At 48.1% G+C, this 57,671-nt stretch carries 52 protein-coding genes (2 of these 52 cut by a window edge); 22 read left to right on the forward strand and 30 right to left on the reverse strand.

Annotation, left to right across the window (positions count from 1 at the left end; translation table 11 throughout):
• Window positions 1–234 carry the start of a DUF962 domain-containing protein gene (locus KU855_RS00845; RefSeq protein WP_218528452.1) on the reverse strand. The gene continues 303 nt to the left of window position 1, outside the view, so only the first 234 of its 537 coding nucleotides appear in the window; its start codon is at window positions 232–234; its stop codon lies beyond the left edge, outside the window.
• A gap of 510 nt (window positions 235–744) precedes the next feature.
• Between KU855_RS00845 and KU855_RS00850 the strand changes: the two genes are divergently transcribed.
• Window positions 745–3,762: a TonB-dependent receptor domain-containing protein gene (locus tag KU855_RS00850; protein WP_218528453.1), complete on the forward strand. Its 3,018-nt coding sequence runs from the start codon at window positions 745–747 to the stop codon at window positions 3,760–3,762.
• A 55-nt stretch (window positions 3,763–3,817) separates the two neighbouring features.
• On the opposite strand, the gene acpS is transcribed toward KU855_RS00850, so the two are convergent.
• The 11 genes from acpS to rpoE all read right to left on the reverse strand — a co-directional run bounded on the left by acpS (window position 3,818) and on the right by rpoE (window position 13,151).
• Window positions 3,818–4,204: a holo-ACP synthase gene (gene acpS / locus KU855_RS00855; RefSeq protein ID WP_218528454.1), complete on the reverse strand. Its 387-nt coding sequence runs from the start codon at window positions 4,202–4,204 to the stop codon at window positions 3,818–3,820.
• 10 nt (window positions 4,205–4,214) lie between these two features.
• Window positions 4,215–4,952, reverse strand: a complete 738-nt coding sequence (gene pdxJ, locus KU855_RS00860; RefSeq protein WP_218528455.1) for a pyridoxine 5'-phosphate synthase — start codon at window positions 4,950–4,952, stop codon at window positions 4,215–4,217.
• A gap of 2 nt (window positions 4,953–4,954) precedes the next feature.
• Window positions 4,955–5,659, reverse strand: coding sequence for a DNA repair protein RecO (gene recO, locus KU855_RS00865; protein ID WP_218528456.1), 705 nt, complete (start codon window positions 5,657–5,659; stop codon window positions 4,955–4,957).
• Between the two features lie 8 nt (window positions 5,660–5,667).
• Window positions 5,668–6,690 carry a GTPase Era gene (era, locus tag KU855_RS00870; protein WP_218528457.1) on the reverse strand — a complete coding sequence of 341 codons (1,023 nt, stop codon included), beginning with the start codon at window positions 6,688–6,690 and terminating at the stop codon, window positions 5,668–5,670.
• On the reverse strand, window positions 6,687–7,370 hold the full coding sequence (gene rnc / locus KU855_RS00875) for a ribonuclease III (RefSeq protein ID WP_218528458.1): 684 nt from the start codon (window positions 7,368–7,370) through the stop codon (window positions 6,687–6,689). Before rnc ends, era begins: the two co-directional genes overlap by 4 nt.
• The gene (lepB, locus tag KU855_RS00880) at window positions 7,370–8,290 is read right to left on the reverse strand and encodes a signal peptidase I (RefSeq protein ID WP_218528459.1); all 921 of its coding nucleotides are present in this window, start codon (window positions 8,288–8,290) and stop codon (window positions 7,370–7,372) included. The genes rnc and lepB overlap by 1 nt, the downstream gene beginning before the upstream one ends.
• A 164-nt stretch (window positions 8,291–8,454) precedes the next feature.
• The gene (gene lepA, locus KU855_RS00885) at window positions 8,455–10,245 is read right to left on the reverse strand and encodes a translation elongation factor 4 (RefSeq protein WP_218528460.1); all 1,791 of its coding nucleotides are present in this window, start codon (window positions 10,243–10,245) and stop codon (window positions 8,455–8,457) included.
• A 109-nt stretch (window positions 10,246–10,354) separates the two neighbouring features.
• Window positions 10,355–10,822, reverse strand: a complete 468-nt coding sequence (locus KU855_RS00890; RefSeq protein WP_218528461.1) for a SoxR reducing system RseC family protein — start codon at window positions 10,820–10,822, stop codon at window positions 10,355–10,357.
• 5 nt (window positions 10,823–10,827) lie between these two features.
• A complete protein-coding gene (locus KU855_RS00895; protein WP_256260816.1) occupies window positions 10,828–11,847 on the reverse strand; it encodes a MucB/RseB C-terminal domain-containing protein in 1,020 nt (339 codons plus the stop codon).
• 101 nt (window positions 11,848–11,948) lie between these two features.
• Window positions 11,949–12,548: a sigma-E factor negative regulatory protein gene (locus KU855_RS00900; RefSeq protein ID WP_218528462.1), complete on the reverse strand. Its 600-nt coding sequence runs from the start codon at window positions 12,546–12,548 to the stop codon at window positions 11,949–11,951.
• 24 nt (window positions 12,549–12,572) lie between these two features.
• Window positions 12,573–13,151: an RNA polymerase sigma factor RpoE gene (gene rpoE / locus KU855_RS00905; RefSeq protein ID WP_218528463.1), complete on the reverse strand. Its 579-nt coding sequence runs from the start codon at window positions 13,149–13,151 to the stop codon at window positions 12,573–12,575.
• Window positions 13,152–13,447: 296 nt separating this feature from the next.
• Here rpoE and nadB point away from each other — a divergent pair, with 296 nt between their 5' ends.
• Complete coding sequence (gene nadB, locus KU855_RS00910; protein ID WP_218528464.1) at window positions 13,448–15,064, forward strand: L-aspartate oxidase; 1,617 nt, start codon at window positions 13,448–13,450, stop codon at window positions 15,062–15,064.
• 6 nt (window positions 15,065–15,070) lie between these two features.
• Here nadB and KU855_RS00915 read toward each other — a convergent pair whose 3' ends face one another.
• The 9 genes from KU855_RS00915 to rppH form a co-directional block, all read right to left on the reverse strand.
• Window positions 15,071–15,541, reverse strand: coding sequence for a protein YgfX (locus tag KU855_RS00915; RefSeq protein WP_218528465.1), 471 nt, complete (start codon window positions 15,539–15,541; stop codon window positions 15,071–15,073).
• Entirely contained in the window at window positions 15,522–15,770 is a 249-nt protein-coding gene (locus KU855_RS00920; RefSeq protein WP_218528535.1) for a succinate dehydrogenase assembly factor 2, read from the reverse strand. Before KU855_RS00920 ends, KU855_RS00915 begins: the two co-directional genes overlap by 20 nt.
• A 64-nt stretch (window positions 15,771–15,834) precedes the next feature.
• The gene (nhaR, locus tag KU855_RS00925) at window positions 15,835–16,740 is read right to left on the reverse strand and encodes a transcriptional activator NhaR (protein WP_218528466.1); all 906 of its coding nucleotides are present in this window, start codon (window positions 16,738–16,740) and stop codon (window positions 15,835–15,837) included.
• Window positions 16,741–17,124 carry a hypothetical protein gene (locus KU855_RS00930; RefSeq protein WP_218528467.1) on the reverse strand — a complete coding sequence of 128 codons (384 nt, stop codon included), beginning with the start codon at window positions 17,122–17,124 and terminating at the stop codon, window positions 16,741–16,743.
• Window positions 17,121–18,296, reverse strand: a complete 1,176-nt coding sequence (gene nhaA, locus KU855_RS00935) for a Na+/H+ antiporter NhaA (protein WP_218528468.1) — start codon at window positions 18,294–18,296, stop codon at window positions 17,121–17,123. Before nhaA ends, KU855_RS00930 begins: the two co-directional genes overlap by 4 nt.
• A gap of 123 nt (window positions 18,297–18,419) precedes the next feature.
• Window positions 18,420–19,214, reverse strand: coding sequence for a thymidylate synthase (thyA, locus tag KU855_RS00940; RefSeq protein ID WP_218528469.1), 795 nt, complete (start codon window positions 19,212–19,214; stop codon window positions 18,420–18,422).
• Window positions 19,215–19,421: 207 nt separating this feature from the next.
• Window positions 19,422–20,222 carry a sulfite exporter TauE/SafE family protein gene (locus tag KU855_RS00945; protein WP_218528470.1) on the reverse strand — a complete coding sequence of 267 codons (801 nt, stop codon included), beginning with the start codon at window positions 20,220–20,222 and terminating at the stop codon, window positions 19,422–19,424.
• A 34-nt stretch (window positions 20,223–20,256) separates the two neighbouring features.
• Window positions 20,257–22,509, reverse strand: a complete 2,253-nt coding sequence (gene ptsP, locus KU855_RS00950; RefSeq protein ID WP_218528471.1) for a phosphoenolpyruvate--protein phosphotransferase — start codon at window positions 22,507–22,509, stop codon at window positions 20,257–20,259.
• Between the two features lie 12 nt (window positions 22,510–22,521).
• Entirely contained in the window at window positions 22,522–23,040 is a 519-nt protein-coding gene (gene rppH, locus KU855_RS00955) for an RNA pyrophosphohydrolase (protein ID WP_218528472.1), read from the reverse strand.
• 680 nt (window positions 23,041–23,720) lie between these two features.
• On the opposite strand from rppH, the gene mutH reads away from it, so the two are divergent.
• The 3 genes from mutH (at window position 23,721) to KU855_RS00970 (ending at window position 25,805) form a co-directional block, all read left to right on the forward strand.
• Window positions 23,721–24,395 carry a DNA mismatch repair endonuclease MutH gene (gene mutH, locus KU855_RS00960; protein WP_218528473.1) on the forward strand — a complete coding sequence of 225 codons (675 nt, stop codon included), beginning with the start codon at window positions 23,721–23,723 and terminating at the stop codon, window positions 24,393–24,395.
• Between the two features lie 173 nt (window positions 24,396–24,568).
• The gene (locus KU855_RS00965; RefSeq protein ID WP_218528474.1) at window positions 24,569–25,579 is read left to right on the forward strand and encodes an adenylate/guanylate cyclase domain-containing protein; all 1,011 of its coding nucleotides are present in this window, start codon (window positions 24,569–24,571) and stop codon (window positions 25,577–25,579) included.
• A 13-nt stretch (window positions 25,580–25,592) separates the two neighbouring features.
• Window positions 25,593–25,805, forward strand: a complete 213-nt coding sequence (locus KU855_RS00970) for a cysteine-rich CWC family protein (protein ID WP_218528475.1) — start codon at window positions 25,593–25,595, stop codon at window positions 25,803–25,805.
• Here the strand turns inward: KU855_RS00970 and oxyR are convergent.
• The 3 genes from oxyR to KU855_RS00985 form a co-directional block, all read right to left on the reverse strand.
• On the reverse strand, window positions 25,802–26,707 hold the full coding sequence (gene oxyR, locus KU855_RS00975) for a hydrogen peroxide-inducible genes transcriptional activator OxyR (protein WP_218528476.1): 906 nt from the start codon (window positions 26,705–26,707) through the stop codon (window positions 25,802–25,804). The two genes, KU855_RS00970 and oxyR, sit on opposite strands and share 4 nt — an antisense overlap.
• 163 nt (window positions 26,708–26,870) lie before the next feature.
• Window positions 26,871–27,236, reverse strand: a complete 366-nt coding sequence (locus KU855_RS00980; RefSeq protein ID WP_218528477.1) for an Hpt domain-containing protein — start codon at window positions 27,234–27,236, stop codon at window positions 26,871–26,873.
• Window positions 27,237–27,511: 275 nt separating this feature from the next.
• Window positions 27,512–28,456, reverse strand: a complete 945-nt coding sequence (locus KU855_RS00985; RefSeq protein WP_218528478.1) for a TIGR01212 family radical SAM protein — start codon at window positions 28,454–28,456, stop codon at window positions 27,512–27,514.
• A gap of 492 nt (window positions 28,457–28,948) precedes the next feature.
• On the opposite strand from KU855_RS00985, the gene gltB reads away from it, so the two are divergent.
• The 8 genes from gltB to KU855_RS01025 all read left to right on the forward strand — a co-directional run bounded on the left by gltB (window position 28,949) and on the right by KU855_RS01025 (window position 38,861).
• Window positions 28,949–33,397 carry a glutamate synthase large subunit gene (gene gltB / locus KU855_RS00990; RefSeq protein ID WP_218528479.1) on the forward strand — a complete coding sequence of 1,483 codons (4,449 nt, stop codon included), beginning with the start codon at window positions 28,949–28,951 and terminating at the stop codon, window positions 33,395–33,397.
• Window positions 33,398–33,403: 6 nt separating this feature from the next.
• Complete coding sequence (locus KU855_RS00995) at window positions 33,404–34,813, forward strand: FAD-dependent oxidoreductase (protein ID WP_218528480.1); 1,410 nt, start codon at window positions 33,404–33,406, stop codon at window positions 34,811–34,813.
• A 264-nt stretch (window positions 34,814–35,077) separates the two neighbouring features.
• A complete protein-coding gene (gene mtnN / locus KU855_RS01000; RefSeq protein ID WP_218528481.1) occupies window positions 35,078–35,770 on the forward strand; it encodes a 5'-methylthioadenosine/S-adenosylhomocysteine nucleosidase in 693 nt (230 codons plus the stop codon).
• A 16-nt stretch (window positions 35,771–35,786) separates the two neighbouring features.
• The gene (locus KU855_RS01005; RefSeq protein ID WP_218528482.1) at window positions 35,787–36,767 is read left to right on the forward strand and encodes a cobalamin biosynthesis protein; all 981 of its coding nucleotides are present in this window, start codon (window positions 35,787–35,789) and stop codon (window positions 36,765–36,767) included.
• A gap of 8 nt (window positions 36,768–36,775) precedes the next feature.
• Window positions 36,776–37,168, forward strand: coding sequence for a DUF2721 domain-containing protein (locus KU855_RS01010; protein WP_218528483.1), 393 nt, complete (start codon window positions 36,776–36,778; stop codon window positions 37,166–37,168).
• Complete coding sequence (locus KU855_RS01015) at window positions 37,168–37,803, forward strand: trimeric intracellular cation channel family protein (protein ID WP_371316299.1); 636 nt, start codon at window positions 37,168–37,170, stop codon at window positions 37,801–37,803. Before KU855_RS01010 ends, KU855_RS01015 begins: the two co-directional genes overlap by 1 nt.
• A 61-nt stretch (window positions 37,804–37,864) precedes the next feature.
• Window positions 37,865–38,275: an ester cyclase gene (locus KU855_RS01020; protein ID WP_218528537.1), complete on the forward strand. Its 411-nt coding sequence runs from the start codon at window positions 37,865–37,867 to the stop codon at window positions 38,273–38,275.
• A 145-nt stretch (window positions 38,276–38,420) separates the two neighbouring features.
• Window positions 38,421–38,861: a hypothetical protein gene (locus KU855_RS01025; RefSeq protein WP_218528484.1), complete on the forward strand. Its 441-nt coding sequence runs from the start codon at window positions 38,421–38,423 to the stop codon at window positions 38,859–38,861.
• A gap of 48 nt (window positions 38,862–38,909) precedes the next feature.
• Here KU855_RS01025 and tyrS read toward each other — a convergent pair whose 3' ends face one another.
• Complete coding sequence (tyrS, locus tag KU855_RS01030) at window positions 38,910–40,106, reverse strand: tyrosine--tRNA ligase (RefSeq protein ID WP_218528485.1); 1,197 nt, start codon at window positions 40,104–40,106, stop codon at window positions 38,910–38,912.
• Window positions 40,107–40,229: 123 nt separating this feature from the next.
• Here tyrS and KU855_RS01035 point away from each other — a divergent pair, with 123 nt between their 5' ends.
• Window positions 40,230–41,651, forward strand: coding sequence for a peptidoglycan DD-metalloendopeptidase family protein (locus tag KU855_RS01035; protein ID WP_218528486.1), 1,422 nt, complete (start codon window positions 40,230–40,232; stop codon window positions 41,649–41,651).
• A gap of 1 nt (window position 41,652) precedes the next feature.
• Window positions 41,653–42,753 (forward strand): anhydro-N-acetylmuramic acid kinase, encoded by a 1,101-nt coding sequence (locus tag KU855_RS01040; RefSeq protein ID WP_218528487.1) that lies wholly within the window; start codon window positions 41,653–41,655, stop codon window positions 42,751–42,753.
• A gap of 38 nt (window positions 42,754–42,791) precedes the next feature.
• Here KU855_RS01040 and KU855_RS01045 read toward each other — a convergent pair whose 3' ends face one another.
• The gene (locus KU855_RS01045) at window positions 42,792–44,966 is read right to left on the reverse strand and encodes a winged helix-turn-helix domain-containing protein (protein ID WP_218528488.1); all 2,175 of its coding nucleotides are present in this window, start codon (window positions 44,964–44,966) and stop codon (window positions 42,792–42,794) included.
• Window positions 44,967–45,224: 258 nt separating this feature from the next.
• Between KU855_RS01045 and KU855_RS01050 the strand changes: the two genes are divergently transcribed.
• Genes KU855_RS01050 through KU855_RS01065 form a run of 4 tightly spaced genes read left to right on the forward strand, consistent with a single transcriptional unit; the run spans window position 45,225 to window position 49,740 of the window.
• Entirely contained in the window at window positions 45,225–47,600 is a 2,376-nt protein-coding gene (locus KU855_RS01050) for a S9 family peptidase (protein WP_218528489.1), read from the forward strand.
• Between the two features lie 21 nt (window positions 47,601–47,621).
• Window positions 47,622–48,911, forward strand: a complete 1,290-nt coding sequence (locus tag KU855_RS01055; RefSeq protein ID WP_218528490.1) for an alkaline phosphatase — start codon at window positions 47,622–47,624, stop codon at window positions 48,909–48,911.
• 42 nt (window positions 48,912–48,953) lie between these two features.
• Window positions 48,954–49,331, forward strand: a complete 378-nt coding sequence (locus KU855_RS01060) for a DUF2750 domain-containing protein (RefSeq protein ID WP_218528491.1) — start codon at window positions 48,954–48,956, stop codon at window positions 49,329–49,331.
• 19 nt (window positions 49,332–49,350) lie between these two features.
• Complete coding sequence (locus tag KU855_RS01065) at window positions 49,351–49,740, forward strand: hypothetical protein (protein ID WP_218528492.1); 390 nt, start codon at window positions 49,351–49,353, stop codon at window positions 49,738–49,740.
• A gap of 55 nt (window positions 49,741–49,795) precedes the next feature.
• Here KU855_RS01065 and erpA read toward each other — a convergent pair whose 3' ends face one another.
• On the reverse strand, window positions 49,796–50,146 hold the full coding sequence (erpA, locus tag KU855_RS01070; protein WP_218528493.1) for an iron-sulfur cluster insertion protein ErpA: 351 nt from the start codon (window positions 50,144–50,146) through the stop codon (window positions 49,796–49,798).
• Window positions 50,139–50,942 carry a DUF6776 family protein gene (locus KU855_RS01075; RefSeq protein WP_218528494.1) on the reverse strand — a complete coding sequence of 268 codons (804 nt, stop codon included), beginning with the start codon at window positions 50,940–50,942 and terminating at the stop codon, window positions 50,139–50,141. Before KU855_RS01075 ends, erpA begins: the two co-directional genes overlap by 8 nt.
• 39 nt (window positions 50,943–50,981) lie before the next feature.
• On the opposite strand from KU855_RS01075, the gene KU855_RS01080 reads away from it, so the two are divergent.
• The 3 genes from KU855_RS01080 to nhaD all read left to right on the forward strand — a co-directional run bounded on the left by KU855_RS01080 (window position 50,982) and on the right by nhaD (window position 55,664).
• On the forward strand, window positions 50,982–52,691 hold the full coding sequence (locus KU855_RS01080) for a chloride channel protein (protein WP_371316300.1): 1,710 nt from the start codon (window positions 50,982–50,984) through the stop codon (window positions 52,689–52,691).
• A 268-nt stretch (window positions 52,692–52,959) separates the two neighbouring features.
• Window positions 52,960–54,249, forward strand: coding sequence for a glutamate-1-semialdehyde 2,1-aminomutase (gene hemL / locus KU855_RS01085; RefSeq protein ID WP_218528495.1), 1,290 nt, complete (start codon window positions 52,960–52,962; stop codon window positions 54,247–54,249).
• Between the two features lie 167 nt (window positions 54,250–54,416).
• Window positions 54,417–55,664, forward strand: a complete 1,248-nt coding sequence (nhaD, locus tag KU855_RS01090) for a sodium:proton antiporter NhaD (RefSeq protein ID WP_218528496.1) — start codon at window positions 54,417–54,419, stop codon at window positions 55,662–55,664.
• A 21-nt stretch (window positions 55,665–55,685) separates the two neighbouring features.
• Here nhaD and KU855_RS01095 read toward each other — a convergent pair whose 3' ends face one another.
• Together KU855_RS01095 and KU855_RS01100 are read right to left on the reverse strand one after the other, a co-directional pair.
• Window positions 55,686–56,567, reverse strand: a complete 882-nt coding sequence (locus tag KU855_RS01095; protein WP_218528497.1) for a general secretion pathway protein GspB — start codon at window positions 56,565–56,567, stop codon at window positions 55,686–55,688.
• Window positions 56,567–57,671, reverse strand: partial view of an ExeA family protein gene (locus KU855_RS01100; protein WP_218528498.1) — the 3' portion only. 512 nt of this gene lie beyond the right edge of the window; only the last 1,105 of its 1,617 coding nucleotides appear in the window; its start codon lies beyond the right edge, outside the window; its stop codon occupies window positions 56,567–56,569. The genes KU855_RS01095 and KU855_RS01100 overlap by 1 nt, the downstream gene beginning before the upstream one ends.

Here is a 57,671-nt window from a genome sequence, read left to right on the forward strand (position 1 = left end):
GCCAAGCGCTAGGCGCAAGTGTAAAAAGGCGTAATAGACCAACACCACCAGCGCAACACATCCCGCCAATCCCAGCGACAGCCAAGTCCCTATGGCCAGCGTAAATGGAATGCTAGCCAATAACGTAAACGCAGACCAAATGATCAACGGGATCCCGACAAAATGAGTCTTAATATTGCGTTTATCCAGGTGGACACTTTTATATTGCGCTAGTTGCGCTTCAATTGTTTTCATCGACACCCCCTTTATTACAATTCATCAACAACTTACCTTAGATTTCTGATAATTCATAGCCAAGCAATCACCAAGCGTTATCGCTTGGGGGCTAAATCATCGGGAGTTTGCCGCCGCCCATAGCGCCTCGGCAAAGGTCCATCACTGCGACCACATAACTTATAGCGCGGTGTATTCCCGCGCATCAGGGTCAAAAAAGTGGCCATAATATGGCGCACCATAGCAAAAACACTGCTGCGTAACTATCAGTTGAGCGGCATATAAATCAAGCGTAAGCCTATGTTTAATATCTAATAGATATTTAATAGATATTTAAACGGTGAATAAACGACGCCCAACTGATTGTTGTACCGCCCCCGACCCCGTAAAACAAATGTTACCAACTTGTGTCTTCGATTGTCATGGCTAACACCTTGGCTGCAGGCAGTAAGTTTGGCAGCGCTTTTTACGCTAACTTCGGCCTTGCTGAACACAACAATAACGACATCATGCTGAAAAGAAGGGCAACTGATGAACAAGAAAATACTCACCGCAGCGATACAAGCTGCATTCATAGGGCTAACGCCCGTCGCGGCTTTGGCAGCTGACGATGCCATTGAAGTCTCAAGCATAGAAAACCAACAAACTGCTAAGCAAACAGTGGCAATTGACGATGCAAAAGTCGAAAAAATTACGGTCACAGGTTCACGCATCAAGCGTGATAGTTTTTCGGTAACAACGCCCCTGGCCACCGTCGATAAAGAGGCGATTGAAGACGCTGGTATCGGCTCACTTGCGGCAATCTTAGTCGACGAATTACCCCAACTCTCTGCCGGCAGTAGCAATTCCAACTCTCAATCAAGCGTACAAAATACCGGCCTATCAACCATTGATTTGCGCAACTTAGGGACGAATCGTACCCTAACTCTGATTGATGGCCGTCGCGTGGTATCTAACAGTTACTCAGGCAACTATGTCAGCTTATCGACCATCCCTGCCAGCATGGTCGAAAAAGTCGAAATCATTACCGGTGGCGCTTCAGCAGCCTATGGCTCTGATGCGGTCGCGGGTGTGGTCAACATCATTACTCAACAAGATCAGCAAGGCTTTAGTTTCAACGCTCGTGGTGGTGAATCCGAAGGCGGTGGTGGTAAAGAATTTGGTATCGATGCCGATTTTGGTACCACTTTCGATGATGAAAAAGGTTATTTTTTCGTCGCCACCTCTTATGATAAGGACTACGGGCTGTCTTTCTGGGACCGCAATCGCGCTCAGCAAGAAAATGCGTGGACCTATGATGATGACAAAATGTGTAATGCCATGTTAACTGAAGATGGCTTTCAGTGTATGCGCGATATTACCCCTGCTGATTGGCGTAGCCGCAGCGATTCCATCTATGGCGGTGTCTTCGATGAGAAGAGCAGCACCCGACCTGATGCGGGATTTTGGTACGACGGACAAACCCTGAGAGATGACTGGCATGAAGAGCGTTATGGTATTAACTTCGATCAGTTCACTCAATTAAAAGTCCCCGACGAAGCCATTTCTGCTGCCGTTAAAACAGAATATGATTTTGACAGTGGCATCCAAGGTTATTTCCAACTGCAATATAGCCGCAATAAGTCAGTCAATACTAAATCACCAGAAAGCGCTGATGAAAACGAGTTTGCCCTTGTCAGAGATCCGGCCACCGGTGAATTTGCCGAAGAAGTGGTCGGTCGCATTCCTAAAGACAATCCGTTTGTGCCAGGTGCTATTTTTGACCAAGCGAGCTCAAAAGGCATTAAGTGGGATCGTAATTTCGGCGAAGTTGGTAATATTATCAACGAAAACGAGCGTAAGACGATCCGTACTTGGGCGGGCCTGCGTGGCAATGTTTGGGATACCTGGGAATGGGATGTATCGGTTGGCTATGGCAAGTTTAATCAGGAGCAAGAACGCCAAAACGAAATCAATGTATTAAAACTTCGCAATGCGTTAAGTGCTGAGAAACTCGCCGATGGCACCATTCAATGTAAAGATGAAGCTGCCCGTGCCGAAGGTTGTGTCCCAGTCAACTTGTTTGGTGAAGGTTCAATCAGTGCCGAAGCGGCCAATTACATTCGCGCCACACCGACCATCAGCACCGAAATTACCATGACCAATATCCTTGGGTATATGGCAGGTGATTTATTTGAAATGCCAGCGGGTACCGTCAGCTCAGCCTTCGGTTTTGAATACCGCCGCGATACCCAAAGTGTTGAAACCAATGTTCCTGATGGCGGTGTAACCTTCAACTACGTACCCACCTTTGAAGGTGATGTCGATGTGTATGAAGCCTTTGCCGAAGCATCAGTACCGTTATTACGGGACATGACCGCGGTTAGAAACCTCAGTTTGGATTTATCGCTGCGCTTAGCCGATTACAGCTGGTCAACCACAGATCTGGTCAAAAGCTATAAAGCAGGCCTTGTCTATGAGCCAGTCGAAGGTTATATGCTGCGCGCCAATTGGGCGACATCACAGCGTGCACCAGGTATTACTGAGCTATTATCTCCACCGCGTGGTGACTATGACAGCTTTGATGATATCTGTGATGGCGTAACGGCAACATCGACTGCTGATGGCCATGCCGCTTGTCGCCAAGATCCTGGTATCGCCAGTGTCATCGCTACCGACGGTGTGTTTATTGATGAAAACAATGGCTATTCACCGAATACCGGTAACGATAAGCTCAAAGAAGAAACCTCTGATTCTTTCACTCTCGGCGCCTCATTGGCACCATCATTTATCGATGGCCTTCGCATAGCTGTAGATTACTACGATATCAGCATTAAAGAGGCGATGACCTCTTTGAATAATGAAGATATTATCGGCTTCTGCTACAACTCGTCGCTACCATATGGACCAGATAATGAGTTTTGTCAGGACGTCAAACGTAATAGCGAAGGTCAAATCATTGAAGTCACTCAGCGAGTGATTAACGCTGATGAAATTCGCACCAGTGGTTATGATTTTGTCGCTGATTATCGCTATGACCTTAATGATTGGGGTAATTTACGCTTTAAAGCCGATTGGACCCATGTGATTGGTTATTCAGTGACTAACACAGGTCCTGATGGCCAGTTTACTGATGATTACGTCGGTTTATTATCTTCAGATATTTTTGAAGACAAAGCCTCGGCCTCATTAACCTGGCGTTTAGAAGACTTACGCGTTCGTTGGAGCACTAAGTACAAGAGCTCGATTCGCCGCAGTCAATCTGTCCATGAAAGCTGGGAAGACGATATCGCGGCTAATGCCGAAAACTGTGCCGCTGGTAATGCAGCTTGTATTGAAAATCCAGAAGGCTTATACGGCAACGAACTGCCATCAGTCACCACCCACAACCTGTCGGTCTCTTATGACTTTGAGTTCAATGACAACACAGATTTACGTCTTTACGGTGGGATCAACAACCTCTTTGATGAAAAAGGGCCTTTCATCTTAGGGGGGACGGGTAACTACGACAGCGCTTATGGCGGTGGTTTAGGTCGCTTTATGTTTGTTGGCGCCCGCATGCAGTTCTAATCCATCGGCCATTGTGCCTAACAAAAAAGCCAGCATCTGCTGGCTTTTTTATTGGCTAATCACTTGATTCAAGGACCACGGTCGCCACCGCATAATGACGCTCATCGGCTATGGTGATCCATGCCCGTTGACCACCCAGCTGTTGCAATCTCGCTAACGCGCCATCGGTCAAAGTCAATTGCGGCGCCCCCCATTCATCATTGCTGATATGAAAATGCTGGAATGACACCCCGCGACCGATACCAGTGCCTAATGCCTTTGCCGCGGCTTCTTTGGCCGCAAAGCGTTTAGCTAGGAAGCGGGCGGGTTGATTAGAGGCGTGAAATATCAACATTTCAGTTGGCGTCAACACCCGTTGCGCCAACTTATCGCCGATACGCGCGACTTGAGATTCTAAACGCGCAATTTCGACAATATCTGAGCCTAATCCAATGATCGCCATATGCTTAATCCTACTCGCCGCGGCGACCTTGTAGCATTAACTGCTTCATATCGTTAACGGCCGCGGCCAAACCATCAATCGCGGCTCTGGCGATAATCGCATGACCAATATTAAGCTCATACAACTCGGGGATGGCGGCAATCGGCTTAACGTTATGATAGTGCAGACCGTGACCGGCATTCACCACTAAGCCTTTATCAAACGCATATTTAGCCATGGTTTGAATTCGCTTAAGCTCTAGCGCTTGTTGTTCATCCGTACTGGCATCCGCGTAACAACCGGTGTGAATTTCGATCACCGGGGCACCAACAGCGACAGCGGCATCAATTTGGCTCTTATCGGCATCAATAAATAACGACACCTGGATCCCTTGTGCACTTAAGCGCTCAACAGCCGCAGCAATTTTGTCTGTTTGACCGGCCACATCTAAGCCGCCTTCCGTCGTAACTTCTTGGCGCTTTTCTGGAACTAAACACACATAAGTCGGCTTGATCTCACATGCAATCGCTAGCATTTCTTCAGTGACAGCACACTCAAAATTCATCCGCGTTTTGAGGGTCTTCGCCAACAAGTACACGTCCCTATCTATAATATGGCGCCTATCTTCTCGTAAGTGAATGGTGATGCCATCGGCGCCGGCATGTTCGGCCACTGCCGCGGCATGGACCGGATCAGGGTACTCAGTACCTCGCGCTTGGCGCAACGTCGCAATATGATCGATATTGACACCTAATAAAATACCCGCCATGGTCACTCCTTTTGAACATTATGATCCCGCTTAGCGCGGGTTTGGGTAAATAACAACCGGCTTTGTAGCGGTTTGTCACCAAGAAAAGGTTGCAGCAACAACCGCATAAAATTACGCGCCTGCTGAGCGTCATCCACACTGAGCGAACGCTGCTGTAAACCCAGTAACATGCTGCCACTGAACCGAGGATACTGCAATCGGGGCTCAGCGATATATAACCCTTCATCGGCGATATACTGATAATCGATATGGTTAGCAATAGCGGTGCCATCAACCGTTCGACTAAGATCGGCGACCCCGCCTAACTCAGCCAAAAGTGATAATTCAAAATAGCGCAATTGACTGGCATCAATTTGAGTAGCTTGCGCCATAAGACTTTGATGGTACGGGACAAACAGGCTTTCACCGGTTTGGCCTTTAAGACAACGATACAGTATTTCGTTAAGGTACATACCGGCATATAAGGCTTGCCCTTGTAAGGGGATGGCTGGCGCGTATGCTTCGATGGAGGTGATAGTGGCCAATTCTGATTTGGCCCGATACTGTAATAATAATGGCTGAAATAACTGTAAAATGGCTCGCTGCGAACGTTTGCCTTGGCCTTGTCTGGCGATAGCATCCACTCGCCCGACCCCATCGATCAATAAGTGCAAAATCACACTATTTTCACGATAGGGCCGCTGGTGCAGTATGTAACCGCGATGCATGGCGAGAATTATTCCTCGCCGTAACCTAAGCTACGCAACGCACGTTCGTCATCAGCCCAACCAGACTTAACTTTTACCCAGACCTCTAAGAACACTTTATTATCAAATAAGGTTTCCATATCCAGACGGGCTTGGGTCGCTATGGTTCTGATGCGCTCGCCGTTCTTACCAATCACCATGCGCTTTTGACCTGTTCGCTCAACCAATACCAAGGCATTAATATGGTAGACACCATTTTCCATCATCTTGAACTGTTCAATTTCAACCGTCGCATCATAGGGCAATTCATCCCCTAAGAAGCGCATCAGTTTTTCACGCACAATTTCTGATGCCATAAAACGTTGCGAACGATCGGTTACATAGTCATCAGGGAAAAAGTGATCGCACTCAGGTAAGCTCTCTTGCGCTAACTCCAAAATACGCGTGACATTGGTACCGGTTTTAGCTGAAATCGGCAAAATCTCATCGAACGGGTACTTTTCAGCCAACTGTTCTAAATAGGGAAACAGAGCTTCTTTGTCTTTAATATGATCGACTTTATTAATGGCAAGCACGGTTTTACGTTCGTCACCACCACGGCGCAACTTACTTAATACCATCTCATCATCGGCGGTCCAGGTCATGCCATCAACCACAAAGATCACCATGGCGACGTCGGCAAGCGAACTGGCTGCGGCGCGGTTCATCAAACGGTTGATAGCGCGCTGCTCTTCGATGTGTAAGCCAGGAGTATCGATAAAGACCACTTGGCGCGGACCATCGGTATGGATCCCCATAATGCGGTGACGAGTCGTTTGCGGTTTACGCGAGGTAATACTGACTTTTTGCCCCAGTAAACGGTTCAATAAGGTCGATTTTCCCACATTGGGACGACCAACAATGGCCACCATGCCGCAATACGTATGTTCGTAATGAACGGCGACAGGGCCACTAGAGTCCATCCTTGCCAGCAATTCATCCAGCGACGGTGTGTTATCCGCCTGCTCCAGGGCCTCATGCTCTGGTTGCTGTGGCAAGTCTTTTTTACTCATTTTTTCAATAACTCCAATACCTGAGCTGCGGCAATTTGCTCAGCTTTGCGACGGGAACTGCCCACACCCATGACGGCATCAGCGAGGTCTTTAATACGACATTCCACGGTAAATGTTTGGTCATGGGCCTCGCCCTCAACCAAGATCACCTGATAATCAGGCAGCGGCTTTTTAAAGCCTTGTAAATATTCTTGCAATAAGGTTTTAGGATCTTTCTGACCCACACCAGGTTCAATGGCCTGTAAGCGTTTAGCATACCAAGACAACACCAGTTCACGGCAGACATCCAAATTAGAGTCGAGATAAATGGCCCCAATGATGGCTTCCACCGCATCGGCTAAAATTGACTCACGACGATGGCCACCGCTTTTTAATTCGCCAGGCCCTAAACTTAAGTATTCACCAAGATTAAACTCTTGGGCAATCACAGCCAAGGTATCACCGCGAACTAAGGTGGCTCGCATGCGGCTTAAGTCGCCTTCTGTTGCCTTAGGAAACTGATGATACAAGGCATCGGATATCACAATCGATAAGATTGAATCGCCGAGGAACTCCAAACGCTCATTGTGTTTTGCCGCGGCGCTACGATGCGTTAACGATTGGATCAGTAGTGCTTGTTGGCTAAATTCGTAACCCAAGGTTCGGCACAGTCGAGAATAATGTTTTGGTACATGTGACATTAGACAATTCCACCAATTCGATTAAAACGCACGCCCGATGGTAACCAAGTAGGTAACCAATCTGATGGTTGGCGGTCAAACTCAAAACTAATCCAAATAGCAACCGCTTTACCGACTAGGTTAGCCTCAGGCACAAAACCCCAGAAACGACTATCTTTGCTATTGTCGCGGTTATCACCCATGACAAAATATTGCCCTTCTGGCACGATCCACTCACCGACAGGTAATCCCGCTTGATCATAATAATAGGCCGTTGCGTCTGGGCGCATCGGATTGATCAATATGTGATGTTCTACCTTTCCAAGTTGTTCTTGATATTCAATTAACGGCACACCGTCTTGGACAAAATCACCACGATTTAGCTCGCTGCGGTGCACTAAATAAGGGGCCGCACACTCTGCTTGATTGCTGCCATCACAGGCAGGCTTGAGCCATAACTGTTTATTTTTATAGATGACAGTATCACCAGGCAATCCGACGACTCGCTTAATATAATCAATTCGAGTGTCCTCTGGGTATTTGAACACGGCGACATCACCGCGTTCAGCCTCGCCCGTTTCCACCAGTTTAGTGCGCCATACCGGATCTCGTAGACCATAACTAAACTTTTCGACTAAGATAAAATCACCCACCAATAAGGTTGGCATCATTGAACCCGATGGGATCTGAAAAGGTTCATAAATAAATGAACGCAGCACCATCACAAATGCGATCACTGGAAACACTGAATGCGCGGTTTCAACAATCGCCGACTCGCGTAAAATGCCATCTTTGGTTGCTTGATCTAAATCCGGCCGAGCCTCTTGAGCTAGTGCTAATTGCGCTTTACGTTTTGGCGCTAGAAACACCAGATCATATAACCAGATCAATCCAGTGATCAGGGTGGCTAACACCAAAATAATGGAAAAATAGGCTGCCATGTGCAAACTCCTGCAAAATGATGTGGGTAACGCCCTCGCTTTAGTTAGTAAGCCAAATCACTATAAAGTTCAGGGGCAAACTAACTAAAGCGCCGCTCAAAGCGGCGCCTTACCATGCTGACCTCATCTTGATAAATATAAGATGAGGACGTACGAACCAATGATTAATCGTTAAGTTTTAATACCGCCAAGAAGGCTTCTTGAGGTACTTCCACATTACCGATTTGCTTCATTCGTTTCTTACCTTCTTTCTGACGATTCAACAGTTTCTTCTTGCGTGACACGTCACCACCATAACACTTGGCAGTCACGTCTTTACGTAAGGCTTTCACTGTAGTGCGCGCAATAATTTGGCTGCCTACCGCGGCTTGAATCGCAATATCGAACATTTGTCTTGGGATCAGTTCTTTCATTTTTTCAACTAATGCCAGACCACGATGACGAATATTTGAACGGTGAATGATCATGGCTAATGCATCGACGCGATCCCCGTTGATCAACACATCTAAGCGCACCATATCGGCCGGTTCAAAGCGAATGAAGTTATATTCTAACGATGCATAACCGCGACTGGTAGATTTGAGGCGATCGAAGAAATCCATCACCACTTCTGCCGCAGGAATATCGTAAGTCAAGGCCACTTGGTTACCGTGATAAACCATGTTGGTTTGCACACCACGCTTCTCAATACACAAGGTGATCACGTTACCTAAATATTCTTTTGGTACCAAAATATTGGCTTGAACAATCGGTTCGCGCATTTCAGCTATGTTATTGAGTGCTGGCAGATCCGAAGGATTGTCGACATAGACGACTTCGCCATTGGTCAATTCCACTTCATATTCTACGGTTGGCGCCGTGGTGATAAGATCAAGATCATATTCCCGCTCCAAGCGCTCTTGAATGATTTCCATGTGTAACAGGCCAAGATAGCCAATACGGAAACCAAAACCTAACGCTGAGGAAGTTTCGGGTTCAAACTGCAATGACGCATCGTTGAGGCTCAACTTGTTCAGTGCGTCACGGAAGTTTTCATAATCATCGGTCGAAATCGGGAAAACCCCAGCATACACCTGCGGCTTAACCCGTTTAAAACCAGGTAATGGTTCAGACGCGCCATGCTTAGCTAAGGTCAAGGTATCACCGACGGGAGCACCGTGAATTTCTTTAATACCAGCAATCACATAGCCTACTTCGCCGGTATTCAGCATCGCGGTGTCTTTCTTCTTAGGGGTAAAGATACCGACACGGTCAGCGTTATAGGTTTGTCCGGTAGACATCACCTTAAACTTATCCCCTTTACGAAGACAGCCATGTTTGACGCGCACTAACGACACAACCCCTAAATACGGGTCAAACCAAGAGTCGATGATCAAGGCTTGTAAAGGAGCGTCAGGATTGCCCACTGGAGGGGGGATATTCGCCACGATGGTTTCTAACACATCTTCGACACCGATACCGGTTTTGGCTGAACAGCGCACAGCATCATGTGCTTCAATACCGACGATATCTTCAATTTCTTCGGCAACACGCTCAGGCTCTGCCTGAGGTAAGTCAATTTTATTGAGTACTGGCACAACGTCCAGATCCATCTCTAAGGCGGTATAACAGTTCGCTAGGGTTTGAGCTTCAACCCCTTGGCCAGCATCCACTACCAAGAGCGCGCCTTCACAGGCAGCCAACGACCGTGACACTTCATAAGAGAAGTCAACATGGCCTGGGGTATCAATAAAGTTCAGTTGATAGGTTACGCCATCTTTAGCGACGTAATCTAACGTAACACTCTGGGCCTTGATAGTGATCCCACGTTCACGCTCGATATCCATTGAGTCCAGAACCTGCTCAGCCATTTCACGGTTAGTGAGACCGCCACAGACCTGAATTAAACGGTCAGACAAGGTTGATTTGCCGTGATCGATATGGGCAATAATCGAAAAGTTTCTAATATGTTTCATTATGCTGCAGTGACTAAGCTTAAAAGGGAAAACAATAAGGTGCGAAATTGTACCCTAATGAGGGCGCAATACCAATCAGATTCATTGGGCTAAATTTAGCCCACTAGCACTAACCCGGTGACATCAATAGCGGTTGACCTAAGTTAGCCATCACTTGTGGCTGTGCATTCGCTTCGAGTCTTACTGCCCAGCGTTTAGCAACACGCCAAGCTATCAAGGCACCGACTGCGGCAATTGCCATGACCATGCCTTGGCCAGAGACGCTCGTTACGCCAGTCAACCACTGACCGACTAACGCGCCGACAAATAACCCCAGCAGCGGCAGTAAATACACTAACGCGGCGGCCTTTAAAATCACCGACTCTGCCACGCCAATTTTTAACACATCCCCTAGCTGACACGCGCGCTCACTGTGAACAAAAAACCGCTGCACTTTTGGACTAAAAGCTTTAGATACCGCTTGAGTACCGCAAGACTCGCCACTGTCGCAATGATTACACGCACTGGTCATGGTCACTTCAATGAGCGGCCAATGCGGATCACGACAGTCAATCACTTTCGCTAATTGCTCCATCATGATAGTTATTCCAAGTGTAAGCTTTTGGCAATACGACTTAAGGTCGCTGATGGCGCTTTGCCAATCACCACCACCTCGGCATTGCCAACCAATTCAGTGACCAACGACAAGCCATTGCGAGTGATTAACTCTTCAGGCATGGGCGTTTCTCCAAGCCGAGACACATACACTGAAATATCGACCAAACCATCACTCAGCGCAATATATTCAACGGCTTGTTGACTCCCCAATAAACGATGATGGTCTTTAACTACAATCCTAAAGCCTTCCGGTAACCAGCTAAACTTCCAGTCTTGGCCATCGGCACGTTCCGGTGGATTCATCACCAGCGGCCATTCAGTGCGAAACGCTTCTTCTAATAAAGGGGCTGATGCCGGTAACTCAAGCAATTCTATCGCCAACATTTGCTCAATCAGATCCCGATTATCGGATAACAAGTCGTAACGCAGGGGCAAAAAGCTCTCCATATCAATCCAAACTTGATGGCTGTAGCGTAATTCATCTTTAGGGATTAAGCGGATCATTTGCCCAGGACGTCCGGCAATCCGGCTACGACCACCAAGAACAAACTCATACCCTTTGGCGAGCTGATTGATGTCGCCTGAAAACGCCGCTGGCCAACTGCCTTCGATCCGCCCCGCATGAACACTGTAAGCGGGTTGTTCATGTTCAATATAGGTCACGGTTTGCCCAACCCTAACCGCATTCATCGGTGGGCCGTTAAGGTACTCTAAAAAAGCCACTTGCTCACCATCGACAATGCCATGAAGGTACACAAATGGGCGAATATGGTTAGCCTGTAAATGAATGATGGAGACTTTATATTGCGCCTTTCTTAAAGATTGGCTCATGTTTTCGAGCCAAACCTGCGCATCTTGAGGCAATTCTTTGGGCTGAGTTTGTGCCGCATCGGCACTGGCCCCCGTCTGGGCAGTGGTCTGCGCGACCAATGATGACATAGGTAATAAGCTACAAATAAAACAAATAGCACGTAGCAAGGTTGGACTTGTTGACTTAGTGTTCATGAGGACAATTAGGCTTCCATCAAACATAAAAAATGCAGCTTGAAGATTAACTTACAAGCTGCAGCTTTTCCAACAATCATTATGTTAGCCAGGTAGCATAATTACTGCTGAGGCGACTCAGGCGAGACACTGTAGTTGCTGTCGCCATGATTTAATTTTTGTTGCAGCATGTGGTCTTGTAAATATTGATTAATCCTAAGACGTTGCTCTGCCATTTGATCATTAGAGTACTCTTGCTGTACTGGGCTGGCTTGCAGACTCACTGGCGCCGCATTACCTATCAATGGCCGGGTATTAAGCACTGGTAAAGGGGCCAATTCAGCATCGGGCGTCAGCGACATTTGTTGCACACCAATGACAGCAAATAAAGCAACGCTGGCGGCAATGGCATATTGACCAAATTGACGCAAGAAAGGCACTACTTTAGCAGACGATTGCGCCGAGTCCATTGCCACGGCCGGCGCATCAGCACTCGTCGCGGGAGCAAACACAGTGGGCTCTTTATCAATCGCCTCTGCAATCGCAGCCGACAAATCTAAGTTGATGGTATCTGGCAACTCGGAGCGTAAACTATCACCTATGATGTGATAATTGCGCCACTGTTGATGAGAATCTGTATCTTTAGCCAATTCGGCAAAAGCGCTCGCATCGATTTCACCATCGACGGCGGCGGATACCCATTCCTGACCTGATTTATCCATTGTTCACCTGTGTTAGCATTGGCATTAATTTTCCAACAAGGGCTGTAATTGCTTATCTATGGCTTCGCGAGCGCGAAAAATTCTCGAACGCACGGTTCCCACAGGGCAATCCATCACTGTTGCAATTTCTTCGTAACTTAGGCCATCTAATTCCCTTAAGGATATAGCCATTCTTAACTCATCGGGCAAGGTTTCAAGGGTTGCAAACACCACAGTGCGAATTTCATCCGACAATAATAAACGCTCTGGTGAATCAAATTCTTTGAGTGCATCAGCACCGTCATAGAATTCAGCTTCATCGACATCGACGTCATTTGCCGGCGCTCTTCGCCCTTGAGACACTAAATAATTTTTCGCAGTATTCACCGCAATTCGATACAACCAAGTATAAAACGCGCTTTCTCCACGAAAATTTGCCAAAGCCCGGTAGGCTTTAATAAACGTCTCTTGTGCAACATCGGCCACATCCGCTTGGTTACGTACGTATCGAGAAATAAGATTAACGACTTTTCCCTGATATTTCTGTACTAGCAGATTAAATGCGCTTTTATCGCCCTTTTGTACCAGCTCAACAAGTTGTTGATCAGTTAATTGTCCACCCATTCGAGCCGACTTCTCCCAAATCTAAATCTCTGATTTCTTAGGTGCTCGAATCATTTACCCTTAAGTAGACTCGTCTGCCATCAAAAAGTTCTGAAAATTTAAATAATAATTAAAAATAAGTCATATTAGAGGCACTTTCGCTCAAAAAGTAAGCAGCTATAGCCATAAACTTCTCGTTACCCCCCAAATTCATTGGATTAGTTATCATAACAATAACCAAGTCATCTCTGCAGCGGTATCCACAGCGAAGAAGTTGGTTTACCATAGCCAAACCGTGAATGCCATGCTTAATATCCATGAAACAAGCCATTGAACACCAGTCAGACATCTTAGTGATCGGTAGCGGTGCTGCAGGCCTAACCCTTGCCTTGCACTTAGCTGAACATGCCAGCGTTACCTTACTTTCCAAAGGTCCCCTCAATGAAGGCTCGACCTATTATGCCCAAGGTGGCATTGCATCTGTCTTTGATGAAGAGGATACCATTGAGTCCCACGTGGCCGATACCCTCATTGCAGGAGCAGGCTTGTGTGACGAAACGGTAGTGACTTATACCGCCAGTAATGCCCGCGCTGCCATGCAATGGCTCATTGATAGTGGCGTTGCCTTTGATACTGAAGAAAATGGCAGCAATACCCGCGAAACCCGCTATCATCTTACACGTGAAGGTGGCCATAGCCACCGCCGTATTTTGCACGCTGCCGATGCCACGGGCAAAGAAGTGCAACTGACCTTGCAGCAACGCATCCTTGAACATCCTAATATACATGTACTCGAGCGCTATAATGCCATCGATTTAATCACCAGCCGTAAACTCGGTAGACTGGGCAATCGCGTCCTTGGCGCCTACGTGTGGAATCGTAATAATGAGCGGGTCGAAACAGTTAAAGCCAAGTTTGTCGCTTTAGCCACCGGCGGCAGTTCAAAAGTCTATCAATATACCTCCAATCCCGATGTGGCGAGCGGCGATGGTATCGCCATGGCGTGGCGTGCTGGCTGTCGTGTGGCCAATATGGAATTTAATCAATTCCATCCGACATGCTTATATCACAGTGAAGCGCGAAATTTTCTGCTCACCGAAGCCTTGCGCGGCGAAGGCGCCTATTTACTGCGCCCCGACGGTAGCCGCTTTATGCCAGAAATTGATGAGCGCGCCGAACTCGCCCCGCGCGACATTGTGGCCCGCGCCATCGATTACGAAATGAAACGTTTAGGGGCGGATTGCGTCTATTTAGACATCAGCCATAAGCCGGCTGATTTTATCATCAAGCATTTCCCCACCATTCATCAGCGTTGTTTAGAGCTCGGCATGGACATGACCAAGGAGCCCATTCCTGTGGTGCCTGCCGCGCATTACACTTGCGGAGGCGTGATGACGGACCTTCATGGCCAAACCGACTTAAACGGCCTCTATGCTATCGGCGAAGTCGCCTACACAGGCTTACATGGTGCCAATCGTCTTGCCAGCAACTCCTTGTTAGAGTGTTTAGTGTTTGCGCGGGCCGCCGCAGAAGACATTCGCTCGCTGTTACATAAAGTGCCAGCACCAGGGGCGCTACCCGCTTGGGATGAAAGCCAAGTCACTAACTCTGATGAAGAGGTGGTGATTGCCCATAACTGGCACGAACTACGCTTATTTATGTGGGATTACGTGGGGATTGTTCGCTCGGATAAACGCTTAGCGCGCGCATTACGCCGCTGTCATTTACTCCAGCAAGAAATTCAAGAGTATTACAGTAACTTTAGAGTGAGCAATAACTTGCTTGAACTCAGAAACCTAGTGCAAGTTGCCGAGTTGATTATTCGCTGCGCGATGGAACGCAAAGAAAGTCGCGGTTTACATTACAACCTCGACTACCCCAACCTAGCCGACACTCCTAAACCCACCATTTTAGAACCGGCCAAACACGCCTAACCCCCATTAAGCGCCTGCGGGCGCTTTTTTATGAGCAATTAATAGGCGACATAGGCAACGGTAAGTTGCTAGTGGCAGCATATCGGCAAACACCCATACCCATTGACGCCCTTGCGTGGTCGCAATCGCGAAACAGCAAAACCAAGGGCACACCCAGATAGTGGGGCGTAAACGTATGTTATATTTGGGATCATCGCTGGCAATATGTGGCGGTTGCTGTGGCAATTGCAGCCGATAATCACCGCAACCATCATCCCCCAAACTGAGATGCACCCGCCAGCCTCGCCCACGCCACAATTGGTTTAATCGATAGCCACAGAAACCAGCCATCCCTAGTACCAGTAACCCCCACAGCGTGGTTGAAATGTGCGCCGGCCAAGCATAACTGGTGGCCATTAAGAGCACGAGCCCAAGCCACTGACATAACCACCAATGGCGAGAGGCTTCGAGAATAAATTTATGGCGCTGGCCGGCCACGCACTTTAACTACCATGGCCGCAAGCTCAGGATCAGGGCATTGTTCATGCCCCATAAACCAAGCAAACAACTCAGGATCTTCGCTGGTGAGTAAGCGGATGAAGGCTTGTTTATCGGTATCAGACAAGCCTTCATAATGATCATTGACGAAAGGCTGGAATAACACATCAAGCTCTAACATGCCGCGACGACATGCCCATTTAACTCTCGCGATATTCATGGGTTCAATCACCTTACTACTCCTTTAATTACCGCTTGATAGCGTCACTACTACCATCATATCACTGACCAGATTAGACCTGCACTCTAAGATCGAGTCCCGCAAATAACTGAGTAAAATCAGTTTCTAATAAACGTTTAAGGGCGGGATGCTTAATCATCCGTTCAGCAAATATCACATGAAATTCTTGTTGAATTTGATCGGTTTGCCCCACCAGGCTGATATTTCTCGCTTCAGGATCTTGTTGGTATATGGTCGGAGCGACAAAAATACCTTGATGAAAAAAACCAAAAGATTTCATCATGGCCGAATCGTCAAACTCACCCAAAATCTTGACATTAAGCCCATTATCATCAAACCAACGATGCAATTGCTGCCCCAAGGACGTACGACGACTTGGGATCAACAAGGGCTGCTCTTCCAAGCACGCAGGGAAAGCTTGAGTTACAGGTTTCGTCGAAAAGAAACCTATGCTGCATTGGCCGAGTTTCTTAGAAAAAATTTCAGGATATTTGAGCGATTCACCAGCACAGTCAGATAAAATCATATCTAATTTGTGCTCGCGTAAACGGCTCATCAGGCTGTCATGTGTCGCCTCATAGCAGGCAAGATGAATCGAGTTATCTTCCGGCATCACCGACAAAATAATTCGGCTCGCCATCGCTTTAGAAAGTGCATCAGCAATGCCGACCTCGAAGATGATATGTTGATCCCGCTGGTAGTTTAAGGTGTCGAGCATTTCATAACTCAGGTTAAACATCTTATCTGAGTAACGAAATACCAACTCGCCTAGCTCCGTGGCTTCAAGACATCGCCCAACCCGCTTAAACAACTCCCCTTTTAAACGTCCTTCTAGGGCACGAATTTGCCCGGTGACCGTTTGCGGCGTAAGGCACAACGCCTCCGCCGCTTGCGTCACAGAACCATGTCGTTTGACCATCCAAAAATAGTAGAGATGGTTGTAATTTAAATGGGACATTTATCGTAAGCGCTGACAATCGAGCAAGTTAGTCACCACATCGGTTAATGCTTCTTGAGTGGTCACCTCTCCTGAGGTAACCGCTTCGCTGACCGCAGCAACTAACACACTGCGATCTGGGATGCGTTCAATACAATAGGCACGATTCGCCTCTTGAAAACGGCTGCCGCTACGATACTTCAATGCTCGCGCTTCATAGCCATCAGATTCGAGTCGCTGACCAACAGAAATGCCCTTGTACATCAACGCACCATCCACAATACCTTCTAAATAACTTTGGCATTGCAACGAGCGCACGTCTTGATTACAGCTGGCTAATTCTTTCGCTTGTGCTTGAGAAGTCCAAATAATTGAGGCTAAGGCGATTAAGATTATTTTTTTCATTTTTCATCTCCTTTTTCGGGTAAGACTTTCGATAACAATAGATAACCCGTCACGGCCGCAATACCAGAGCCCAGTAAAATCCCGAGGCGCGCTAAATCACCGTAATTACCTAGGCTAGGATCGAAGGCCAGTGAGGCAATAAACATCGACATAGTAAAACCAATACCACACATGATGGCAACCGGGAAAATGTGACGCCAAGTAATACCGGCAGGCAATTCAGCGACACCCAATTTAACCGCAATGTAGCTAAACAACATCACCCCAATCGGCTTACCCAACGCCAGACCCGCTGCAATCCCTAATGGCACGGGTGATAACAACATATCTAAACTCATATTGCCTAAGGCCACGCCAGCGTTAGCAAAGGCGAATACCGGGAGAATTAAGAAGGTACTCCACGGATGTAAGCTGTGTTCTAAATGCTCAGAGGGTGAACTCCCATCTTTGGCGCGCATCGGAATACTGATGGCGATAATCACTCCAGCTAAGGTTGCATGCACCCCAGACTTAAGCACCGCTACCCATAAAATTAAACCGATAACACCATATGGGGTTAACGACGTGACGCCGCTACGGTTGAGGGTGAACAAACCGGTAATGGCAATACCTGCCACGATCAGGCTGATAACCGATAAATCGGCACTATAAAACATGGCAATAATAACGATGACACCTAAATCATCGATAATCGCTAATGCCAACAAAAATACTTTTAAAGCAACCGGCACCCGATTACCTAGTAATGCCATGACCCCTAATGCAAACGCAATATCGGTCGCCGCAGGAATCGCCCAACCCGCCTGAGTGATCTCATCGCCGTAATTGAATAACAAATAAAAGGCGGCAGGCACCACCATACCGCCGATGGCAGCAAAGGTCGGCAAAGACGCTTTTGACACACTGGATAAAGCACCTTCTAAGACTTCACGCTTCACTTCAAGGCCAATCAATAAAAAGAATAAGGCCATCAAGCCATCGTTAATCCATAACAACAGCGGTTTGTTAACATCTAATGCCCCCAACCTGACTTGCATCGGGGTGTTTAAAAAGCCTTCATATAAAAATGCTAACGGTGAGTTTGCCATTAACATGGCCAGGGCCACAGCCACCAACAGCAAGATCCCGCCTGCTGATTGTTGACTTAAAAAGTTGCGAATTGCCTTTTCCATAACGAATCTCCAAACTAAATTAACCCTAGTTTAACCAAGTTAAGCAAGTAAAAATAATCGCAAGAATAAGGCTAACACCTCGAAATTTCCGAGGTGTTGAACTTTTATACTTCGACTTTTTCCTTAAATAGCCACTTGCGCTTTAATGTGTGGATGCGGCTCGTATCCCTCCAGCTCGAAGTCTTCAAAACGATAACCAAATAACGATACTGGTTTTCGGTTAATTTTCATAGTAGGCAGAGGCTTAGGAGATCTAGTTAGCTGCAATGCCGTCTGTTCCATATGATTACTGTATAAATGCGTGTCACCACCGGTCCACACAAAATCGCCCAACGCCAAGTCACATTGCTGGGCGACCATCATGGTCAGTAATGCGTAACTTGCTATATTAAAAGGTAGTCCTAAAAAGACATCACAGGAACGTTGATACAACTGACAGGATAATTTGCCGTCCGCCACATAAAATTGAAAGAAGGCGTGGCACGGGGCTAATGCCATCTTATCAAGCTCACCCACATTCCATGCCGAGACAATTAAGCGGCGAGAATCAGGTTGCGACTTAATGTCGGCAATGACTTGAGAAATTTGATCTAGATGACGTCCATCCGCCGCAGGCCAACTGCGCCATTGCGCACCATAGACTGGGCCTAAATTGCCATGACTGTCGGCCCACTCATCCCAAATACGAACATTATGTTCATGCAGATACGCCACATTGGTATCACCATTTAAAAACCACAACAATTCGTGAATAATTGAGCGTAAGTGACATTTTTTTGTGGTGACCAGCGGAAAACCTTGATTCAAATCGAAGCGCATCTGATAACCGAAAACTGAGCGCGTGCCCGTTCCCGTCCGATCTGACTTATCAGTGCCGTTATCGAGTATATGTTGCATCAGATCAAGATATTGCTTCATTTGTTTACCACCTGCTTTATAAAAATTTTCAATATATCTACTAAGACAATAGGGACAAACACCCTTGTCCCATACCAATCATTCCGTTAAATACCGAAGGCGAGTGAGCTGTCCTTGGCTGTCAATGACTCACCAGCCTCCCCCTCGGTAATCTCCCCCGGCGTCATCATCACTGAACCGCCACCCAAAAACTGCTAAGCGCTTCATTTATTTAAACATCAGTTGACAACCTATCACCAATAACAAGACGGCGAAAATCCGTTTTAACACAGGTGTTGGCCAGCTGCTGGCAGCGCTAGCCCCTAATGGCGCCGTCAGTATCGATGTGGTGACGATGGCAACTAACGCCGGTAAATAGAGATAGCCCAAGGTCCCACTGGGTAACGAGGTTTCATTCCACCCCGAGGTGATATAAGCCAGCGAACCGAAACTGGCAATGACAAAACCCATCACTGATGAGGTGCCAACCGCTTTTGGCATGGCTAAACCACACCACACCAACAACGGCACTAATAATACGCCACCACCAATGCCCATCAAGCCCGCGAGCAAAGCGATAAAGAACCCAAATATAAAAATCATGCTGTTAGCCGGTAAACCGGCGGATGCTTTAGGTTTGAAGGGAAACAACATATTGATTGCCATTAACATGACAAAGATAGCAAATGCCTGTTGCAGATAAGCCCCAAAAATCGCTTCGGCCAAAAGGCCTGACACTGACGCCCCAAGCACGATGCCGGGCAACAATGGACGCAACACCGCAAATTCGATATTGCCGCGGCTCCAATGGGATCTGGCCGACGAGGCCGAGGTCAAAATAATCGCCCCGAGAGAGGTGGCAATGGCGACATAAGGCAGTAACACGCCATCAATACCTACACTCGGTAGTAAATATAATAGTGCGGGGACAATAATTAACCCGCCACCAATGCCGAGCAAACCGGCTAAGAACCCCACCAAGGCACCCAACCCCAGGCACCAAATCACAATCCAAATCACAGTATCCACAGGCAATCCATTTTAGTTATATTATCTTTGGCGGTTAAATCAAACCAGCTAAGCCGCGCTGATCTAAAAACACCAGTAAATGCTGACGTACTGCCTTGCCATCATGCAAACGTAATATCTGCTCTAACATCGCCGTTAGGTCGGTTCGTGAAATTCGGCGCAATAAATAATTCACCCGAGCCAAACTGCCCTGATTCATGCTGAGCTTATCGAACCCCATAGCAACCAATATCAAGGCCCCTATTGTTTCGCCCGCAAGCTCACCGCACACACTGACTTCAAGCTGATGGTGGTGGCAATCATAACTGACGCGGCGCAATGCCCGCAAAAAGCCAGGATGGTAACTGTCATACAGCCCACTAACGCGCGGATTATTTCTGTCTACTGCCAATAAATATTGGGTCAAATCATTGGTACCAACCGAGACAAAATCTAATAACTCGGCTAATTGATCCACTTGGTATAACAAGGCCGGTACTTCAATCATTACCCCAATTTTCGGGCGGGTAAGCGATTGCCCAACATCAGTGCTAATTTCTTGCCACGCTTGCTCGAAAATAGCTAAGGCTTGCTCGACTTCGTCTAAGCAACTCACCATAGGTAATAATATAAACAGCTCAGAGCAAGCATCCACACTTGCCCGCAGCATGGCTCGAATTTGGATCAAAAATAATTCTGGATGATCCAATGACAAGCGTATACCTCGCCACCCTAAGAAAGGGTTGTCTTCGGTGATCGGAAAATACGGTAAGGGTTTGTCACCACCGACATCTAAGGTTCGTAACACCACTCGCTTACCACAAGCGGCATCCATCACTTGGCGATAAACAGCCATTTGTTCTGATTCTGAGGGAAAGCGCTGTTGCAGCATAAATAAAATTTCAGTCCGATACAGACCAATCCCATCGGCACCACTGGCTAAATCATTGACTACGCCGCTGATCAAACCGGCATTTAAAAACAATTGAATACGATGACCATCTAAGGTACAAGTTGGCAAGGCCAACTCAGCGGCATATTCTTGAGCTAACGCTTTCTCCGCCGAAATTAAGGTGCGATATTCACTGACCACCGCCGGACTCGGCGAGACGAGTAATTGGCCGCGATTAGCGTTAATCACCATCAGCTTACCGTCTAAGTCAGCGTCAAATAACTGCTCAACGCCCACCAAAGCCGGCACACCGAGGGCGCGAGCTAAAATGGCCGCATGGGAGTTAATTCCGCCCCATTCCGTCACAATTCCAGCCAACTTTTGCGGTGAAAATTCAGCCAACATGCCGGTCGTCACTTCGCGAGCCAGTAAGATCACCGGTTTATCTAGGGTTAATGCGACCCGTTCAGGCTCAATTAAATGGCGTAGCACCCGCATGCCCAAATCGCGAATATCACTCGCCCGCCCTTTAAGGTAGACATCGTCCATATTATCGAATTGGTCGATATAGCCGCAGCATATTCGACTGACAGCCGACTCAGCACGCCAGCCCTGAGTGATTTCAGCGCGAAACTCGCCGCCCAAACTCGCCTCATCCAATAGCATCTGCATTGCGGTAAAGATTGAGCTAATATCTTGATTAATTTCGTGTTCAAACCGAGTCGCCATCATGGCTAATGCATCTTTACTCAGTTGCAGAGCCTGATCTAAGCGCAGTAACTCATCATCAACATTTTCACAAGGGATAGAGGCTTGGGTGATCGCAATCTCAGCCCCTAACACTAAGCCATGCGCAATGGCGATACCTTTAGAGGCCGTTTGGCCGCTGTAAAGAATTTGATGTTGCACTAAGCCTTCGCTGTGGTGCTGCAAGCGCTGCTTTTTTTGCTTTAATCCGCGGATAGCCACAGCCAATTGCGCCGCCAACGTCATCAAAAAAGACTCTTCATGCTCACTAAATTGTCGCGCTTGGGTTTGTTGAACCACCAACACCCCTAACACCCGTTTTTGGTAGACAATAGGAACGGCTAAGAAGGCTTTGAAATCTTCTTCATCGACTTCGGGGAGTAACTTAAAGCGGGGATGACTTTGGGCATCGGCGAGGTTAATCACTTCTTCTTTTTGGGCGACTAAGCCGACGAGTGCTTGATCGAGTGGTAAACGCACGCGGCCAACCGCTAAGGCCGATAAACCATCGGTAGCCGACAATAATAACTGTTGCTGTTCAAGTAAATAAATTGAACAGCAATCAGTGTCCATCGCCAATTTAGTCTGTGTCACCAATAGGGATAGTGCTTGCTCCAAATTAGGAGCAGAAGCCACCGCTTGCGTAATATCCCTGAGCGTATTTAACACAGACCCCTTCTCCTAATTACGGTATCGTGTTCGCCGCCGTGGTGCTTCTTTGGCTTGGAATGATAAGGCAATCTGAGAAAACTCCTTCATGACCTTACGATACACCTCACGCTTGAACGACACCACCTGCCGTACTGGATACCAATAGTTAACCCAACGCCAATCATCAAACTCAGGATGTCCTGAAGAGTTGAGGTTGATGGCGCTTTCTTGGCTTTTCAACTGTAATAGAAACCACTTTTGTTTTTGACCAATACACATAGGCTTGCTGTCTTGTCTTACCAAGCGTTTTGGTAAGCGATAACGTAACCAAGAACGACTGCTGCACAATATTTGTACATGTTCAGGTCTCAAACCCACTTCTTCGTATAATTCACGATACATAGCTTCTTCAGCGGACTCTCCGTCATCGACACCACCTTGGGGAAATTGCCAAGAATGCTGTCCATAGCGCCTAGCCCACATCACTTGGCCAAACTTATTACAGATGATGATGCCCACATTTGCGCGAAAGCCGTCGCTATCAATCACATGGACTCCACAATAGCATAATAATAATGGCTTTGATTGTTTCACAAAGCGTGGCTATCAGCAATTGCTGATTATGGCTGAAAAAGGGATAAGCAAGGGCTTTCGAGTATATTTATCAACAAACTTAATCGAACCACTGCTATTTTATCCACAAAATCTGTGGATATGTCTGTTTGAAACTCGGTAAAAATGCACAAGAGCAAGTTTAACTAGCCGTATGGCCAAAGTTATCCATCATCACCATTACATTTTAAATAATTGTTTTTATAGAAATTAAATCGAGTTAAATTTAGATCGCGATCACGCAGCGACAAGATCGCTCAAAAAAGAACCAAGGATAAATCTGCACCATCTTTGCACACTTACCGACCAAGTTATTCACAGTTAAATTGAATGAACGCCAATTAAATGCATATTTTTTGCTGAAAATGGCTTGACCTCGGCCATTTGATCCATTAAGCCCGGCTAATTACTCGAGTTATCCAATAAAGCTGTGGATAACTATGTGAGGAAAGATGGGGCAAAACTGGAGTAACTCATCCCTTGGTGAACTCAAATACATAAAAACCTATTTGAACAATAACTTACAGTTAAAACCATCCTAAATATCTTAAGCAGACACCTAGTGTTCACTTTTTAACCACGTTGCGAGAAGCCATGAGTCTGATAAAATCGCAGCTATGAAAACCCCAATCCAGTCACCGCAGACCGTCGCGGAACTCCTGATGCGAGCCGAACATATGGCTGGCTTTACCCTCGCTGAACTGGCGCAGTCTCATCATGTGCCTATGCCAGCTAATTTGCAGCGGGATAAAGGCTGGGTGGGTCAATTAATTGAACTCGAACTCGGCGCAACGGCAGGCTCAAAACCCGAGCAAGATTTTAGGCATCTGGGCATCGAACTAAAAACCATCCCCATTAATGCCCAAGGGCGACCATTAGAAACGACCTATGTCTGCGTTGCTCCCTTGACCAATATTCAAGGCTTGCGCTGGCAAGACAGCTTAGTGTGCCATAAGCTGCAGCAGGTGTTGTGGGTGCCCATTGCCGGTGATCGCAACATTCCATTGGCCGAGCGACGCATTGGCACCCCGTTTTTGTGGCAACCGTCCCCCTCGCAGTGGGCTCAGTTGCAACAAGATTGGGAAGAAATTATGGAACTCATTAGCATCGGGCGCGTGAATCACATTACCGCTCGTCACGGCGAAGTACTGCAATTACGACCCAAAGCGGCCAATAGCCGAGTCAAAACCGCGAGCATCGACAGCGCCGGACAAAAACAACTGAGTAACCCTAGGGGCTTTTATTTAAAAATTAATTTTACTGCCGATATCCTACGACTTGCCTTTTTATGAACATTTCGTCATAAACTCCATATAACTTGAGCTAGATCACGAATTAATCTGGTCATAAGCCTACAATTTTCTATAAACTATTGGCTTCTGCAGTATAAGGCGTATTTCCCCGAGTGAGAGCCAGTCGTCAGGTCACAAAATTACTTTTCGCTATGCTGGCGTGGACCGCGGCAATGGCGGCATTCGTATTCTTTCGATATGCGCAAAGCCCAGAACTTCCCCAGTGGGCGGTTGGCAGCGGCGATCTTGCAACCTTAGCCATTTACATGGGCATCATCTTTGGTTCATTGCATTGGTTATCCAACCTTATCGCTGAATTATCGGCCATCAATCGTTTACCCTACGTCTTTTCAGTGATCTTTAAAGGTCTGTTCTTATTGCTTGGAGCGACGACGCTGGCATACATGACCCAATTTTTAAATATGTGGGCCATTGAAAACCATATGTCGACCTTAAGGCAGATGCTTTCAGCGCACATTCTCTATACCCCTTCCTTTCAAGCGCTGATCATCTATTTAGTGGTGGTGCGAGTCGGCTTGGCCTTTATCGAACAAATGGGCTTGTTAGTAGGTCCAAGAGTGTTACTCAATATTGGGCTTGGCAAGTATCATCGCCCGCGCTATGAACAGCGCCTATTTTTGTATTTAGACATGGTGGCATCGACCACCCACGCCGAAACCTTAGGTGATTATCGCTTCAGCCGTTTGATCCAAGATAGCTTTAGCTTGCTCGCGGAAACTGTGTCTAACAATGAAGCAGAAATCTATCGCTATATGGGTGATGCGGTGCTTATCCATTGGCCATTAAACCAGGGAATAAAGCAAGACAGAGTCATGAATATCTATTTTGACTTTAGTCAGCAGCTCAATTGGCAACGCCATTACTTTGAAGAGCATTACGGCTTTGTCCCTCGGTTTAAAGCCGCGGCCCACTGTGGCCAAGTGGTCGCCGCCGTCGTGGGCGTGCATAAGCAAGAAATTAGCTTTTTCTCGGATGTCATCAACACCCTTGCTAGGCTACAAGATCAATGTAACCCTCTCGGACAACGCATGTTGATTTCAGGGGAACTGGCACAATTACTGGATATGGACGACAGCCTTTATCACCTGAGGAATTTAGGGCCAGTACAACTCAAAGGTAAGCAACATACTACCGAAGTGTTTGGTGTCAGTAGAAAAGAATAAGGAGGCACTTGATATGCAAACGACACAAATGCGCTGTCCGCGCTGCGGCGTCGACAATCAATGTGCCATTAGCCAAGGTGCCGACATTCAGCAATGTTGGTGCCAACGCCAACCATTCCCGACCAAGCCGCCATTATCCCCTCTGCCAGATAATGCCTGCCTTTGCCAAGCGTGTGCCGACGATCTGCTCCGCGCTCAGCAATTGGCCACTCCCGCGCAGCCTTAAGACTGCTCGAGTAATCCCTGAATTTCTAAGCCTAAGGTTCTGAAGGTTAAGATACGACTGGTGGTTTGACGCCACACTAAGCCAATATCCCGATATGGCGCTTCACCAGGAGGATCGAACACACATAACTGGGTGTTGGTTAAAATCCCCGAATCTATCGCCATTTGCGGTAAAAAGGTCGTGCCCAATTTACTGTCCACCATTTGCACTAAGGTATGCAAACTGGTAGCGGCAAAAGGATTAACCTTGGCACTATCTCCTAATTGACACGCGCTGATGGCATGTCCCGTAATGCAGTGCTCGCTTTGCAATAAGAAAATGCTTTCATCGGGCAATTTTTGATAATCAATCGGCAATGGAACATCATCTTTTAAATCACAGTGCATCACCATTTTAAAGGGATCGACCCCAACCTTCATGCTATGAAACCCTTGCGTATCCACTGGCAAGGCTAATAACAACAAGTCCAGTTCACCTTTGCCCAAGGCCCCCAGTAATCTGTCCGTGGTATCTTCTTTCAGCAGAAGAGTTAGCTCGGGATACTTGTGCTGACAATGGCGGACTAAGCGGCTCAATAAGAAGGGCGCGATAGTGGGGATACACCCCAATCGGATCGTGCCCGTCATAGGGGCGCCTTGGTTTTGGACCAATTCTACCAAGTCATCGACATCCGTTAATAAATTGCGCGAGCGCCGAACCACTTCCTCACCGATGGCAGTGAACATAAATGACTTATGATCACGTTCAATCAATTGATGACCAAGCTGTTCTTCGAGATTTTGAATACCGCTCGATAAAGTGGATTGACTCACATGACACACTTTGGCGGCACGATTAAAGTTTTGTTCTTGATGTAAATGAACCAAATAATACAAATTTTTAAGACTGGGAAGATGTTTCATGAATTCGATTGCCTTATGCAGTTTAAATTCAAAAGTCCTATCACTGTAGCATAAGGTAAGCCATAAATATCAACTGTCATGGCCGAGATCGTGAGCTAAATAGCAAAAAATTAAGCCATAAAAAAAGAGGCCTAAGGCCTCTTAATCTATACCGGTTAGCGCATTAAGCCTTAGATTCTAAATAGGCCTTAAGGCTTGCTAAATCTTTAGTGCTAAATTGCACAATGTCATTCAACCAAACACCATGCATTTCTTGCCAATCTGCTGATTCACCATGTTGTAGTAGTTGGGCAAATTGCTGGATACGCTTCATTCCAACCGAGCCGGCCGCGCCTTTAAACTTGTGAGCCTCAGCACATAAGGTTTCTTTATCAGAAGCTTCATGAGCGGTAACAAGATTCCCCACATACTCTGGCATTAACTGCTCAAACAACACCACACTTTTCAGTAAGGTGGTTGCACCAATGGCATTACAATATTGTTCAAGAGTGTTTAAATCCAAAATAGTGTCTAAATCGGCTTGCGACATGAAATTGTCCTCGAAATACTGGGCTGGAGATGCTTCATAATACCTTTTACCGCTGAAGGCGCAAGCATTAAACCTGCGAATTCCACCTCAAAGATCAAACCGTTTAAATGTGCCTAACAGCAGCAACCACAAACACCAACAACTTGGCAACAGTCCTAGTTAAATTCATTCTGAATGAAAATATGCCTTTTAAATTGAGCATATTAGAACAATCTTAAGTGAAATAAAACCCAAACTGGTGACGCTAGTCCCTCACGAATTCAGGCTGACTCGGCCTAAGATAAGGCCGCGCCTTGGCCACCATAAGCGCGTAAATTGTCTTCAATGGCCACCATTGCATCCCAACGGCGACTGCACCAATCCGGAGCCAACATCATCGGCCGCTGGGCATACGCCGATACGCGATGATAAATAATCTGGGGGGGGGTCGCGCGGATCATCTCACCCACACTGTAAGCGTACTCTTCTAGTGAGATCAATTCTTGCTTACCACTGCGCCACGCCTTGGCCATGGTACTGCCTTCCACAATGTGCAAGGGATGGATTTTTAGGCCGTCGACTCCGACGGCTAACACTTTAGCGAGGGTCTGCATATAGTCTTGATGACTTTCACCGGGCAAGCCTAAAATTAAATGGCCACACACCTTAAGCCCGGCATTTCTGGCTCGGGTCACTGTCTGGGCATATTCGCTAAATCCGTGACCACGATTAATCCGTTTAAGGGTGGCATCATTGGCCGTTTGTAAGCCAAGCTCCAACCACACCTCTAAGCCCCGAGCTTGGTAATCTACCAGCAAGTCAATCACAGCATCGGGCACGCAGTCTGGGCGCGTACCGACGGCTAAGCCGACAATATGTTCATCTTTAATGGCTTCGTCATAACGAGACTTTAATACGGCAAATTCATCATAAGTGCTGGTATATGCTTGGAAATAGGCAATATATTTATCGTTTGCCGCATCTTTATTGTTACCTAACCCTTTGGCCTGCCGGTCGCGCTGACGCAACTTACCCTCAGCAATTTGCTCACTAATGCCCAAATCAGTGCCGGCCTCATGACTAAAAGAAGAGACATTGCAGAACGTACAGCCACCTTTACCTAAGGTGCCATCACGGTTGGGGCAGGTGAATTTTGCATCGATGGTGAGCTTTTTTACTTTCTGACCGAAACGAGCTTTACAGGCGGCACCATAGGTATTGATGTAAGTATCTAGGCCCACAAAGCCTCCTACTAAAAAAAGCGCTATTGTAAGAGAATTCTGCTTAGTTAGCAGCCAATTTTGCCATAAAGATGCTAGTTTTGCGGATCCCGCCCCTGATAAGCAAAACTTTAGCGTCCCATGCACCGATAAACTCGTGCTGTTAGCTCGGCATTACCAACATGAAGACTATTCACTGTATTTGCAAAAAAAATCATTTTCCTTCAAAACGACACAATCTACAGATCAGCTTAAAGCATGGGCGCGCCCAAAATAAAATACTGATAATACATAGCGATATACCAACAAAGCCCCAGTTTACGTTAACGTAAAGCTCAGTAATTTTCAGAGTTTGATTTAAATTATTATTTAGTTTTTATGCATTTTTACATTTGACCTTTATCACTAGTGGCGATAATTTGGAGAGTCCGGGTAAGGGCTTGTTAAGTTGTCATTTCAGTCACAACTTAATTCTCTCCCGCTTAGTTCAGCCGTATTAAGGGAGATTTTCGAATGAGCTTATATCATCCTAGTTTCGAGAGAGACAATTGTGGATTTGGCCTAATAGCCCAGATGGATGGCGAACCCAGCCATCGAATTGTCCGAACCGCTATTCAAGGCTTGGATAGAATGAAACACAGGGGTGGTGTGGCTGCCGACGGGGCCACTGGCGATGGCTGTGGGCTGTTAATGCAATTGCCAGTGAAATTCTTCCAAGCCATTGCCGAAGAACAAGAATGGCATTTGAGCCGGAAATTTGCGGTGGGCATGTTATTTTTAAGCCAAGATCCGGTCAAGGCCGACATGGCCAAACAAATCATCCGTAAAGAATTAGAAAAAGAAACCTTGAGTATTGCCGGATGGCGCCAAGTGCCTATCGATAAGGACGCTCTCGGCGGTACCGGCTTAAGTAGCCTACCGAACATTTGCCAAGTGTTAATCAACTCGCCGATTGGTTGGCGAGAGAAAGACTTAGAGCGTCGACTCTATATGGCCAGACGCCGCATAGAACAACAGTTACTCCATGATGACGACTTCTATATTCCGAGCCTGTCAGGGCAAGTTATTGTCTACAAGGGCTTGATGATGCCGGCCGCATTACCGGTGTTTTACCCTGATTTGGCAGATATCCGCCTTCAAAGCGCTATTTGCTTGTTCCATCAGCGATTTTCGACCAATACTTCGCCGAAGTGGCCCTTGGCCCAGCCGTTTCGTTATTTGGCCCACAATGGTGAAATCAATACCATCACCGGCAATCGCCAATGGGCACGGGCGCGCGCTTATAAATTTAATTCACCGCTGTTGCCTGACTTACAAATGGCTGCGCCGTTTGTTAACGAAACTGGATCAGACTCGTCGTCCTTAGATAATATGCTGGAAATGCTGTTATCTGGCGGCATGGACTTATTTAGAACCATGCGCTTACTGATCCCACCTGCGTGGCAGAGCAATCCAGAAATGGATGACGATCTTAAAGCCTTTTACGATTTTAACTCGATGCACATGGAACCTTGGGATGGCCCTGCCGGCATTGTGATGACCAATGGACGCCATGCCGCCTGTGCAGTCGATCGCAATGGCTTACGCCCGTCGCGTTATGTGATCACTAAAGATAGGATCTTAACCTTAGCCTCCGAGGTGGGCATTTGGGATTACGCGCCCGATGAAGTCATCGAGAAAGGCCGCGTTGGCCCCGGCGAGCTATTGGTACTAGATACCTTAGATGGTCGTCTGTATCAGTCACTTGAAATTGATAACGACTTAAAGCGTCGTCATCCCTATCGCCAATGGATGACCAAAAATAGCCAAACCTTAATCCCCGCAGAGCAACTGCCACAAGGAAAGCTGGGGAATAGCGAATTTTCCAGCGCCAAATTGCTGCAATATCAAAAACTCTTTGGTTATAGCCGCGAAGAACTCGAGCAAATTGTGTGGATCTTGGCCTGCAAGGGCGAAGAAGCCATCGGCTCCATGGGTGATGACACCCCGATGGCGGTGTTATCGACCCGCCAACGCTCTATTTACGATTATTTCCGCCAAAAGTTTGCTCAGGTGACCAATCCACCAATCGATCCGCTCCGTGAAAAACACGTGATGTCACTTAACACCTGCATCGGTCGCGAACAAAACCTCTTTAATGAAACCACTGGCCATGCTTATCGGGTGATGTTCGGCTCGCCGATATTGTTATTTAGCGACTTTAACCAGCTGATGTCATTGGATAAAACCAACTATCGCGCCGACACTCTCAACCTGTGTTATGACCAAGAAGAAGGCTTGGAAACCGCCATTAAACGCATCACAGACGAGGCTGAACGTTTAGCCAGAATGGGGACGTGTTTACTGGTGTTATCTGATAGAGCGATAGGCTCCACCAGCTTAATCATCCCAGCATCAATGGCTGTCGGTGCCGTGCAACAACGATTGGTAGAGAACAGTTTACGTTGTGACACTAACATCATCGTCGAAACTGCCACGGCCCGTGATCCTCATCATTTTGCGGTGCTACTCGGCTTTGGCGCCACGGCTATCTACCCTTATTTGACTTACGAGTCGATTGCGGCGCTGGCGAAGCGCTATGGCGAGCAAGACACCACCCGCTTAATGCTCAATTTCCGTGACGGCATCGATAAGGGCCTAAGAAAAATCATGTCAAAAATGGGCATATCCACCGTGGGCTCTTACCGTTGTTCGCAGCTATTTGAGGCCGTGGGCCTGGCCGATGACTTGGTCGACTTATGCTTTAAAGGTGTTGTCAGCCGCATTCAAGGCGCCAGCTTTGAGCATTTTGAGCAAGATCAACGGCTGTTACATCAGCTTGCTTATCAAGCTCACCTCCCCTTACCTCAAGGGGGCTTGCTCAAGTATGTCGAAGGCGGCGAATACCACAGTTTTAACCCCGATGTCGTCAATAGCTTGCAATTGGCGCTCAATCATAAGGATAGAGAGGCATACCAACGCTTTGTTGACCATGTTGATAATCGTCCGATTGCGGTGTTGCGTGATCTATTAACCCTCAATACCGAGCAAACACCGGTGGCCTTATCCGCTGTCGAAGCCGCTAAAAGTCTCTACCCTCGCTTTGATACCGCGGCCATGAGTATCGGTGCCTTAAGCCCAGAAGCCCATGAGGCCTTAGCGGTTGCCATGAACCGGCTTGGCGGGCGCTCAAATTCAGGTGAAGGCGGAGAAGATCCGCGTCGCTTTAACAGCGAACGCAACTCAGCCATCAAACAAATTGCCTCAGGACGCTTCGGGGTCACCGCCCATTACTTAGTCAATGCTGAAGTGCTACAAATTAAAATTGCCCAAGGGGCTAAGCCCGGTGAAGGCGGGCAATTACCGGGTGATAAGGTCAGTGTTGAAATCGCCGGTCTGAGGCATTCACGCCCGGGAGTAACCTTAATTTCACCCCCGCCTCATCACGATATTTATTCGATTGAGGATTTAGCTCAGCTCATTTTTGATTTAAAACAAATCAACCCCCGCGCCATGGTCTCGGTCAAGTTAGTGTCAGAGCCAGGAGTGGGCACCATTGCAACCGGTGTGGCCAAAGCCTATGCCGATATGATCACCATTTCAGGTTATGACGGCGGTACCGGTGCCAGTCCGATCACCTCAGTCAAATACGCCGGAAGTCCGTGGGAGCTAGGCTTAACCGAAGTCCATCAATCATTGGTCAGCAATGGCTTGCGCCATAAAATACGACTGCAAGTCGATGGCGGACTCAAAACGGGTCTCGATGTCATCAAAGCCACCATGTTGGGTGCAGAAAGCTTTGGCTTTGGTACCGTGCCGATGATCGCCTTAGGTTGTAAATACCTGCGTATTTGTCATCTCAATAATTGTGCCACCGGGGTGGCGACTCAAAATCAACAATTACGCAAGAATCACTATCACGGTTTGCCAGAGAAGGTCATGAATTACTTTGAATTTATTGCCGAAGAAGTGCGCGAGTATTTAGCTAAGCTCGGCATGACATCACTGGAACAATTGGTGGGGCGCAGTGATTTACTGACCATGGCGCCTGGCAATACCAGCAAACATGCCGCGTTAGATTTATCAGCAATATTGTTCCAACCTCAACCCGTAGCCGGTTGCGGCCGAGTTTGGCAAGAACGTAATCCACCAGAAGATAAAGGATTACTCAATCAAACCATGTTGGCTGACAGCCAAGCGGCCCTGACTTCGCAAACCGATGTTGAACTCAGTTATACCATAGCCAATACCGACCGCTCCGTAGGCGCAACCTTATCGGGTGCCATCGCCAGTCAATTTGGACGCCAAGGAGGCAAGTCGAGCGTCCATGTGAAACTGCAAGGCACCGCAGGGCAAAGCTTTGGCGTTTGGAATAGTGCGGGACTTGATATGACCTTATGTGGCGATGCCAATGACTATGTCGGTAAAGGCATGTCTGGTGGCACATTAACCTTGTTCCCGCCGTTAGGAAGCACCTTTAAAACCGAACGCTCGGCCATCATAGGTAATACCTGTCTTTACGGCGCCACGGGGGGCAAGTTATTTGCCGCGGGAACGGCCGGTGAGCGCTTTTCAGTGCGTAACTCCGGCGCCATTGCCGTGATTGAAGGCGTGGGTGATAACGCCTGTGAATACATGACTGGTGGCATTGTGGTAGTGCTCGGTAAAACCGGCGCTAACTTTGGTGCTGGCATGACAGGTGGGTTTGCCTATGTATTTGATCAATACAATAAATTCGATAAACGCCTCAACCGCGATCTCGTCGATAGCCAAGCCGTGAGTGCCAGTATTCATCAACAACACCTAAAATCATTGATAGAGCAACACGTCGCCCTCACCAATAGCGAGCATGCCGCGATGATCCTCAATGATTTTGAAAATTGGATAGACTACTTCGTGTTGGTCAAGCCCAAAAATATCGATGCTGCCGACTTATTAAAGCTGGACTCCACCAGCGCTCTATTAGCCGTTAAAGCGGGGTAACCAGCCATGAGCAATGATTTTCAATTTATCGAAGTGCAACGACACGATCCTGCGAAACACCCTGTGAGCCGTCGAGCCAAAGAGTTTATAGAGATCTATCAGCCATTTAAAGGTGAAGAAGTTGCCCAACAAGCGGACCGTTGCCTCGATTGCGGTAACCCTTATTGTGAGTGGAAATGCCCCTTGCATAATTACATTCCCAATTGGCTAAACCTAGCAAAACAAGGACGGGTATTTGAAGCCGCGGAGTTAATGCACGAAACCAATACCTTGCCTGAAGTCTGCGGGCGAGTCTGCCCGCAAGACAGGTTATGCGAAGGCGCCTGTACCCTCAATGATGACTTTGGCGCGGTGACCATTGGCAGCGTTGAGAAATACATTACCGATTTAGCCATCGCCCAAGGCTGGCGGCCAGATTTAAGCCAAGTGACACCGCGTCCAGAGAAAGTCGCCATCATTGGTGCCGGGCCGGCCGGTTTAGGCTGCGCGGATATTCTGGCTCGTAATGGCATCAAACCGGTGGTGTTTGATAAATACCCGCAAATTGGCGGGCTGCTAACCTATGGTATTCCTGCGTTTAAGCTCGATAAAAGTGTGATGGCTACCCGTCGCACTGTCATGGAAAGCATGGGCATTCAATTCCGTCTCGGTATCACCATAGGTCAAGACATCGATTTTAAAACGATTTTAGACGAATACGATGCCGTATTCTTGGGAATGGGGACTTACACAGCCATGCCAGCCGCTCTCGAGGGCGAGCATAGCCAAGGTGTGTACCAAGCCCTACCCTACTTGATTGGTAATACTAATCAGCTCATGGGACAAGCCCATCCCCAGTTTCCATACCTTAATTTGCAAGGGCAAAAAGTCGTGGTACTCGGTGGCGGCGACACCGCCATGGACTGCGTGCGCACAGCCATTCGTCAAGGTGCCAGTCAAGTGAGCTGTGTGTATCGTCGCGATGAAGCTAATATGCCCGGCTCTCGGCGTGAGGTACAAAATGCCAAGGAAGAAGGCGTGGAGTTCTTATTTAATCGCCAGCCGACGCAAATCTGTCATCGAGACGGCAAGGTCATCGGATTAGCATGCGCTCAAACTGAGCTCGGGGCCAAAGATGCCTCTGGCCGTCAACGCCCGCAAATCATTGAAGGCAGCGAGCAAATACTCGCCGCCGATGCCGTAATTATTGCCTTTGGTTTTCAACCGAGCCCCGCGCCTTGGTTTAACGACTTTGCAATCAACACCGATGCCAGTGGGCGGGTACAAGCGGCAAAAGACAGTGATAAGCCATTTCAAACCAGCCACGCCAAAGTGTTTGCAGGGGGCGATATGGTGCGAGGCTCTGATTTAGTGGTGACTGCCATCGACGAAGGACGCCGAGCTGCGCTGGGAATATTAAGTTATTTAAGCGAATAACCACGCCAAATTCCCAAGCCAACAACCTCGGTTGTTGGCTTGGCTCTTGTTATGTTGGCTATTAGGCTAGCTTAGCGACACAAGCGCCTTGAAATACCACGATGTTTGCCCCGCCTGCTAAGCTTATCAGTCTAAATCCCCAACATTTCCCATCGCCAAACAAACAACCCCCAACCACGACCTAATTAATTGGCCTAAGTACGCTTTTTTCATTGGCGCAAAAACGCTATAGTACGGGCTTTACTACCTTAACAAGGCATGATGATGAAAATCGGTATTATTGGCGCAATGGAGCCCGAAGTGGTGCACTTGATAGCCGCCCTCAATGACAGCGTCTCTCACACTATTGCAGGCATTGATTTTGTTGAGGGTGAACTCAACGGCAAACAAGTCATCGTCACTCGCAGTGGCATTGGTAAGGTCGCGGCCAGCATAGCCACCACTTTATTAATCGACCGTTTTGCCCCTGATGCCGTGATCAACACCGGCAGTGCGGGTGGCTTTGTCGATACCTTAGCCATTGGCGATATCGTTATTTCGAGCGAAGTCCGCCATCACGATGTCGATGTAACGGCATTTGGTTATGAAATCGGGCAAATGGCGCAACAACCGGCGGCGTTTATTGCTGATGCCAACTTAGTTGCTGCCGCCAAAGCGGCCATCGCCGAGCTGGGTGAAGTGCAAGCCATTGAAGGCTTAATTACCACTGGTGATAGCTTCATTTGTGATCCCGCCCGCACCAAAATCATGTTGGAGCACTTCCCGACGATGGCAGCCTGTGAAATGGAAGGCGCAGCGATTGCGCAGACATGTCACCAGTTCAAGGTTCCGTTCGTGGTCATCCGCTCATTAAGCGATAACGCCAATAATGACTCGCCCGTGGACTTCGATGCTTACATAGTCAAAGCCGGATATCACTCGGCATTAATGGTGATGGCGCTCTTAAAACAGCTCTAATCCCATAGAGAAGATTATGGATAATCAGGTCATCAATACCTTACTCACCCAAGACGCCGAACTCATCGGCAGCTTTGCCATGGTGTTGGTGACCTTAGTCCTAGCCTACCAATTCCCCTTATCCCCAGCATGGACGCCGACTTACTATTGGCAAAGATTAGCCCGCAGTTTAGCTGACAAAACCTGTCGCCCGACCAACTCGCGCTTTCAGCAAAATCTTGCCGGCACCTTGGCCGCCTTACTCTTGATCGTCCCCTTTTGGTTAATCATGGTGTTATTGCCGACTCTGGCCTATTACCCCTGGTTTTTTGAAGGCATCATTCTGTATATCAGCTTGATTGGGGTCCAAGTCAACCGCGTGGCCACAGCGATTCAAACGCAATTATTAGTGGGCAATAAAGCATTAGCTAAGTTACAACTGCACTCGTTAGTGAATGTCGATACCCAAGCCTTATCGGTCATTGGCATCAGTAAACTCACCATTGAATCACAACTCACCACTCCGGCTCGTACTTTACTCACCTGTCTATGCTACTTTCCTATCGGTGGGGTGGCCTTGGTGCTCTTGGCCAGAATGGTCAATGAACTTGCATTTTGCTGGCCAATTCAACACCCGAGGTATCACGCCTTTGCTCAGTCGATTACTCGCCTCAATCGAGTATTGCAATGGTTACCCGAGCTGGTGTGGCAATGGGTGATGGCCATCTTGAATCATCAAAGCTTACCTCTCAAAGCACTGGCGAGCACCCGCGGCGAGTCACAACTGCCCACAAGCCTCACCATCGGGGCTCGCAGTTTAACCACGCGCTTAGGCGGACCTGTGATGTTTGATGGCCATAAAGTGTCTAGGACAAAAATTGATTACGGCACTGAGCCCTATGCCGCGACCATCGCCCAAGCCGCGAGCTTGGTGCGACGCAGCCAACTATTTATCATCTGTTTATGCAGCAGCTTACCACTGGTGTGGATCTCGCTGCGTGTAATCGCTAGCTCATAGGACGCGTTATGCTCATCGATGTTGCTCCCTTGTCTTTAACGACACCGGCATTATTATTTCCAGCGATTTCTTTATTGTTGCTAGCCTACACCAATCGATTTTTCTCGTTAGCCGCGCTGATTCGTAATTTCAGTGGCAGTAAGGTGCCGGTACAACAAGCTCAAATTAAAAACTTGCGGCAACGCATCAGCCTGATCCGCCGCATGCAAGAAGCGGGCGTTCTCAGTTTTGCCCTGTGCGTACTGAGTATGATGATGATTTATTTAGGCTTTAATAAGAGTGGTTCTTTGGTGTTCGGCGCCAGTTTATTGTTGCTCTTGTATTCGTTAATTTTATCTGTGGTTGAAATCCGTATTTCAGTGGATGCCTTGAATATTCATTTAAAGGAAATGAGCCAATAATGATGACGCACGTCAGTTGGATCTATGTCTTTGATATGGCTGGTACCGCAGTGTTTGCACTCACCGGAGCCTTAGCTGCCGCAAAACATCGTATGGACCCATTTGGGGTGATCGTACTGGCCGCCGTCACTGCCGTTGGCGGCGGTAGCATCCGCGATGCCTTGATTGGCGCAACGCCTGTGTTTTGGTTAACTGATAGTAATTACCTGATTTGTATATTACTAACCGTATTTATGACACGATTAATGGTTCGCTATCCCGCCAAAATTAACCCGTTATTGCTGCCAATCGCCGATGCCTTTGGCTTAGCATTATTTACTATCATCGGGGTTGAAAAAGCACTGGATTATGGTATTTCTGGGATGGGAAGTGTGGTGATGGGCTTGATCACTGGCGTTGGAGGCGGCATTATTCGAGACATGTTATGCCGCAAAGTACCGTTAGTACTGCGCAGCGAGATTTATGCTACCGCTGCAATACTCGGCGCCATCACTTACAGCCTAGGTGTTAGCTTGGCGATGCCTAATACCCTTGCCACTGTGCTGGCCATGTTGGTGACCTTAAGCATTCGTTTAGCCGCCATTCGCTGGAACTTAAGCTTGCCGGCGTTTAATACTGACTCGAAGAGATTTTAGTGTGAAATTTTTGTACTTCATTTTGCTAGTTGTCAGTGGCCCGTTATGGGCGAGTGGGGAAATGCCACAAGAGCAGCAACTGGCCATGACCTATATGCAGGCCTTATCCGAACATAACTATGAAGCTCTCTATAGTTTTTATGATAGGGAAACTGTCTTTAATGACCGCACCGCTGGACGTGAATATATTGGTGAACGCCATATTATTGAGTTTCTCAAACGTGCTCATCAAGGGGTGCTTGAATATGGCTTCAATGTCGAGCATATGTACAATTCAGGCTCGTTAGTCGTGATGATCGGGAGTTACCAGTTCAAAGGCCCAGGCGATCTGTTTGGCAAACCTGGCAAAATCATTAATATCGCGATCCCAGGCGTTACCACACTCAAGTTAGACATGGTGACAGAGCGAGTCAAAGAACACTTAGACTTGATTGATTACCAAACGATGCAAGACCAATTACAAACTCAATAGTCCCCACTCCACGCCCGGCTCACGAAGCTATTTATTCGCTATCCGTGACGATGGTTATCGTTTGAACTAAATATCATATTTCGGTTGGAACCTATCGCATTCCTGAGAGTCAAAATGGATATTTGATTTGATAAAATGCTTATAAATGAATTTATTAGCCAACATTTTCAAACCTATGTTGCAGTGGTTAATTCGCGCGATATCGCTGAGCATAGCCTTAGTTATACCCCAGTATGGTGTCGCGGCCACGCCCGCCGCCAATGACCCAATTGTCGTGTCATTCGCCCTAAGACCCGTGCATCATTTCAACCAACGACTGGATGACGCACAACAGCTAGGCAAACCCTGGGCACAGTCACCACAACAAATCGCTAAAATCTATGCGGGCCAATCCTTTGAGACCATCAAGCACAACATTGAAGGCCAGTATCATGACTACTATTTACTGAGCCCAGCCACGAAGGAAGAGCCGCAAATGTTGTTAATCGTGACTCTCGACAGTCAACACGGCTGGCATCTTCACCGAGCCAGTTTAAGCTGGCGTTGTCAATCTCAAGCGGTGTTCTCAACTCAAGCCTGCCAATAACAACAATGCCAGCGAACTGCTGGCATTGTGAGGTTTAAATGGCTTAGCTTATGCCAAGGTCACCTTAGCAAATTTGCGCTTACCCACTTGCAATACACACACCATGGGCGCGCTAAGCTGCAACTTGGTGTCTTCAAGCTTTTGACCGTCCATCTTGACTGCGCCTTGTTTGATCATGCGCATAGCGTCAGACGTCGAACCCACTAAGCCTGCGTCTTTAAGTACATTGGCAATGGCCATACCGTCACCGGCGGCTAAGGTCACTTCCTCGATATCCTCAGGGATAGCGCCCTTCTGAAAACGAGCCACAAAGTTTTCCAAGGCTTTGACGGCCGCTGCGTCGTCATGGAAGCGAGCGATGATCTCTTGAGCTAACGCCACTTTAGCATCACGAGGATTAGCCCCTGCCGCGACATCGGCTTTGAGCTGTTCAATGTCGGTCAAAGGACGGAAAGACAACAACTCATAGTAACGCCACATCAACTCATCAGAAATCGACATGATTTTACCGAACATCTCATCCGGCGCTTCACTGACGCCAATATAGTTGTGCGCCGACTTAGACATTTTCTTCACGCCGTCTAAGCCTTCGAGCAATGGCATCATGATCACTGTCTGCGGCTTTTGGCCGGCAGACTTTTGCAATTCACGGCCCATCAACAAGTTAAATTTCTGGTCGGTACCGCCTAACTCAACGTCAGCTTCTAAGGCAACCGAATCATAGCCTTGCAACAATGGGTACATAAACTCATGAATGGCAATGGATTGACCGCCAGCATAACGCTTTTTAAAGTCATCGCGTTCCATCATGCGAGCCACGGTTTGCTGAGACGCTAAGCGGATCATGCCCGCAGCTCCTAAGCTTTCAAGCCAACTTGAGTTGAACTCGATTCGAGTTTTGGCCGGATCTAAAATTTTATAGACTTGCTCTTTATAAGTTTCAGCATTCGCGAGCACTTGGTCACGGGTCAGCGGCGGGCGAGTGCTATTTTTGCCTGAAGGATCACCCACCATGCCAGTGAAGTCACCAATTAAGAAAATAACCTCATGACCCAGCTCCTGAAAAGTACGCATTTTATTCAGAATAACTGTATGACCAAGATGAATATCAGGCGCGGTCGGATCGGCGCCTAATTTAATCCGTAACGGCCGCCCTTCTTTCAGTTTTTCCAGCAGATCTGCTTCCAGCAAAATCTCATCTGTACCACGTTTAATTTCTGCCAATACTTGGTCTAAATCCGCCATTGCCGCCGCTACTCCTCAGAGCCAAAAAAATCAAAAGAGCTATGTTACTTGTTAGCCTGAGCAAATGAAAGTGTGTACACTAACTCTAGAGTCGCTATTCACCGGAATTTGGTATCTGCATCAATGGCAAAGCTTATTACCCTGATCAAACTGTTACCCAAAATGCACCAAATATTGCTCAGTTTGTTATTGTTGATCATCTTAGTAATATTTATGTTGCCAGCAGAGCAGTCTACGGCCAGCCAACAAGCGCATAAATCCGTGTCCCAAACAGACCAGCCACAGGCATTTGATACCCCCTTGGCATTTCGCGCGCCAACGCCCCCCGGTGCCAGCACGCCAACCGCATTACTCACGGCCAGAGATCAAGCCCCAGCCATCGCTGACACCCCGGCGCTAGCGACGGATACACCCGAGTTAGTCACCGAGTTTGGACCACAATTAAATAGTCAACAGGTAACGGTTAAGCCCGGCGATACCTTAGCGGCGATTTTTCAACGTGCCGGTTACAGTGCACGCGATGTATATGATATTACCCAAGTTAAGTCTGCCAAGCCTTACCTGTTAAAGTTAATGCCCGGCGACACCCTAATATTATTCAGTGATGAAGACGGCAAATTAGCCGGCCTTGACCGCCAAATTGATGCCATCAGCACCCTGCTTATCCGCAAACAATTCGATGGTAAATTTAGCGCCGAGGTAGAGACTAAATCGGTAGAGCGCCGGCAGCGCTTTGCCCATGCCACTATTAAATCCAATTTTTGGAATGCTGCAGTCAGCGCCGGATTATCGCCAGGGCAAATCATGGAATTGGCCAACCTCTTTGGTTGGGATATCGATTTTGCGCTTGATCTGCGTGCCGGTGATAGCTTCACCTTAATTTATGACGATGAATATGCCGACGGTGAGTTTCTGCGCAGTGGCGACATATTAGCGGCCGAATTTGTTAACCAAGGGGATCGCTACACTGCGGTTCGATATACCGATGGCCAATATTATTCCGAATCTGGCAACAGCATGCGTAAGGCATTTTTACGCTCCCCAGTGGATTTTAAATACGTCAGCTCCAACTTTAACCCCAAACGCTTGCATCCAGTCACGGGGCGAGTAAAAGCTCATCGAGGGGTCGACTATGTGGCTGCCGTCGGCACGCCCATTAAAGCCGCGGGCAGCGGACGTGTGATTGAGGCTGGCTATAACCAGTACAATGGTAACTATGTCTTTATTAAACATAATGACACCTATACCACCAAGTATTTACACCTCAAGTCGAAAAAGGTGAAGCGTGGCCAAAGCGTCAAGCAAGGCCAAGTCATCGGTACTTTGGGCGCCACCGGCCGAGTAACAGGGGCTCATTTGCATTACGAGTTCATTGTTAATGGCGTACACCGAAACCCAAGAACTATCAACTTACCTAAAGCCGAGTCGATTGCGCGTAGCCAAAAACAGGATTTCTTAGTGCTGAGTCAGCAACTGATGGCAAAATTAGGCAAATATCAATCATCATTACCGGCGCAAACCACGGCGTTAGCCAACGAGAATTAATATGACCGCACTGTATATTGGCATCATGTCAGGCACCAGCATGGATGGTGTTGATACCGTCCTCGTTGATTTTAGTGGCACGCCGCAACTAGTCTGCGCTCATAGCGAGGTGATGCCTGATCATTTACGCAAAGGGTTGCAGCGATTGTGCCAGCCTGCGAGCGATGAAATTAACCGCTTAGGCCGGTTAGATCGCACCGTCGCCGAGTTATGTGCCAAAGCGACCAATGCCCTGCTTAAAAAGGCGGGCGTGAGTCCTTCCCAAGTCACCGCGATTGGTTGTCATGGTCAAACCATACGACATATGCCCAATCTAGAGGTGAGCTTTACCCTGCAAATTGGCGATCCTAATACCTTGGCGGTCTTGACCGGCATTGATGTGATTGCCGATTTTCGCCGCAAGGATATTGCCTTAGGTGGACAAGGCGCCCCACTAGTACCGGCCTTTCATCAACAAGTCTTTGCCAGTAAATCGGCGCGAATGATAGTCAACATTGGCGGCATGGCCAATATTACCTATTTACCGGGAAATGCCGAGCAAGTTTTAGGCTTTGATACCGGACCTGGCAATGTACTTATCGATTATTGGATGCAACAGTGTCATCAGCAACCCTATGACAAAGATGGTGATTTCGCTAAACAAGGCCAGACTGACTTGGACCTGTTGCAGCAAATGTTATCCCATAGCTATTTTGCCCAACCTTACCCTAAAAGCACCGGCCGCGAGTTATTTAATCAAGCTTGGTTATCCCACCAGCTTGCTGACTTCTCGCATTTAGCCGATGCCGATATCCAGTCAAGCTTACTGGACTTGACCTGCCATAGCATTGCCAACGATATCACCGCCATCGACCCTAACGCCCAAGTATTTATTTGTGGCGGCGGTGCGTTTAACGGTGAATTAATGCGTCGATTACAACGACTCTTGCCGAGTCAAGCTGTGCTAACAACCGAACAGTTAGGGGTATCGCCAACTTGGGTTGAAGCCATCGCCTTTGCATGGTTAGCCTTGCGCTTTAAACAAGGCTTATGCGCCAATTTACCGGCAGTCACCGGCGCCAATCGTCCCGGCATATTAGGGGCCCTGTATTGTGCCCAATAATCTTCCAGTGTCAGGGGCTAAGTCAGCTGCTAACGCTATTACAGCGCGGGATGAGTTAGTTTAATAATATCCCGCTGCGGGACTCCCGCCTCGGTGACAAACAAACGCTTGTTGTGAGTATCGACACTAAAAGAGCCAAAAGAGCTGAGGCTCGATGGCTCTAATCGGATCAAGGGCGTCAGCTGCTGTTGCTGCAGGTCATAATGGTTAATTTGCTGGTAGTCACTTTGACGGTCTCGAAACCATAAATCATTGCCTGAAACTACCCAGTTATAGTCTTCATCAAAAATGCTGTCTGCCACCGCTAATTGCGGTTCACCCACAAACTGCCATCGCCACAGGCCGGGCTTATCTCCACGGGTAAAATACAAGGTGTCGCCACTGAACATCCCATGATGTAAATCGATACCAATCCGAGTCGGCGGCGTTTGGGTGTCGAGATCGAAGGCGACTAAATTATCTTCGGTGGAGGCATACAAGGTTTTGCCATCGGTAGACCAAAACGGGCGACTATGATCGCGATAAACCGAGCTCACCATCGAGATCCGCCCAGAGCGAATATTCAATAAGTAGATCCGATTACCAGACCCTTGATCGTCTTGCGCTAAAAAGCTGACTTGTTGACCATCCTCAGACCAACGGGGATAGGCCACCCGCCGCTTAAGATCGGTATGTTGCAGCGGATGACTGCCATCAAGATCGCTGGTCCAAATCTCGTAATAGCCGGTTTGATTGGAAATATACACAAGCCGATGATTTTGGGGTGAATAATGGGCATCACGAGTATTATGCTGTTGATGGAACACTGGAAATGGTGCATAGACATAGTCATTATCGAGCTTGATAGCCGACACATTATAGCGCCGTAAATAGTTGGCAAAGACCAGTTCCGTTGATTCCGGAATAAATTTGGGATAACTGATTTGCTCAATCCCTAAGCTGTGAATGTCACCACTGTCACTATCGAGTACATAAGCTTGAGTTTGACCTGACTTTTCTTGTGAATAGACGACTCTGCGTCCATCGGGATGCCAACTTACCCCTTGAATATCTTCCAAGCCATTAGTCAAACGCTGCTCAGTCTGAGTGGCGAGATCATAGACAATAATATCTTCGGAAATGTTACTAAAACGCCGCGCAATGGCTAAGCGCGTACCATCGGGGCTAAACGCCATATCACGGTCACGGTAACCGCAATCTTGCTCACAAGATAAACGCTGATAATTAAAATTTTCATCGTCTAAATCCACTAAATATATGCCACTTACCTCGCTGTTATCTAGGCTTGAAATAATGGCTAAACGGCGACCATCAGGACTGATACTTAGGGCTGAGTTAGTGCTTGAGCAAGGCAAAATTTGCTCTGTTTCTCCGGTGGCTAAAATAAAACGAGTGAACCAGCATTGGTGTAAACTGCGACTGGCGTAATAGATGCTGCTGTCATCGATACTCCAAATGGCGCGATATTCTCGGCTACTATCTGAGGTCAGTCGCCGCACGGAAGCCTCTTCATCTGTTAATGATTTCAGATAAAGATTAGCCGACTTACCGGGCTGATAGGCACCATAGACCAGCCAGCGATGATCATGAGATACCTCCGGGAATCGCTCCGAACCGGGGTCATGGGTTAACGTCGTTAAGGTCGGTGTAGCCAGCTGTTGGTAATCCCCCCATAAGTGATAACAGGTCCATGCCAACCAACTCACGAGCACCACAACCAGACCACGAATATGCCAAGGCCTAAGCCAAGCAAGCTTAGTGACCATAACGGTCGGCATCTCAGGGACAGTGTCACTCACCGGCGGGCGAACAACATCGAGGGCCAGACGATAACCCCGTTTTCGTACGGTCGCAATGGCATCATTGGCGGGGGTCAGTTCTGCTAACTGTTGACGTAAGTGCCATATGGCATTGGTCAGCGCTTTTTCACCGACGTATTGATTGCCATCCCAAATTTGCAAGATGAGCTGATCACGACTAACGACCTCGGGCGCCGCCGCAGCTAACGCACACAACAACTCCATAAATTTGGCTTGCAAACTGACCGTAAGCGTCGGCTCGGGTAAACTGTCTTGATCTTGGCTCGCCAGCACAGGTTCACTTGGATAAAAGTGTAAGCAATGCTCATTCGGTACCACTTTACAGCTCATCGGCTGCATGAGGTCGCTGCCAAGATCTCGTAACCAGAATTCGGTTGTTATGATTGTTGTCATCCAAATCACCCATCATTACCACACATCTTTGCCACTCAAAATTAACATTCACAGCAAATGTAAGCAACTAATAATTAAAGGAATAGATGTTTAGTAGAGATTTAAACAGGCTAAAAGTGACTCTCACTTAGTTGTTGTTATTGCCAATATTCTTTACAAGGGATCAGCCATTAACATTAATCTTGATCGGCGTAACTATCAAGACGATGTCCGGCACTCGTTCCGACACAGTTTTACTTCGACTCAAGGTGACCTTGTATGCATAGCCGATTGATTTTGACCTTGTTGTTACTCTGGTCAATGAGCGACACCCTTTTTGCCAACGAATACCAAGCCAGCTCACCGTTACTCGAGCAAGTGTTGGCCACTCAAGCTTTTCCTAGCACTAAGGTCTCCCGTGATGGCAAATTGATGCTGCTGGCCACCCCGATTTCAACTCCTGACATTGCGCAATTATCCCAGCCCAAGCGCTACTTAGCCGGACTAGAATTACATGCGCACCAAAGTCGAGCGGCCAATATTAGCGGTCAATATCAAGCCATCGAATTAATTGACTTAACCAATGGCCAATTGCTCAACACTTCTGCTTTAGCAGACTATTTCCCGCTAACAGCCATCAAATTTTCGCCCGATAGCCGCCATTTAAGCGCCATCACCTTAGCCACTAACCAACCGCAATTACTGACATTAACATTGACGGCCAGAGCTAGCGTCAACCTGAGCCCCAGACCCGTCAATGGCATCTTAGGATTCGACTACCAATGGCTCGCTAATAGTCAAGGCATCATATATCGCGGCCAAACTGACCAACAAGCTATCAGCCCTCCTTATGCACCATCGCAAGCCTTGATCATTCGCGAGACTCAAGGACGCCCGGGACAAAGAACCTATGCCAATCTCTTAAAAAATGCTAACGATGCCGACCGTTTTGCCGCCCTTACCCATGCCCAGATCAGTGAATGGTCTATCGAAAATCGCCTTAACGATATCGGGCCAATTGGCCACTACGCGAGCCAAGTATTATCGCCTGATAATCGCTATTTATTGGTAAACGAATTAAGTTTGCCGTTTTCATATAAGGTCAGATACAGCGGTTTTAGCCGTGCCATTTCGGTGTTTGATCGCCACACTCAACAACTGCAGCCGCTGACACAAATCGCATCAAAAGAACATCAGGCACGAGGTAAAAACGCCACGTCTGCAGGACCTCGCCACCACCATTGGCACCCAGCTCAAGCGGCTACCTTAGTGTGGTATCAGGCGTTAGATAAAGGCGTCAGTCAATCCAAGTTAGCGCTGCGTGATAGCATAATGACCGCAGCCTACCCCAATGGGGAAAGTAAACAACGCCTAGCAACGCCAGGGCGTATCAGCCACACCCGTTATGGCGACGATGGCAGCATCATAGTCTATCAACAGGACAGATATCAGCAGCAACAAACCGTGTCTGTGTTGGCGCCGACAGGCAAGTTTTCTACTTGGTATCAACGCAGTCTGCGCGATAAGTACAGCGATCCAGGTCGCTTACATCAGCGACTCCTCGATGGCCAACACTTAGTGGCCATCGAGGACGGTCACGTGGTACATAGTAGCTTAGGCTATTTCGAACAAGGCCAACGCCCAGCGCTTAAACGCACCCGTCTGAGTGATAATCACAGTGAAATTTTATGGCAGTCTGCTCCAGATCGCCTTGAATATGTCATTAAGGTTATCAATCTTGAGCCACTGCAACTGTTGATCCGAACTGAATCAGCCACTCAGCCACCCGCGCTTAAGTTAGTCTCTGGTACCCACACAGGTAAGACACTCTACCAAGCCCCCGCCAACGCCCACAGCCTCGCGGGAGTGACCAAACAACCCCTACAATTTCGCCGCGAAGACGGCTTGATGTTATCTGGTGAATTATATTTACCCACCGGGTACGATGTAAGCCAAGGACCACTGCCGCTGCTGATGTGGGCATATCCCCGTGAATTTCAGGATGAAAAGGTCGCCCAACAAACAACCTATTCTCCCAATAAATACTTACGTATTAGCCCGCGTAGCCCCATCTACCTCGCGGGCCAAGGCATCGCCGTGCTCGATAAGTTATCCATGCCTATCGTGGCCAGCCAAACCGGCAAAGCTAACGATAACTTTCGCGCTCAAATCATCGCTAACGCCCAAGCCGCTGTCGATACTGTGGTCGAGATGGGCATCACCGCGCCAGGAAAGATCGCCGTCGGTGGCCACTCTTATGGCGCCTTTATGGTTGGTAACCTGCTAGCACATACCGACTTATTTAGCGCTGGGATTGCCCGAAGTGGTGCCTATAACCGCAGTCTCACCCCCTTTGGTTTTCAATCGGAAGGTCGTGATTATTGGCAAGCCACTGACTTGTACCTACAAATGTCCCCCTTTACTTATGCCCACCAAATCAAAGAGCCCTTGTTACTGATCCACGGGCTAGCCGATCCCAACTCTGGCACTTATCCCATGCAATCCCAACGCATGTTTGATGCCCTCGATGGGCTTGGCGGCAAGGCGAAACTGGTGATGCTGCCCTATGAAGGTCATAGCTATAAAGCCAAACAATCACTGGCACAGCTCTGGTGGGAACAGAGTCAGTGGTTACAACAACATTTAGCTGATTAATTACCTGTTGAAAGGATGCTCATGAAAACACTCACTGCAACCCTACTGGCCGCTAGCTTGTGCTCAAGTACCGCGCTCGCACAAACACCAGCGCCGACCAATATTATCTATCTTATTGGCGATGGTATGGGGCCGGCCTATACCAGCGCGTTCCGATACTTTAGTGACAACCCAGCGACGCCAGAGCTTGATAAAACCATTTTTGACCAATTGCTCACCGGCATGGCTAGCACCTACCCAGATGATGACACTTGGGTCACCGATTCTGCGGCCTCAGCGACAGCGCTGGCCTCAGGAACAAAATCCTATAACGGCGCCATTGGCGTAGACCCGCAGCAGCACCCTTTGCCGAGCTTACTTGAAATCGCCAAGCAACAAGGTTATCAAACCGCCATGGTGGTGACCTCGCAAATTAATCACGCCACTCCCGCCAGCTTTTTAGCGCACAATAAGAGCCGGCGGAATTATAATGAAATAGCCGATGAATACTTAACCAACCTCATCAAGGGCCAGCCTGTCGCCGACCTGATGTTAGGTGGCGGCCAACAGTATTTTATTCGCCAAGACAAAGATCTCGTCAGTGAACTTAAACAGCATGGCTATCAATATGTCGATAACCTTGACAACTTGGCCCAACTAACCCGACTGCCCGCGCTCGGCTTATTTGGCGATAAAGGCATGGAACCCGCACTTGGCAGTCGCCAGCCCCTACGCCTAAGCCAGATGACGGAGCATGCCTTACGTTTATTGTCTCAGTCGCCCGAGAGATTTGTGCTAGTAGTTGAAGCCAGTCAGATTGATTGGTGTGGTCACAGCAATGACATCAGTTGCGCCATGGCGGAAATGACTGACTTTGCCGCCACACTTGAGCTCGTTAAAGCCTATATCGATCAACATCCCAACACCTTAATGGTGGCCACGGCCGATCACTCAACCGGTGGCCTAAGTTTAGGGCGCCAAGGGGTGTATCAATGGGGCGCTAAGCAAGTCAAAGCCGTCACCGATATGCCTGCTGATATTGCCGCGAGTCTCCAAGCTCGCCCCAAAGCGATGACCAGCATACTAGCTGAGCAAATGGGCTTAACGCTCAACCCGCAACAGCAACAACAACTGCGGGCGGTTATCGATGATAAAGAGCAACTAGAGCAAGCCCTCAAACGCCGTATCGATGAAGCAAGCCATACCGGCTGGACCACCACCGGCCATGATGCCGTCGATGTGCAAATTTTTAGTTATGGTCAAGGCTCGGCATTATTTAATGGCCACCTCGACAATACTGAGATAGCCAAAGCATTATTGGGATTGCTCTAGCTTGTGATATTCTTAAGCAACTTTATTGGTAAGAGATAAATCATGAGCAAGAGCAAAACTGCGGCTGAATTCGCGTCGATGACCCCTGAAGGTCGCTATGATCTGATGGTAAGCCTAGTGAAACAAGAGCAAGTTATCTGGACTCTACAAGATAACGATGGTTGTGTGATGTTAACTACGGATGATGAAGACTGCATCCCTATGTGGCCAACCGAAGAAGCCGCCAACTCATGGGCAGTCGATGATTGGCAACACTGCCAACCACTGGCGATCCCATTGAACGAATGGTTAGAGCGTTGGGTACCTGGGATGCAAGATGATGATTTGGCCGTCGCAATTTGCCCGGTAGTCGATGATCTGGGCGTTGTGGTCCTGCCCCATGAGCTTGAAGAACGTTTAGTTAAACGTCAGGCGCACTAAGTCAATGACCGGGGGCAAGATGCCAGTGCCATTACTATTGCTAACGAGCGTTTATGCCTTGTTGGCTATCTCGGGCTTGCTCTACCAGCAAGCTGTCGTCGCTTCAATCCTTCTGCTGTTAATGGTACTGGCCACGATTGGCCGCCAAAAATCAGCTTGGTTGCTGATGTTGTTAATTGCAGCTGTGATGTCGTTGGCCGGGGTCGGTTTAGCGCTGTTACTCAATATGTCCCCTGATGACACTGCGCCAGCTTGGCTGACCCGCCTTCAAGCTTGGAGCATGCTCCAGCAAATGCTGTTAATTTCTGGCTTGTTGTTATTGGCGGGAATACAGCTATGGGTGGCACTGATGCCAACAGTTCGACAATGGTTTAAACCAAAGATGAACTTCAATATCATTCAGTCCTAAGCGCAGATACAAAAAAAGCCGTTGAATCAACGGCTTTTTTATTAGCTTATGGCGATTAAACCGAGAAGCTAGCACCACAACCACAGGTGGTGGTGGCATTTGGGTTCTTGACAAAAAAGCGAGAACCTTCAAGGCCTGAGGTGTAATCCACTTCACCGCCCACTAGATATTGTAAGCTCATTGGGTCAACAACCAACTGCACCCCTTGCTTTTCCACGGTAAAGTCACCTTCGTTGACTTTTTCATCGAAGGTAAAGCCATACTGGAATCCTGAACAACCGCCGCCAGTCACATACACTCGTAACTTAAGCGCGTCATTTTGTTCTTCAACCAGCAGACTTTTTACTTTCTCAGCGGCCGCATCGGTAAAGCGGATGGGCATCGCTGTTTCAGCTTGATCAGTCATTACTACCTCTTAACTCTGTTTGCTGCTCGGAATTATCTATTACCTGAGTGTTTTGTTCAAGTATTGTCTGAGGGCTCTGCGCCCCTTGCAACACATCCACGGCATTAAAGCTTTGTTGTGCCTGAGCACCTTTATTCCAACGGGTGGCAGGCACTACGATTTTGGCATCGATTTGCTTAAGCTCAAATCCCTCAGGCAAACTAAATGTGCTGTCTAAGATTTGAAAATAGCGAAAATTAAAATCCAAACTGTTGCCGGTCAACGACACCAGTGTTAACTCTTGACTCTTGCCATCTTGCAGACCAATAAAGCGGATCTCAGCCTTCCCTTTCAGTAAGCGTTTACGTTTTTCCAGCTGGGTTAACACCAACTGCAATTGTAATTGCCCAGGCTCAATGCCGGGCAAAATTTCTAAGGTATTGATGGCAATACCTTCAGCGACTTGTTCTGGTGCCATAATGCTGCGATAAAATGCCAGCTCACGCTTTACTTGCGACAATTGCTGCACTTGCTCATTAAACAATTGCTGCATATCTTGGTTGGCCTGCGAGGCGACCGTCAGCGCCATATTGTTACTGGCTAACTGTTGCGAGCGCTGATCTAACTCGGCGCGTAAACGGACGATTTCCTTTTTTTCGGCGACATTGACGTTAACCGGCACCTCTTGCCAAAAAATACTCGCCATCACCCCAAGACAAAAGGCCACTAAAACCAGTAACATCATGTAGACATGGGACGAACGTTGGATCGCACCTTTACCTTTTAGGCGCCGGCGCCACGCCGATGTATTTGACATACTTTCAACCTTTTATCCATTTAACAGCAAGGAACGTCAGTGCAAAATAACTTGCGCCGCCTCGCGGAACAGTTAAATGACTATCTCAAACAGCCACTGAGAGATCATTTATCTGTGGCTAAAACCAGTTGGCAATTGTGCATTTTGGCGCTCATATCCGCCATGCTCGCCTCAATAGTCATCATTTTACTGCGATTATTATTAGAGTGGACCGACACAGTCACCCATGCGCAAATCATGGATTTTACGGGGATTGCAACTGACTGGCGAGTCTTGTTACCACTTTTTGGTGCAATTTTAATTCGCCTCGTGGCAAAACTGGGATCTAGACGTTATAAGCGGCTTGGCATCGCTTACGTCATCCATCGTTATAAGCTGCATTACGGCAAGCTGCCACTGCAATCCGCCGCCGCCCAATTCTTTCAAGCCTTCTTTGCTCTCGCCAGCAATTTCTCCGTGGGCCGCGAAGGCCCAGCAATCCACCTAGGCGCAGTGACTGCCAGCGTGATCGCGGCTAAAATGCGCCTGCCTAATAACAGCGTCCGCATTATGTGTGCCAGTGGGATTGCTGCTGGGATAGCCGCCACCTTTAATGCCCCGCTCGCGGCGGTCATCTTTGTGTTTGAAGTCATCGTTCGTGAGTACAAACTCCACTATTTCTTCCCCATCATGCTATCTGCCTTAGTCGGAGCCGTTAGCAGCCAATTAGTGTTTGGCAACATTCATGAATATGACAGCATCAATGTCATTCATATTCCGGTGACACATTACCCATTGTTAGCCATTGTCGCTATCGCCCTCGGAATATTTGCCGCGTTATTTAATCGCACCTTAGTCAAGGTCACAGCCCTTAGCCAACCTTGGGGCTTAAGCGCCCGCTTATTACTGGCAGGCATCATTACCTCCGCCATTGGTCTGTTGCTTCCCCAAGCACTTGGCACCGGCGATTTGGCCATTGAGGTGGTGATCAGTGAACACCCTGGGATGCTGTTTTTGCTGGCTCTACTCGCGGCTAAATGCATTGCCACCATCGCGGCGATTGGCCTTGGGATCCCAGGCGGCCTCATTGGCCCCTTGTATGGCATTGGCGCCTTAATTGGTACCATATTTGCCCTCATCAGTGCGTGGATATTTCCGGAGTTAACCCCCTTTATTGGCTTATATACCGTGATTGGGATGACCGCCATGATGGGAGTCTGCCTCGGCGCACCCTTGGCGGGATTGACCGCATTATTAGAATTAACCAATGACGCCACCATTATTATGCCGGCCATGTTTGTCACTGTATTAGCCTATTTGGTGGCTTACCAAGGCTTAAAGACTGACTCGATTTTCCTCAAGCAAATCGAACTGATGGGGCTTGGCTATAAAAAGCCACCACTGCATGAGGCCTTAGAAAAAGTGGGGGTCAGGGCGCTAATGAACCGCCGCTTCGTTATAGTCAATCAAGATCAAGCCCTGTTATTAGAAGTGCTTAAACGGGCCGAAGGGCGGCCGGTGATGATTAAAGATCCCCAAGGGCAGATTAATATGCTGCACCTTTCCATGCCCTCCGTTAGCAATGAATCACCGCTAATAAAAGAAGTGATGCAGGGACTTGAAGATAACGCCACCCTCAAAGAAGCCTATGAGAGTCTTGCGCTTAAACGCCGTGGGGAACTCTATATTTGGCAATCAAGTCCTGACAATATTGTCGGCGTGATCAGCTGGCAACAATTGCAGCAACACATTCGCGCAGGGCAAGCATAGGCTGGCATCATGCCAGCTCGGCCCTATTTGCTCGCGGAAGCCGCCAACATGCCAAAATTTCGAGCCTTTAGCTGAGATGGTGTGATTCGCACCGCTAAACTAGCAATCATTTGATAACATTTTAGGATTCGACTTGATGCAATTCTTTATCAAGCGTACATTCACTACCTGATTTATCGGTCATGGTGATGGCTCAAGGCCACCGTGACGACTCTTCTCGTTCAGCCGCGGTTAACTCCGGCATTTTATACGACAGTAAGGACAGACAATGACCCGTTCCGACAGCTTATTTGAACAGGCTAAGCAATCCATTCCCGGTGGCGTAAACTCACCCGTGCGTGCGTTTAATGGCGTTGGCGGTGCCCCACGCTTTATTGAGAAAGCCGATGGAGCCTATATTTATGATGCCGATGGCAACGCCTATATCGATTATGTCGGTTCATGGGGACCGATGATCTTAGGTCACAACCACCCTAAGATCCGCGAAGCCGTATTAAAGGCTGTGGACAATGGTTTATCTTTTGGTGCGCCCACTGAATTAGAAGTGCAAATGGCTGAAAAAGTCATTGCCATGGTACCGTCCATGGAACAAGTGCGGATGGTCAGCTCAGGCACCGAAGCCACCATGAGCGCCATTCGTTTAGCGCGTGGTTTCACTAACCGCGATAAAATTCTGAAGTTTGAAGGCTGTTACCACGGCCATGCCGACTGCTTACTGGTGAAAGCCGGTTCAGGGGCCTTGACCTTAGGTCAACCAAGCTCACCTGGCATCCCAGAAGACTTCGCCAAACATACCTTGACCGCTGTGTATAATGACATCGATTCCGTCAAGAGCCTGTTTGCTGAACACCCAGATAGCATCGCCTGTATCATCATTGAGCCCGTCGCCGGTAACATGAACTGTATTCCACCTGTCCCAGGCTTTTTACAAGCACTGCGTCAAGTGTGTGACCAATATGGTGCCCTGTTGATCATCGATGAAGTGATGACGGGTTTTCGCGTGTCACAAAGTGGTGCTCAAGGCCACTATGGCGTGACCCCTGATTTAACCACCTTAGGTAAAGTGATCGGTGGCGGTATGCCGGTAGGTGCTTTTGGCGGACGTCGTGATGTGATGCAGTTTATCGCGCCAACAGGCCCAGTTTACCAAGCCGGTACCCTATCAGGTAACCCCATTGCCATGTCGGCAGGCTTAGCGCAAATGGAAGCATTATGTGAGCCAGGCATTTACCCGGCACTGGCCGAAAAGACCAAGCGCGTGGCTGAAGGCTTGAAAGCAGCAGCCGATAAGCACGGCATTCCCATGGCGATTAACTATGTTGGCGGCATGTTTGGTTTCTTCTTTACCGATGAACCGCACATTACTCGCTTTGAGCAAGTCACTCGTTGCAATATGGAGCAATTCCGCGCCTTCTACCACGGCATGCTCGATCGCGGTGTCTATTTAGCCCCGAGTGCCTATGAAGCTGGCTTCTTATCGATGGCGCATGGTGATGCTGAAATTGAGCGTACCCTTGAGATCGCCGATGAAGTGTTTGCTGAAATGGCCAAAGCCTAAACACCCATGAGCAATAAAAAGGCGCCGCGAGCGCCTTTTTTGTTACTCAACAGCGTCAAGCTTTAACAAATTGTTACTGGCGATATTGCCTTGCAAGACTAACTGTGGTCAAATCCCGCCCAATTACTTAAAAATACCTTAAAATACTCGCAGTTGGAATGGCCACAATGTTTAACCTATTCTTAATCAGCCTCGCCGTGCTGGCGCTTATCAGCATTATCACCGAAGAAATCACCCACATTAATAAAGCCAAAACCACTTTATTTTTGGGCTGTATTGCGTGGATCAGTTTATTTATCGACGCCTCGCTGCAAGGCCACAGCCAACAGATCAGTCACGAGCTCGATGAAAACCTATTAGAAATTGCCACGCTATGGCTATTTTTAATGTCCACCATGACCTTTGTGGCTTATCTCAACGCTAAGGGCCTGATCCAAGTATTGATTGCCAAGATATTTCCCGCGCAATTAAGCGTGCGCAAATTGATGCTAATGATCGCCATCTTCGCCCTCGTCTTATCGGCCATCTGTGATAACGTCACCGCCACCTTGGTTTCCATTGGCTTGCTCACCAGCTTTAAGTTGCATTGGCGCATGCGCCGACGCATTAGTGTATTGATTATTTTTGCGGTCAACTCTGGCGGAGTGGCGCTGATCACCGGCGATGTCACCACCTTAATGATCTTTCTCGACGGTCACCTCAGCATGTCACAGTTAACCGTGCTATTTGTTCCGGCAATCACCAGTGTCGCTTTATTAGCCCTGCTGTTTTCGCGCAATGCCAGTGGCATGGTGCATACCACGGCAGTTAACCGCCAGTACAGCGGCGTCGATCTCCTGATTGCAGCCATTTTTGCCCTCACCATCGCCATGACCATGGTGCTGAATGTGTGGTTTGCCATCCCGCCAGTGCTGACGTTTTTATGCGGTTTATCTGTGATGTTTTTGTTGGGCCAACTGAACCATAGTGATAGCGAAGAAATCAAAATTTTAGAATATGTGCGTCAGATTGAGTTCGATACCCTGCTGTTTTTTCTAGGTATTCTCTTACTTGTCGGCATGTTAAAACAGATTGGAAGCTTGGATGTTTTGGCGCAAATCTATAGCCAATATAGCCCCCATTTATCCAACTACTTCACCGGAATAGTGTCTGCATTTTTAGATAATGTGCCGATGACGGCAGCCCTTCTAAAAGCCCAACCGCTATTATCTACGCCGGATTGGTTGGGCCTAACCTATGCCGTCGGAGTCGGGGGCTCATTATTGGTGGTCGGATCGGCGGCAGGGATCATTGCCATGAGCCGGGTAAAAGAGTTGACCTTTACTAGCTACTTAAAATACCTGCCGTCACTGCTACTTTGCTACAGCTTAGGTTACGGCTTGACCTTATTGATGGCCGATTGGTTATATGGCTAATCCACTCGCGCGGATAGTGGATTAAATCGCCGGCACTCTAAAGGGGGTACCTTCGAGCTCGAGCACCACATCCCTTGGGCGGATCTCAATGATCTTAAGCTTACCTTGAATACTGTCGCCTTCTTGCAATTCGACACCATCGACGTTTAACCAGCGTTTTTCAGGGGAGCTAGCATACACATGCGCCACGATGGAAAACTCTGGTACTTGAACCTGCAAGGCATAGGGCAACTGGCCAAATTTAGGAATATCAGTCGTGCTGTCAGTCGGTATCGGGTTGAGCGAACCTTGGCTGACCTCGTGGGTCACGGATTGTTCATATTCCACCTGTTTTAAGGCCGCTTCAAAAGCCGCTAATAAATCGCCAGACTGATCCGCCGTCGCAGTGGCGGCATCGGGAGTTGCCAGCGCGGCCTCAATCGTCCGTTGCTGGGCCGCTGTCAACTGGGTATTCCCAAGGATAAGCGGCGTTGCAGTATCATCAGCCTCAAGGGTATTGTCAGCGTTGCGGCCACTCTTTAGCGGTGCAGTAGCCTTAGCATTGATTGAGCTATGTCCGGCCAATAACCTAGCGGGTTCCCCCCTCAGTTGCGCGCCGACATCGACGGCTTGGGCTTTAGGCAAGCTCACGCGCTCATACAAGCGAATATCGGCCACCGGGGTCACGGCTGGTATGATTGGCGCCGAAGACGAGACGAGCTCACGCACCTTCGCAACCGGTTGCGGCCAAGAGTGCCAGAGGGCAAATGCGCCGGCACCAAGCGCCCCGCCGAGCACCATAGGTAAGATCAGCGATAGTGCATTAGAAGGGGCCATTGTCGGCTGAGTTCGTAAGTGCGCCGTCAGAGGATCTTGACTCGTCTGGCTTTTTTGGCGGATCACCGCATCCAGTAAAATTGACATTACTGCGCCCCCATGTGCAATCTTGGCCCCGTGGCATTTAGCAGCATATCAATTCGTCCTAAGGTATCTCGTCCAGCAATCCCGTCAGCTTGTAACCCTTGCTGTTGTTGAAAACGGGTCAGATCTCGCGTTAAGGGGTCATCAAACTGGATCACTGAACGCAATGCTCGGCCCTGCACCCGTGCCAAGGCATTTTCTAGCCACTGTACCCGCGCCCCAGCGACGCCAGGCCCAATGGCATCCAAACTGACACTCGGTTGATTGACCAGTAATTCAAAACTGCCACCAAAGTGGCTATCAAACCAATCGCGACTCACCCAAAACTGTTGTTCACCGAGTTGTAATAGCAGTTGGTTTTGTTCGACAGCGATTAATGTGGCATAAAATAGTTGGTTATTATCATCGAGCATATGTACCACGGCAGGGTAATCAAATTGCGCTAAGGTATGAAAGTTGCCTTGTAACTGTTTGCATTGTAACCCTTGCTCAAGTGCCGCTTGGCATGGACTCATCCCAATCATCGGATGCTTACCCCATTGGCCTAACAACGCCGCAAAAGCATGCGCCTCGGTGGCTTGTACCAATGCTTGTTGCCATTGCTGTTGCCCGATGACCGCCTGATTAACCTGAGGGTCGGCTCGCAACACCGGATCTTCCTGCGCCATGAGCTCATGGGCTATTTCCGTGTCGTTGGCTGGAGAGACTGTCGCAGCAGGCATAAATTTGGTGAGCGCCAAAAACACTAAGAATGCCGAGACTAAGGTCACTAAAGACCAGCCAAGCCATGGCCGAGTGGCGGTAACCTCTGGTGCGTCACCACTGACTTCTAGCGCCGCCTTGGCCACGAGATCTTGGTCGATTTGTGCCCGGCCAGCAGCATACGCCGCCATCATGGCGCGATCGCAAATTAAATTAATCAGCCGGGGAATACCGCCACTGAGCTGATGTAACTTAGCCAGTGCCTTGGGCGTAAATAAGGGTTGAAAGCGACCGGCAACCTCCAAACGGTGCTGGACGTAACGGGCCACTTCCTGTTGATCCAATGGCATCAAGTGATAACGCGCGGTGATCCGCTGGGCAAGCTGACGTAATTCTTGTCGCTTC

This window comes from Shewanella sp. NIFS-20-20 (assembly GCF_019209865.1).
Classification (GTDB): Bacteria; Pseudomonadota; Gammaproteobacteria; order Enterobacterales; family Shewanellaceae; genus Shewanella.

What these genes read in the sequence shown, in the direction of transcription:
- KU855_RS01075 (WP_218528494.1), bottom strand. Translation starts at nt 50,942, where the DNA reads ATGTCAAATACATCGGCGTGGCGCCGGCGCCTAAAAGGTAAAGGTGCG.
- erpA (WP_218528493.1), bottom strand. Translation starts at nt 50,146, where the DNA reads ATGACTGATCAAGCTGAAACAGCGATGCCCATCCGCTTTACCGATGCG.
- KU855_RS00970 (WP_218528475.1), top strand. Translation starts at nt 25,593, where the DNA reads ATGCAAACGACACAAATGCGCTGTCCGCGCTGCGGCGTCGACAATCAA.
- nhaD (WP_218528496.1), top strand. Translation starts at nt 54,417, where the DNA reads ATGTTTAACCTATTCTTAATCAGCCTCGCCGTGCTGGCGCTTATCAGC.
- oxyR (WP_218528476.1), bottom strand. Translation starts at nt 26,707, where the DNA reads ATGAAACATCTTCCCAGTCTTAAAAATTTGTATTATTTGGTTCATTTA.
- nhaR (WP_218528466.1), bottom strand. Translation starts at nt 16,740, where the DNA reads ATGTCCCATTTAAATTACAACCATCTCTACTATTTTTGGATGGTCAAA.
- acpS (WP_218528454.1), bottom strand. Translation starts at nt 4,204, where the DNA reads ATGGCGATCATTGGATTAGGCTCAGATATTGTCGAAATTGCGCGTTTA.
- rnc (WP_218528458.1), bottom strand. Translation starts at nt 7,370, where the DNA reads ATGTCACATGTACCAAAACATTATTCTCGACTGTGCCGAACCTTGGGT.
- KU855_RS00850 (WP_218528453.1), top strand. Translation starts at nt 745, where the DNA reads ATGAACAAGAAAATACTCACCGCAGCGATACAAGCTGCATTCATAGGG.
- KU855_RS00890 (WP_218528461.1), bottom strand. Translation starts at nt 10,822, where the DNA reads ATGATGGAGCAATTAGCGAAAGTGATTGACTGTCGTGATCCGCATTGG.
- tyrS (WP_218528485.1), bottom strand. Translation starts at nt 40,106, where the DNA reads ATGGCGGATTTAGACCAAGTATTGGCAGAAATTAAACGTGGTACAGAT.
- KU855_RS01045 (WP_218528488.1), bottom strand. Translation starts at nt 44,966, where the DNA reads ATGACAACAATCATAACAACCGAATTCTGGTTACGAGATCTTGGCAGC.
- KU855_RS00995 (WP_218528480.1), top strand. Translation starts at nt 33,404, where the DNA reads ATGAGCAATGATTTTCAATTTATCGAAGTGCAACGACACGATCCTGCG.
- nhaA (WP_218528468.1), bottom strand. Translation starts at nt 18,296, where the DNA reads ATGGAAAAGGCAATTCGCAACTTTTTAAGTCAACAATCAGCAGGCGGG.
- mutH (WP_218528473.1), top strand. Translation starts at nt 23,721, where the DNA reads ATGAAAACCCCAATCCAGTCACCGCAGACCGTCGCGGAACTCCTGATG.
- mtnN (WP_218528481.1), top strand. Translation starts at nt 35,078, where the DNA reads ATGAAAATCGGTATTATTGGCGCAATGGAGCCCGAAGTGGTGCACTTG.
- KU855_RS01040 (WP_218528487.1), top strand. Translation starts at nt 41,653, where the DNA reads ATGACCGCACTGTATATTGGCATCATGTCAGGCACCAGCATGGATGGT.
- era (WP_218528457.1), bottom strand. Translation starts at nt 6,690, where the DNA reads ATGAGTAAAAAAGACTTGCCACAGCAACCAGAGCATGAGGCCCTGGAG.
- KU855_RS01010 (WP_218528483.1), top strand. Translation starts at nt 36,776, where the DNA reads ATGCTCATCGATGTTGCTCCCTTGTCTTTAACGACACCGGCATTATTA.
- KU855_RS01015 (WP_371316299.1), top strand. Translation starts at nt 37,168, where the DNA reads ATGATGACGCACGTCAGTTGGATCTATGTCTTTGATATGGCTGGTACC.
- KU855_RS00980 (WP_218528477.1), bottom strand. Translation starts at nt 27,236, where the DNA reads ATGTCGCAAGCCGATTTAGACACTATTTTGGATTTAAACACTCTTGAA.
- KU855_RS01005 (WP_218528482.1), top strand. Translation starts at nt 35,787, where the DNA reads ATGGATAATCAGGTCATCAATACCTTACTCACCCAAGACGCCGAACTC.
- rpoE (WP_218528463.1), bottom strand. Translation starts at nt 13,151, where the DNA reads ATGGGTGGACAATTAACTGATCAACAACTTGTTGAGCTGGTACAAAAG.
- KU855_RS01060 (WP_218528491.1), top strand. Translation starts at nt 48,954, where the DNA reads ATGAGCAAGAGCAAAACTGCGGCTGAATTCGCGTCGATGACCCCTGAA.
- nadB (WP_218528464.1), top strand. Translation starts at nt 13,448, where the DNA reads ATGAAACAAGCCATTGAACACCAGTCAGACATCTTAGTGATCGGTAGC.
- KU855_RS01055 (WP_218528490.1), top strand. Translation starts at nt 47,622, where the DNA reads ATGAAAACACTCACTGCAACCCTACTGGCCGCTAGCTTGTGCTCAAGT.
- KU855_RS00930 (WP_218528467.1), bottom strand. Translation starts at nt 17,124, where the DNA reads ATGAAAAAAATAATCTTAATCGCCTTAGCCTCAATTATTTGGACTTCT.
- KU855_RS01035 (WP_218528486.1), top strand. Translation starts at nt 40,230, where the DNA reads ATGGCAAAGCTTATTACCCTGATCAAACTGTTACCCAAAATGCACCAA.
- KU855_RS01065 (WP_218528492.1), top strand. Translation starts at nt 49,351, where the DNA reads ATGCCAGTGCCATTACTATTGCTAACGAGCGTTTATGCCTTGTTGGCT.
- hemL (WP_218528495.1), top strand. Translation starts at nt 52,960, where the DNA reads ATGACCCGTTCCGACAGCTTATTTGAACAGGCTAAGCAATCCATTCCC.
- KU855_RS01095 (WP_218528497.1), bottom strand. Translation starts at nt 56,567, where the DNA reads ATGTCAATTTTACTGGATGCGGTGATCCGCCAAAAAAGCCAGACGAGT.
- lepA (WP_218528460.1), bottom strand. Translation starts at nt 10,245, where the DNA reads ATGAAACATATTAGAAACTTTTCGATTATTGCCCATATCGATCACGGC.
- KU855_RS01020 (WP_218528537.1), top strand. Translation starts at nt 37,865, where the DNA reads ATGCCACAAGAGCAGCAACTGGCCATGACCTATATGCAGGCCTTATCC.
- KU855_RS01025 (WP_218528484.1), top strand. Translation starts at nt 38,421, where the DNA reads ATGAATTTATTAGCCAACATTTTCAAACCTATGTTGCAGTGGTTAATT.
- KU855_RS00900 (WP_218528462.1), bottom strand. Translation starts at nt 12,548, where the DNA reads ATGGATAAATCAGGTCAGGAATGGGTATCCGCCGCCGTCGATGGTGAA.
- KU855_RS00895 (WP_256260816.1), bottom strand. Translation starts at nt 11,847, where the DNA reads ATGAACACTAAGTCAACAAGTCCAACCTTGCTACGTGCTATTTGTTTT.
- gltB (WP_218528479.1), top strand. Translation starts at nt 28,949, where the DNA reads ATGAGCTTATATCATCCTAGTTTCGAGAGAGACAATTGTGGATTTGGC.
- KU855_RS01050 (WP_218528489.1), top strand. Translation starts at nt 45,225, where the DNA reads ATGCATAGCCGATTGATTTTGACCTTGTTGTTACTCTGGTCAATGAGC.
- pdxJ (WP_218528455.1), bottom strand. Translation starts at nt 4,952, where the DNA reads ATGGCGGGTATTTTATTAGGTGTCAATATCGATCATATTGCGACGTTG.
- KU855_RS00965 (WP_218528474.1), top strand. Translation starts at nt 24,569, where the DNA reads ATGGCGGCATTCGTATTCTTTCGATATGCGCAAAGCCCAGAACTTCCC.
- lepB (WP_218528459.1), bottom strand. Translation starts at nt 8,290, where the DNA reads ATGGCAGCCTATTTTTCCATTATTTTGGTGTTAGCCACCCTGATCACT.
- thyA (WP_218528469.1), bottom strand. Translation starts at nt 19,214, where the DNA reads ATGAAGCAATATCTTGATCTGATGCAACATATACTCGATAACGGCACT.
- recO (WP_218528456.1), bottom strand. Translation starts at nt 5,659, where the DNA reads ATGCATCGCGGTTACATACTGCACCAGCGGCCCTATCGTGAAAATAGT.